The organism is Paenibacillus sp. FSL R5-0527, from assembly GCF_038008055.1.
Lineage (GTDB): Bacteria > Bacillota > Bacilli > Paenibacillales > Paenibacillaceae > Fontibacillus > Fontibacillus macerans.
The window spans coordinates 1,983,429-2,041,099 of sequence record NZ_JBBOYI010000001.1 but is presented as its reverse complement, the minus strand read 5'-3'; the positions used below and the strand labels follow the sequence as shown (position 1 = coordinate 2,041,099).

The following is a 57,671-nucleotide window of genomic DNA, read 5'->3' as shown; positions in this document are numbered from 1 at the left end:
CTTCGTTCGAGTTCATGTCATCACCTTCAATGAAAATAATGAAAATATTGCTTTGAAGATATTTTACCTCAAATGACGATCTGCTACAAATTTTAGTTTTATATTGACATTGATTGTAATCTAGTTACAATGAATGTTGTGATCATACATTTTTCGCAAATCAATTACTAAGGAGATGTTATTTATGCCGATTATCAATGTAGACTGCTGGGAAGGTTTTAATGAGCAACAAAAAAAGGAATGGATTAAGGCACTAACCGATGCTACTGTAAATCTTTTTAACCTGCCTCCCGATAAGGTTTTGGTGATCCTGCGGGAAACGCCGTTGACCAATTGGGGGCAAGCCGGAGCAGTCGCCGCTGACCCTGAATTTTTGGAAAAAAGCCGCATCACGGACATTTCACAGCAACGAAGCGAATAGCCTGGAGGATTATTCCGGAGGGTGGTTTTGCAATTAAGGAGGACCTTTCATTGACACAGCTTGTTGAAAAAATTCATGCAGAATCGGATCAATACAACTACTCTCTGATAACGGCCATACTGACTTGGTGCGGTTTGGCGGTTGTATCGAGCCTTTACATCACGATTCCTTTGGTCTCTATCTTTGCGGATGCGTTTCATGTAACGCCATCGCAATCATCCTGGGCAAGCAGTTCTTTCTCGTTAACCTACGCCGTTGGCTTTCTTTTCTTTGGGACGTTATCGGATAAGTACGGAAGAACAAAAACAATGCTTTACGGTTTGGTCGCTTTATGCCTGTTATCTCCTTTGCTTGGACTTGTCCACAGCCTGCCGTGGCTGATCCTGCTCCGAGCCGTTCAGGGTTTTGCCGCCGCATCGTTTGGTCCCGTTGCCCTTACTTATATCGTGGAACTGTATCCGATTGAAAAAAGAGTGACAACTATAGGATTTGTCAGTACAGGTTTCTTGATGGCAGGCATTATCGGCCAGGTTTTCAGCAGTATGATTAGCACAAATCTTGGCTGGTCATTTGTTTTTTATATTCTGGGAGGAATCTATTTGCTGTCGGCTATATTGTTCGGGGGCTTGGTTCCAAAAGAAGAGGTCAAAAAGAATCAAGTGAGCATTGGAAATACATTCCGACAGGTCAGGGCTGTATTTTCAAATACGTCGCTGTTGTTTTGCTACCTCGTAACAATCACGCTTCTTTTTTCTTTTGTCGGAATGTACAGCACGCTGGGAAATTATTTAAGCCAAACTCCCTTTGCCTTAAGCAACAACCAAATTCTATTGGTGCGGGCCGCCGGAATTGTCGGGATGTTAGCTTCTCCGTTTGCCGGGCGGTTAGCCGGTAAATTTGGCGCCAAACGTGTTTTACAAGGCGGGCTGCTCTTAGCGACAGCGGGTCTCGTCATCATTGGAATCAGCTCCAATTTCCCGATTCTAATTGGTATGAGCATCGTTTTTGTTACGGGTATAGCGATTTCCGTACCTACCTTAATCACGTTAATCGGAAGTATAGCAGGCGAGGCAAGAGCGATCGGTGTTACGCTATACACTTTTATACTGTTTATTGGCGCTACTCTTGGACCCATCGCCGCAATGAACCTCATGAAGAGCGAAAGTTATGTTCTAACTTTTGAGGTACTGGCATTCATCATAAGCATCGGATGGCTGGCTTCGTTTCTGGTAAAAACGAATGTCAGTTCAAAGTGATACAAGGCCGAGCAAGGAAAAGAGCAAACCGAATATTTCGCATGAGGTGACCAACATGAATCATGTCTTTCAAACAAACATTTCCGTAAAAGAAGAGGACTACAGCGAATCATTGAAAAAGGTCCTGCAGCTACTAACGATTCCGGATGGATATGTCCTGAAAACGGTACAAAGCCAAAAGCAAAACGCTGAAGACGTCTGGTGGTTCCGCTATGAAAAAGCATCCGGCGAAAACCATGGTCCGGGAGGCGAATATTTTTCGTTTGTTATAAAAAAAAGCAGCAATAAACTCCTGGGATTTACTTGGATGGATAAAACTTTGGCGGAAGGAGAACTTCCGACGAAGGAAGCTGCTAAAGCAAGCGCGAAAGAATTTTTAGGCAAGCTTGAGCCGGGCCTATTTGCAAAATTGGATAACTTATGGATCGACAAACATGATGAAAGCATCCTAGTAAAAAACGGAGCGAACCAAGAAAATACAATAATTTCAGGAATGAAATATAAATGCTACTTGAAAGAAAGCGATAGCTACGCTTGGGTGATTGTCGGGAAAAACGGAAAAGTCATTACCTTTGAACAAGAAATCAAATGGGTCAACGGTAGAGTTACCGAGAAATGGCTGCATGATAGTTGAGTTAGAGACAGATCATGACACTAAAAAGCCCTTCACTCGCAAAAAACGAATGAAGGGCTTCTCCAATTCAACTAGTTGACGGGTGAGGAGGAGTGAACCTCCATCTCCTTCTTAGCGGGAAGGTGTTCTCGTTAAACTATCACCCTACACAGGAAGGATTGAGACCTTCATCTCCTGCTTGAGAGGCAGGCGCCTTAATTAAGCTACTGTGTGAGAAAATTTTATCATATGTTATGATGGATGTAAATAATTTCTCAAGGTGGTAAGATGAAGAACCCGGGAACAGCAACCGAAAACAGCCGAAAATTTAGATGCTATATATGCAAAGAACCGAATCCGGTCGTACACGACCACTATACCAAGCTATGCCGGGCCTGCGGCGAATACAATGAAATGAAACGGACAGCCAGGCATCATCTGGACAACTACATCGCTCTGGTGACGGGCGGCCGGACAAAAATCGGCTATCATACGGCGCTGCGTCTGCTCCGCGATGGTGCACGGGTTATTTTAACGACTCGGTTTCCATATGATGCGCTGCAGCGTTATATCAAGGAGCCCGACTTTGACACTTGGAAGGATCGTATTCATATTTACGGGTTGGATTTTCGCCAAATCGAAAGAGTCGAAATGTTCGCTCACTACATCAACAAGGAATTCCCTTACATCGACATTATTATCAATAATGCTGCGCAGACGGTGAGAATGTCCCCCGAGGAATACGATGGGTTGATGCTAAAAGAAGCGGAACTCCAAAAGCAGCTTTTTGGCGGACAAGGGTCTCCGCAACTTGCCGGTGGAGCCGTCCTTCCCCGCATTGCCAATCCGATAAACAGCGAAACGGCGGATTCTCCATATCTGCAGTTGCTGAATCCGGAACGAAGCTTGCCGGCTTCCTCTTCGCAGCTGCAAAATTCATGGACGGCGGAGTCCCAGCAAATTTCCGTGGTTGAGATGCTTGAAGTTCAATTGATCAACGTGACCGCGCCCTTTTTAATCAATACCAAATTGAAAGATGCCATGACGCGAAGTCCGAATCCAAACCGATTTATCGTAAATGTATCCGCGGCGGAAGGCCGTTTTCAAATGAAAAGAAAAGGAGGCTACCACGTTCACACCAACATGGCAAAAGCCTCGCTGAATATGATGACTCTAACCATGTCCAAGGAATATAAAAAGGAGCATATCTTCATTACCTCCGTGGACCCCGGATGGGTATCGAACCAGTTCCCGGAACAGGTAAAGGCCCGCAAGGTAATCGAATTGCCTCTCGACTTTGAGGATGCCGCAGCCAGAATCTGCGATCCAATCTATGAAGGCAAAGATGCCGAGCGCCCTTGGACCGGAGTATTTCTGAAGGATTACAAGCAGGTGGATTGGTAAAAAAAAGACGCTCGAGTTCAATGAACCGGGCGTCTTCTATCAAGTTTGCCAGTCTAACACCGTACATACTTTCGCTTGAAACCAAGCTGCCCCTTATCTACCGCCTTTTGAATACTGCCGGAAGCGAGCAGGATGCTGCTTTTCTTCTTGTCCCGCTTGATTTCCACCGGGCCGACCGCCTTTGCGGTTTCAACCGCTTTATCATGGAGCGGCAGATAGGATACCCCAACGTTGTAAATAAAATTGTTCATCGCAGATTTTGTTCGTTCGGGTGAGCCGTGAATCGTCTTTTCTACCATGTCGAGCATATTGGCGAGTTTGCTTTCGGAAAATTCACCGTCCGGCCGGCTCCCCAACAGCCAGCAGTAACAACTCCAGCCCGCCGACATTTTTAACTCTTCCCCGCTGGCGATCCACTTATCGGCAACCTTTTGGGCAATATCCGCTTCCGCCAAGGTTACGGCGACCACAAAATCGGACAGCATATAGAAATAGGCCCCATCCATCCAACGCTCAAAATCCGCTTCAGTCATCGCCTTCGGATCGGCAATGATGCCGGCAAAGTACATGGCGTCGTAGTTCCCTGTGGCGTAGAGCTGTTCGGCCAAAGGCTGATCGATTTTGATTTTCTTCGCCATCGGCTTCATAGCGCCCGTAGCCACGCCAAAAAGCGGTTCGCGGGCGCCGTTGGATATATACATTTTCTTAAGGCGTTCCTTGCCGAGGCCTTCAAGCTCCTGCATGATCGAGTCCAGATTCATGGTTCGTCAACTCCCTGCTTCCGAAGATAGAGGATGGCTCGAAGAAAAATCCCCTCCATTGGTTCTTCTTCCAGCTTACTACGTGAAGCAACCTGGACTCAAATCTAAAATTTGGAGGTTGCCTTGGCTCCCGCCTACTCCCCCCGGCTCACCCGAAAACCTTGATCAGCCCCAAAGCCATTCGCCTCGAACTTGCCGCGAAAAGACAACTCAATGCTGTGAATGTCGCCGACCCAACCGCCGCCCTTTACAACCCGGTAAGATCCGCCGCTACTATAATCCAAATCGTCCCCGTACCAGTCCCAGCACCATTCCCGTACATTGCCCGACATATCGTAAAGCCCCAGCTCGTTGGGTTTCTTGCCGCCGACAGCTTTTGTTTTACTATTGTTGTTCTCTATGATGGGCCAGTTCCAGTCTCCGGATAAATATTGATCTCCGGCGTTTCGCCAATTCCAGGCTGCTTCATCCGCGTTATTGCTTCCGCTGTAGGTGTAGCTCTTGCTCATTTGGCCACCGCCCGCGGCGTATTCCCACTCCGCTTCCGTCGGCAATCGGTAACCGTTAGCGCCGGCATTGATCGTTACGGTCCATTTTATATTATCGTAATCACTCTGATTATTCGGGTCTTTTTTATTCTTATCTATATTGTAATAAGGTTCTAAGCCCTCTTTTATACTCCGTTTATTACAGTACTCAACAGCGTCATACCAGCTTACCATTTCTACCGGCATATTGTCGCCTATGAATTGTGAAGGGTTGCTTCCCATGACCTCGACCCACTCTTTTTGAGTGACCTCGTATTTGCCGATATAAAAATCCGATAGGATTACATCTTTTCCATAGTAATTGGACTTGGTGTTCTTAAAAGCTCCGCCTTTGACGAATACAAGGCTATTGTTCTTGTCAGTCTTTTCTTGCGAACAAGCGCTAACCACAAACATGATTGCTATTAAAAGGAAAATCAATAGCCTTCTCACTGCTATCTCCTCCTTTAAAGCCATAGGCCTTCCTATAGTATGTAAATAAGTACCTTTTGCTGAAATAGTTAAGGCCGTCGGCCGCGAGACCGTCCGGCCTTAGACAATACCACTGATTAACCGCTTACCACACCGTTACGTTGGAGCTCCCGCTGCTTTGATAACCCTCCGTCGCCAATACCTGATAAGACCAACTGCTTCCCAGATTCATTCCTGCATTTCTCCATGCATTTACGTGGTTGCCAAAATTGATAGAGACGTTGCTCCCGGTTGGTCTCTTTGACTGCCGCACGCTCCAGAACTGCTGGAATGTTTGTATACCGTCAATGGAAGGTGCGTTGTAGCGCATCGTTGTATAAATGTCATAGGTGCCCCCATCGCTGTTCACGGTGCCTTTATACGTTCCGGTAGGTCTGTAAGTACCCCAGCTATCCACGACGTAATATTCGATGAGCGAGTTTCTCGTCCACCCGTAAAGCGTCAAATACGCATTGCCGGACGGCGCCCAGACACCGGCATTGTAGTTTACTGTTCTGGATGGCGATCCGGTAGTCCAGCCTTTACCGACAACAAAATTCCCGGTATTTTGCCATGTGACACTGTAATTGCCGCCGGACCCATTGACCGCGTTGACTGTCCCGCCGCCATCGGTCCAATATTGCCAATAGTCTGTCGCCGCATTTGAGGTTGCCGCCAACAAGCTAAAACTCATTAAAGCTGCCGTAAATACCGTCAAAATTTTCTTGTTAAACTTAAACATGCATTTACCTCCTCAAATATTTTTTATCGCCACTTTAACCTCTACCCTACTTCTTGCCGGTTGCTTCTTTTTGCGGTACACCGCTTATCCTGTGTTACATGCCGAGAACATCTTACTGTCACCCCCTTTACTAGAAAATTATAGAAGGAAAGCGCATACATTTCACTTCACAAATTAAAGAAGTTACCCCCCTATTTTTTATATAAATGCACGGAAACCGCCGAAGAAGCGAGGTCATAACGGGTTCGGCAGCGTCTCCATAATGCAAAAAGCCGCCCTATTAAAGGACGGCTGTACGATACGACACTACTTTTGTGTGCCGCCATATCCTTCCGGCGCGGGAATCCCCTTTTCAACTATGATATCTACACTTTATGAATTATTCTCTCTTTCCGGATAACCAATCAATTGTGTAGGGCACGCTTTAAAGCCGCGTGATATTCTTGTATCATCCTCTGGCTGATCTCGGCAGAAGGAAAGTATTCTTCGCAGCCATGAAAACATCCGGGGTACAAATGAAATTCCGTTGGCACGCCGGCCTGCGTAAGCCTTAGTACATAGTCGATGGTTTCATCGCGAAACGGATCCAGGTCACCGACACAAGTGTACATAGGCGGAAGTCCCGACAAATCGGCTGCACGTGCCGGAGCGGCATAGGGGGATGCTTCACCTTGTTCCCCTAGATACATTTCCCATGCCAATTGAGTTTTGGCTTTGCTCCACACTCTGTCATCCGTGATTTCATTGCTGGACTTGGTTATGATTCGATCGTCAAGCATCGGATAAAGAGGCATTTGGAACAGGATCGAAGGGCCGTTTCGATCTCTTGCCAAAAGGGAAACAGCAGCCGTCAATCCGCCGCCGGCACTGGGGCCCACAACCGCAATTCTGGATGAATCGCTCCCCAGTTCTTCAGCATTTTCGGAGAACCATTGTAGTGCGGCGTAGCAATCTTTGAGCGGAGCCGGAAAAGGATGCTCCGGAGCCAGCCGATAATCCACGGAAACGATGACGCATTCGATTTCCGATACCAAATACTGCAAAGCAGGGTCCATCATATCGGCGGAACCGAGGATATAGCCGCCGCCGTGAATATATAGAACGCCCGGAAGCGGTCCATTCTTCACTTTCGGTTCGTAAATTTTGATCCGGACATCCGGATCCCCCGCCGCGCCCGGAACATATCTTTCCGAGGTCAAAACTGCGTCATTAACAGGCAGCGAGGCTGCCGTACCGGCAGCAAACTCTTGCATCTCTTTCCTTTTGGCCGCTAAATTCTCCCTGGTGTAAACGACTTCCGGTAAAAGGGAAAACATATTTTTAAGTTCCGGATGTACTCTTTCTTCCATCTTCATTGAATGTCACCCCTGGCTTTTTCGCCACGCCGTTTGCCCCAGCAGATCCCGCATGGTTGCCATGTACTTTTCTTCCGATTGGGACCATCTCAGTTTAGCCGTTTCTTCCGCGTCCGGACCCGCGAGATAACGCAGCCGGTTCGACGGATCGCACGCAGCGGCGTAAACCTGATCCGCAACCTGGTTCTCATCCGCATTATCAAACGGATAATTCATCATGGAGTTCATCATATGATCAAAATAAGACTTGTACGCTTGTGGAATGGATACGTCTTGAGCGGCGGCCATGGTGTTCGACGCGAAATTCGTGGTTCGCATAGCTCCGGGTTCCACAAGTTTGACGGAGATATTTTGCGATTCCAGCTCGTACGACAGCGATTCCGACAGCCCCTCGACGGCATGCTTGGTGGCCACATAGACCGTCAGAAGCGGATTGGATACAAAACCCACGTTCGAAGTGACATTGACGACGGTTCCGCCCCCTTGCTCGCGAAAATAAGGGGTAATCGCCTGGATGACGTTCATGACACCAAAGACATTGGTCTCAAAAATCCCGCGGATCACATTCATCGGTGTGGCTTCAAAGATCGATAGGATGCTGACTCCGGCGTTGTTCACGACGGCGTCGATCCGGCCGAACCTGGCGATCCCTGCCGCAATCGCCGCCTCGATGGTGGCGGGCTTAGTCACATCAAGTTCGGTTACGAAAATCCGGTCGGGATTTTCCTCCGCCAAGCGCCGGTCCGGCTTGCGCATCGTCGCAACCACGTTCCATCCTTCATTGGCAAACTTCTTCGCTGCCGTATTCCCTAGTCCGGTCGAGCTCCCGGTAATCAATACCGTTTTGGTCATTGAAGATCCTCCTCTTCATCATTTTTGTTTTCTTCCTTAGCTTACCGGGTTGAAGCCGCTCTAAGTCAAATCCAAAACTCGATCCCTTATGGACAAGGGGATGATAGACTGATAGCAAGTTCAGATTGTAAAATAGATGAGAGTAACTCTAACACTCAAAGGCGGTGAAGAACGCTTATGGCTTATACGATGAAGGAAGTGGTGAAAAAAACGGGCATTAACCCGTATACGTTGCGTTTTTATGAGAAGGAAGGCGTATTGCCGGCGGTTGACCGGGATGCTAACGGGGTGCGTAAATTCAACGACCACTACGTCGATTGTGTAGAGATGGTACAAGCGCTTCGTTCAGCAGGTTTGCCTTTGGCGGAAATAAAACAATATGTTGAGCTGTACAAGAGCGGGGACCGGACACTTCCTTTAAGAAAAACGATGCTGGCCAACCAAAAAAGCAGAGTGGAGGAACAAATAGCACGACTGATAAAAACGCTGGAAAAGCTCAATTACAAGCTGGCGTTAATCGATGCCCAGGAAAACAAATTTGACAGGCTGCCCTGATAGGCGGAAAAGCATTCTAAATTGGATGGATACTGAATGTTATCTATAAAAACACTAAAAAATCGAGCTGAAAAACGCATTTTTTCAGCCCGATTTTACTTTATCTTTTTAAACTATTCGATATTGATAGTTTTACATCTAATGGATAAATAACGCCTTAGTTCTTACCGCCATAGCCCTTATAAGTAGCGTAAACCGCATCTGCGTATTGATTGGCCAGAATAGGACGGCCATAAGAATCTGTAGCTCCGGGATACCAGTAATCTCCTCCGTTATAGTGTAATAAGCCGTTATATATGTTGCCGAATTTAACAATCTTTTCATTTAAAATGAGTGCGCCCAAGTATACCTGATCTTGCTCACTGCTGTGATTATAAGCATAGCCAAATTTTGAGCTGAATTGCGATAAATAAGCATTACGTGTGTTTGGTTCTACCTGCATCAATCCGTCGCCGGCTGATGGACTGCCTGGTAAGCCTGCTCCAAAACTGCTTTCCTTTTTGATCACAGCACTCAGCAATAAAGCAAAATCTCCGCCTTTACCGAATTTATTGTCCGCATTCACTGCATATGTCCATATGTGGCTTGGAACTTCGGATGGCTTTGTTACTGAAGGATTTGTTGGTGGTGTCGTTGGTGGTGTCGTTCCGCTGCCGCCTTTCTCCCATAAAGCAGGAACAATGGGTGGTTCCCAACCTACGAGGGAAGTATGTGCCTGACGACAGGTATAAGTACTTCCACTATATGTTACTGTATCATTTACTGCATATGCAGTATTTGGAGCCCATGCTCCTCTAGCGGCTGCGCTCACCGGTAAGACTGCGCAAAAGGTGGATAAGAATACTGCTAAAACTACCAAAAGTGATGTGGCTTTAAAAGAAAACTTTCTATTAGTCATTTTCAAACCTCCTTGTATTTTTCTTCTGATATTTTCCCGTGTTGCTCATTTTCGACATTTTTCAGCACTATTTCCCCCCTTTGTTTTCACAAATACTTCAAGTTCATTCCATAATTAAAAGCGCTTAAACAAATGATTACAATTCAGATAATACAGAAACATGAAAATAATTCCAATAGGACATAGGTTCTACTTTCTTGAAATTTTTGATTAGACTGGAAAGAGGCTAAGTTTACAGGTCATAGAGTCAACCTAAAACTTAGCCCCTTGATTTCATATTAAATATATTTTAAATAAACTTTGGCTCAAGACCAAAATCAGTGCTTAACAAAATAAATGATGACGGAGATAGGGGGTGTTGTCTCTTCAAACCGCTTTGCACGATTATCCCTCTGGTTCAGGAAGCCAAGTCACCCGATCAAACGGGATAATCGTGCAAAGCCTCTGGATAACGAGTCTCGCTCCAGGCCACGGTCTGTTGCCGGCATGACTGTCAAGCACTGATGATTAGGTTGAACCTAAACTTTCTTTTTCTTATTTATCTAAGTTCATCTTTAAAATCGATCTACAACGTCTCCGTACTGAGCGTAAATCCTTCAATCACGGCGTCTTCGTCAACCTCGATCAAGATGCAGCGTTTCCCTTGATAATTCACCTGTCTCACGTACTTTAAATCTTGAGGACTGATCGAGATCGTGGCTATCTTCGTATCGATCTTAATCGATTTCGAAGTGAACTTCGGAATAACGCTGCTCGCTTTGATTTCATAGTTTTTATCGTCAACGATCGTTTGAAACGCCCGTTCCACCTTTTCCGTCGTCACGTTCTCCACGCCGCTCACCGTCAGCATGCGTTCCACATCTTTATAATCCAGCTTCGGCGGTTCTTCCTCCTCGTGGGTTTCGATGACTTGATGAATTTCCTCGTATACGTTCGCGATCGTCGAGGCATCGAGCTGATCTCCCGTTACTTCTTTCACGATCTCCTCAAAAATGGCCCTCTCTTCTAACGCAGTCACGCTCTTCTCCGCATTCAAGACTTCCTCGATGAAATGCTGATTCGGCTCATGCGCTCTGCCCGAGGAATATAGAATACGATTCACATCGGAATAGCCATCCGTCACGCTGGGGTAGAAAAAGCCTTGCTCCGGCGAACTTAACTTAATGATCGGATCTACGATGACGTTATACTTGAATTCCCGCTCGACATAATCGAACATGAGCGTTTTCTTCTGTTGTTCCGTAGAATTTATGCTGCACAGAATAAACGGATTGGCGAACATTTCGTCGTTTTCGCTCTCCTCGGCTTCTTCGTTCCTGGCCTTGGTCGGCTTGAAATATTGCCCGCGAACGAAAGTAATCACCGTATCCCGTTCATATTGGGTATCCGCCAGCATTTTCTCTACCAGCAGGAGCATCAGATCTTGCCATTCTTCGGGGTCGCCGGTCACCAGACCTTGATGAAGAAGTACCCGCGTAGGCGTCTCCGCGTCCTCATGAAGTTTTAACTCAAACAGCTTTTGATCCAATTCCCCGGCCAGCAGCTTTTTGAAATTGCCCATATGCAGTTCCTGCTTCTCCCTGTCCAGCAGTTCGAACGGCTGACGCTCGTAATGATAGATTTCATTGGTTTCCTTCATAATATACACATTAAGAATATCGAAAATGTGCAGCTTTTCGTGATCCAGCTTAAATTGCTTGCAAATATACGCGACTTCTTTCTTTAACATGATTTATGAGACATCTCCTATGAAGTTGTTTTGTCTATGAATATGACTCCCCCGCCTAAAAGCCGGTTCCCTCCAAAATTCAGACCCTTAACGAGCCGCGGAACCCCCTGGCAGCATAGTAGGAATCCGCTCCATTGTGGTACACAAAGACAGTCTCGTAGCGACGATCACAAAAGATGGCCCCGCCGAGTTTTCTAATATTAGCGGGTGTTTTCACCCAGCTCGATGTTTTCGTATCAAACTTTCCAAGTTCCTGCATCTCCCGGTATTGTTCTTCCGTTAAAAGCTCAATGCCCATGGCGGCAGCCATATCAATGGCGTTATTTTCCGGTTTATGTTCTTTTCTTGATTCCAGCGCTTCACGGTCGTAACAAACACTTCTGCGACCTTTAGGACTTTCCGCTGAACAATCATAAAAAATATATTCGTCCGTCTCTTTATCATGACCAACAACATCCGGTTCGCCGCCAGTTCTCTCCATTTCATTGAGCGACCACAGTTTTTCAACATTAGCTTCGAGCTTTGCTTGAATCTTAGCCCATTCAAGGCCATTATGACGGCTCATGTTTTTCTCGAATCGGGATTTCAATGTTCCGAGCAGCTCTTCTCGCTGTTCCGGTGACAGCGTCTTTGCGTTGTTGGTTTTATTACTCTTTGTCATGTTAGATCCTCCCTCATACGTATTTCAAAAATTACGCATTTGCTCCATTCTACCTCAGCACTTTATACCACAACTTTATTATAGTTTAAATTATGTATATATAAAAAAAACAGGGAGTAGCATACTCATAATGTTTTACGCCGTAGTTCATAAAAATACTGCACAATGGGATGCTTTAACTTCATCTGATCGGACATGTTTAAAATCCGCTTTTTCCCAACTCTTCTGTCCACCAAAGCTAGAATATTCAATAGGATTTCATGGCTCTCCATGCTATCCTCTACAGACGTAGATAAGAACTTATTAGCCACAACGATAAAATTGGATTTACTTAATGAAGCCTGAGCGGACAAAAGCTCTTTTGCATGTTCAGAGCTTTTTCTGCTTCGAGCAATGACTATTAAGCGATCCTCCGGCACGGGTCCTTTGGTATCTTTTCTGACCGCCTCAATGTCGTCACTGGTGATCGGAATTTGAATTTCAGGATCATTCTTGATTTCCAGCTCCGTTTGGTACCATCTGATGAAGTTCGTCTTATCACTCATATTAAGGATGTTCTTCTTATCAACCGAGATATAACAAATCCCTGATTTATCCGGTAAATAACGATAACCCGGTGCGCGGTATTCCACCCTTCCCTGTAACGCAGGACTGAGAAAGCTCTCCAGCTGCTGCTTCAATTTGCTCCAGGACATGTAAACTCCCCCTCCATATAAAAACAGAGGAAAGGCTTACTGGCTCCGGGTTTGCCCCTCTCCATTCATCCAATCCTCATGCTCTTGATGTCTTTTTCTATTTCCCACACGGATTCGTTAGGAATTACTTAATCCCCACGTTCCTCCGCTCCGGCATGCTCCTTGTTTCTAAACTCATCGAGCAGCGCGCGTACTTCACTTGTGGACCTTGCGTTCATTAAGCTGTTTCTTAATTCGCTCGCCCCTCGAAATCCGCGGACATATATCTTAAAGAAGCGGGGGAGAGGGCTGAAGGAACGCGGCGGCCCCAGTGCTGAATAGTGATCATGGAGATCCAGATGCAACCGCAGTAAATCAAGCAATTCTTCGCTGCTGTGTTCCCTCGGCTCCTTCTCAAAGGCAAACGGATTATGAAAAATACCGCGCCCAATCATAATCCCATCCACCCCGTACTGCTCAGCCAGCTTGAGGCCGGTCTGGCGGTCAGGGATATCCCCGTTAATGGTCAGAAGGGTATCCGGAGCCACCTCATCACGAAGCTTCTTAATCTCCGGGATGAGCTCCCAATGCGCGGCTACCTTGCTCATTTCTTCTCTTGTCCGCAGATGAATGGACAGATTCACAATGTCTTGCTGCAAAATATGGGTTAACCAGCCGCGCCATTCGTCGACGCTACTAAAACCAAGTCTTGTTTTTACGCTGACGGGCAGTCCCCCGGCTTTGGCGGCCTGGATAAGTTCCGCTGCGGTTTCCGGACGGCAGATCAGGCCGCTGCCCTTTCCGTTCTCCGCTACATTCGCTACAGGACACCCCATATTAATATCGATGCCCTTGAAACCTTCCTTCGCCATACCGATGCTCATTTGACGAAAATATTCCGGCTTATCTCCCCAAATATGCGCTACCATGGGCTGCTCATCCTCAGTAAACGTCAAACGCTCGCGCACACTATGGTTCCCCTCCGGGTGACAATAACTTTCCGTATTCGCAAACTCCGTAAAAAACACATCCGGTCTGGCCGCTGCACTGACGACATGGCGAAAAACAACATCCGTCACATCCTCCATGGGCGCCAGTATAAAAAAAGGCCGCGGTAAATTACGCCAAAAATTTTCTGTCATATCAAAAACCTCTCTATATCAAACGTCTGTAAGTGTTAATGGTCTACATTTAAACGAGTATATCATAAACCCTGGAGTGAAGCATACTTACCCAACAGCTTCAAGATGAGGGGGAAACCTCCTCGATCATTGGCCCGGATACATTTTCTGTTGATTTCTTGGAAAGGTTAGTATATTTAGATGATTGAACAGTTAACTGTTCAATCATCTAATCGTTTAGGAGGACATTAAAGTTTCGTCACGGATTCAGGTCCACAGGATAGAACCCTAGCTTTTTTAATGTATTCATATAAATTACCAATTCATCAGTATTCATAATACTTTTTATATTCATTAAAGATTTCAAACAACTTGAGATTACGGCTTTCCGCGGATTTTCAGACATTGCTTCATTCTGCACAAATTGTAACAAATCAAGGGCGTGCTGCCTATTATCGTTATTCGCAGGAAGTTTCTCAATTAATTTTTTTAAATTCCCAGTACTTAACATGAGGTCATTATAAGGGAAATCTACTTGTCCTATACTAAGTAAAGACTGTTCAAAATCTTCAATATTAAATAGCCGTAGTCGCTTATGTTTGAGTAATGAAAGTACTTCATCTACTAGACTAAAACAATAATTGCAAATTTCAATCATAGGTTTTGGTTGGATTTGAACATTATTTATTTCGTTGGCATTATGCAGAATCCCCGTTAAAAAAATTGTAGCATCAGCAATATAATCTCGATATTCTGGGTAAATCTGCTTCATCCTTGTGAAGAACCAATATGCCCATTGTTGCCTGATCTGTTTTAAGAAAGCAATAATTTCATTATCGTTGGAAACTAAAGCATCCATAAGCAATGCATCTACTTTTTTTTCTATGCGATAGTTCATCATAACTTCTAACTGACGAATAAAGATATCTTTGTTCGTTTCATCCTGTCCGACTAAAAGTTGATCACGATCCACATACATTTTTTCTTCGGAATACACAAGTACATCCCTGAATAGTTCTCCTTTTGTTTGAAAGTGTTTATAAAAAGTTCCTCTTGAAATATTGGTTTTGTCAAGAATGTCCTGGATCGATGTGGCATGATAACCTTGCTCAATAAAAAGACGGAGAGCCGTAATTAATATATCGGATTTTTTCACCTGCATCATTATCATCCTTTCTGCTAACATTATACACCACATACTATATGTTTAAATGTATACTCCGAGTATATTTAGTGTTGATTTTTTGGTCATTCAAGTATAATATGGATCAAGTAAACTGCGAGTTTAAATATATACTCAAAGTATACTGAATGCTTATTTTTTTGGCACCCTTAACAATACAAGAAGATAACAGGAGGAAACCAACATGGGGAAAGAACAGTCTCTTCCAACGTTTAAGCGGAATGTACTTGTGGTAGTTATGCTTGCAGGTGCTTTTGTTACCATGTTAAATCAGACGCTACTCAATACCGCTTTGCCACAAATCATGAAGGATCTATCCATTTCCGCCAATACAGCTCAGTGGTTAACGACCGGGTTCATGCTTGTCACCGGGGTGTTGATTCCGGTTTCTGCTTTTCTAATAGAAAAATTTTCGACAAGAAGACTGTTTATTACTGCCATGTGCCTGTTTGCGTCCGGGACATTGATGGCTGCTATTGCACCAAACTTTCCTGTTTTATTATTCGGGAGGATTCTACAGGCGGTAAGTGACGGGCTCATGCTCCCGTTAATGCAAACGATCTTTTTAATGATTTTTCCTGTTAAGCAACGTGGGTCAGCAATGGGTATGGTGGGACTGGTAATGGCTTTTGCTCCTGCGATTGGACCGACACTTTCCGGTTGGGTTGTTGGTAACTTTTCATGGCGAGCACTCTTTTATATGATTTTCCCAATTGCTGTACTTATCATCATTTTTGCTTCGTTTATGCTTGAAAATGTTACGAAAGTGACCCGTCCAAAAATTGATATCATGTCCATTATTTTGTCATCCCTTGGATTTGGAGGATTGTTGTACGGCTTCAGCAGCGCAGGTAATCATGCCTGGAACAGTTCAGAAGTGGTCATTGCTTTGATTACCGGTACGGTCGCAATTGGTTTGTTTATTTGGCGGCAGCTGGCTGTTGAAAAACCGATGCTTGAGTTCAGGGTGTTAAAAAACTGGACCTTCTCATTGACCTTATTTATCGGTATGGTTGTTATGGTGACGATGATCGGCGTAGAGCTCTTTCTTCCGCTTTATATACAAACGGCAAGAGGCTTTACACCGCTTGAATCGGGTTTGCTGTTGTTACCTGGTGCGATTGTGATGGGGATAATGTCGCCGATTACCGGGAGGATCTTTGATAAGATTGGAGCACGACCGTTGGCTCTTATTGGTTCGGTTATCTTAATAGGTATGACGTTCTTGTTCAGTAACATGACCGCTTCAACGCCATACATCTATATGATGGTGATTTACGCCATACGAATGTTCGGAATATCTCTTATGATGATGCCAGTCATGACGGCCGGATTAAACCAACTGCCTGACCATTTGATTCCACATGGAACCGCAATGAGCAACACGTTGACGCAAGTGGCCGCTTCTGTTGGAGCAGCCTTGCTGGTTACGGTTATGACAAACAATACAACGGCTGCCGTTCAGCAAAAACTTCCCAATCCAATGATTCATGGGGTCTCAGTTGCCTTTACGTTCTCCACCGTTTTGGCATTCTTTGCTTTAGTATTGTCATTCTTTATTAAACCGATGAAAATATCACAGAAAGAAGATACACAAGACGAAGGCAGTTCTGCTACTGAAAGCTAAAACGGGTCTGCGCGCTGCCAAGCGCACAAAAGTCCGCGAACTTCGCGGACTTTTTAGTATTTATATTACTCATCTTCAGTTTATATCCATCATGGTACCCAATGCCTTATCGCCAACTATCGACAAAGCCGCAAATATCAAAGAGTTTTATATCAACCTTTCCAGGCAACTTGAGTGTACAAAAAAGATGACGCTCAGGCCTGATGAGGCCTTGGCGGATACTCTATTTCCGAGAATCAAGGATAAACAAAGATGCATCATAACCCATGAATATTTTACTTCCGGTATAGAAAGTTTTAGATTGAATATCCCTGTATCCTATTTTTGTCATCATATCAGTTAACTCTGTCTGATCAAACCCGTTATGGACCATATCAGAAACTATTTTTTCATTTTTATTAAAATCTACGATTAGTAAATGTCCGCTTTCATTTAGAACCTCATATAATCTTGATAAAACTAGCTCAACATCATGGATATGGAGTAAAACCTGAGCCATAAAAATATAGTCTGCATGCAAATCCGAAAGACTGTCTTTTTCAAAGTCAAAGCATAATGTAGCTGCATTCTGTATATTAGCACTAGAAATTTTTTGCGTAATTTGACTAATCATGTTTTGAGATGTATCCAGAAATAGCATAGAATTAAAATCGTTAAGCAAGTTCATTCCAACGAGACCAGTTCCACACCCAAAATCAATAGCATTCTTACTTTTAGTATCAACTAAATATTCACGAATGGCATTTGATGATACCTTTGCGATTTGAATTCTTTCAGAGGTGTCATATATATTAGCTATCATCTCAAACTTATCCGTATTCCCCATGATTACCCTCCAATCTTGAGACGGTTGTTACTGCAGCTCAAATTGTGTTGCTTCTAATATCAAGATAAGTCTATCATAAGGCGATAGCCATAAGGGGCTGTACCGCTGCGAAAGCGTCCCTCCTGATCCATCTGCCCCAAATAATTTATTGCTCAACTACCCCAAAATCATCCACATAAACATATGCTGTACCAGGCTTCTTGTAAGCATACACTGTTGCCCTGGTAGCGCCTGCTCCGGTTGTAAAAGGAATGTTTACCATTGTCCAGGATGTACTGTCAGATGTTGCAGATGCATCCGTTCCTCCAAAGCCATTAACGCCAATCTGAATCTGCTCACCTATGTCTGCCTTCACCCAAGCGGTACACACATAGCTGGTATTAGGACTTAGCCCCGTAAGTACCTGCTCGATACCATCTTCTCCTGGTCCCAATCTAACACTCTTAGAGCCGCTTCTTGGTACCGATACGCTTGCAGCAGTATCTGAATATGTTGCTGCCCATGGTGAGATTATCCCTTTCTCGAAATCAGATTGCCTTACGTTATTAACATAAAGTAAGCTGACACTCTCAAAAACCGGGTCCGGAGGTGAAGAAAAATCATGCCCGGCCGTCCAGTCAGTTCCACCGAACTCATATGCTCCAATATCCGGGGCCGCGCCAACATAATCATTCGTGATTCCGGATATTACAACCCCTGCATTAATAGCTGGAGAAGTAGACTGCAGCCTGAAATCATATGCTGTGGGATTCACAAATAACGGATTGGTTTCTGAGGTAATATTATTTCCCTCTATATGAGTACCAGGCAGTGTAAAGGCTGTAGTAAAGATATTGTTGAAAATTCTATCGCCGTACATATCTGACTGAAAATTACTTCCCCAATATCCTACATTTCCGTTACTGTAGGTGGTATTGTTATATATCAGGTTAAAATTACTGGGTGTATTCAATCTTATCCCTGTATAGTTTCCCCATACAACATTATGATGCACAATATAGCCCTTGCTACCGTTATCCAGATAGATACCCGTGCCGGAATAATTCTTTGCCAGATTATCATGGATGTAATTATGATGAATTACCGTCCCTTGCCCATCCCAGGCAAATTCATAGAGTATTCCGCAGTCTTTCGTCAGCTTTCCTGCATTGTACAGATTATTATATTGTATCCGGCTGTTTTGGGTAGGCATAAATATCAGATGACGCCCAGCGTTATATACCGTATTATGACTGATTAGATGGTTTGCCCCCAATAGATAGATTGCCGGAATATCCGCTGCCGAATAATTTGCTTCATGAATAAGATTATTAATTACCTTATTTCCTGTTCCCTCTATACTCACCAGATTACCGGAACTGTAGGTCAAAGTACTGTCTCTAAGCTCATTATTGGTACCGGACATAAATATCCCTGTACTGTATTGGCTGGTAACATCCGAATCATGACTGACATATTCCGCAATTATATTAGAAACTTTACAGTAATTAGAATTAGACATTTTAATGCTGGAGGCAAAAATATTAATTCCGGTAATATTTATGTAAGAGCGGGAACTTAAATCAAATGCATAAGTCCGCTTCTTTGCTTCTACTGTCAAAGTATTCGGATCAACTCCACCAGGAGCCCATAAATAAAGTCTGCCAGTAATGCTGTCATAATACCATTCTCCCGCACTGTCAAGATCTTCAAGATTACCAGTAATATAATAGCTGTTACCGCCTGTCGCTGCAGTAGCCATTCGATCAAAGGTAATGGAGCCGTCACTTGAGCCGGTAATGGTACTTTTATAAGATTTATAGCCTGTTCCCGGAACACTCCAAACCGTTTTGCCAACCCAGTATCCAGGTGCCTGAGTTAAGTCCCCATCCTTGATGGTTGTAGTGGAACCGGAATCAACTGTTGCATATGTTGAATTTAAGGGATCAAGTGTTGGGGAATTGGGCCATCTGGCTTCAAATTGCATTTGCTTATTAACAAATATCTGATTTTTTGTTCCAAGGGAACCCGTCATTTCCGCATAATAGATGGATCCGGAGTAATTTTTCCAGCCAGTAACCGGATCGGCACCGGATACCGTTACGTTCTCTCCTGGATAAGCCTTAAAGTTTATGGGATTTGCAGAAGTTCCGGAAGTATGAAGTGTTACTGTTTCCCGGTATGTACCACCTCGTATGATGCAGGTATCTCCGGCTTTCATGGTATCTGCTGCCTTTTGTATGGTTTTCCATGGATTTGATAGTGTACCGGTTCCAGTAATGTCATTCCCCGTTGTAGAAACATAATATACGGAATTTGCCTTTACAGTTTTCCCACCCAGATTAAAAGCAAATACATAAATCATCATAATTACAACTAAAAATCTAATGCCTGTTCTCTTATTCATAGCTTACCTCCTGTAAATAAATTCTATTTTTAGATACGGCTTCTACGCCTGGGCTTAAGTTCACTGCTAGGTATGTTCTAATATAGAAATTTATGTATATAAGCCTTAATTATTTAATCGACTTATACCGACTTAAAGTTTATGATTCTTTCGGCGAAGCTGCTCCGATACTGAACCCAATCCTGCCAATTCATTGACCGCCACCCAACATTGAAATTAGGATTAACCACATTGCAATAAGAATCTTTCTATTGGCAACTTGCTTTGTTGGATTCGATGTCCCTCAGTACTAGAAATGGGCATTAAAAAGCAAACACGCCTCCCTGGACGAACCAGAAAGGCGATAATCAATCGTTATCCAGTTTGCATACGGGGCCTACATGGTAGGCGGTCGTTGGATACGCGACCAGAAGGTAAATTTGGTGAAATTTAGTGGAGAATGTGTACAAAGTATCGTGGACCGAACCAACAGGCACTGATGTTTCTCTGAATTTTATGCCCGAGGAGAAACGCAGGCATGGTATTATTTTCTTTCCGAAAGGGTGCATGAGCATCCTGAGATTACAGTACGCTATCATGGTGTCCGCCATTTCCGACTCGTACTGCGACTCGTTCGATATTTAAGTGATAATCGCCTAAACCTACATAAAACATAGTTATCTCAAATTCATTTGCCTTGGCATCACGTATAAGACGAATCGTATTGCCTCCGCTAATGTTGTTCCAATTGAAAAATCTCTCCTGTGACAAATACAGTCTTTAGCAAATCTGATTGCTTCTTTGTCTATAGATACTTTTCGACTTTCGGATTTACCGAATTGCACAAAGAAAAGAACGCCCAAACTAAGGACGCTCTCTTGAATACTCGCATTTTCAGTTAAATACATTGGATGTGTCCAACCACTTTAACCGTACCTTATTTCTATAAACTTTTCCCCAACTTATAGGAAGTTACAATTAAGCACCTCTACATAGCGACTCGACTTAGCTTTACTACAGCCTCAACGTGCACCGTATGGGGAAACATATCCACCGTCTGCACTTCCACCGTCCGATACCCGCCGTCCTCCAGCACACGCAAATCCCGTGCCAGCGTCGCGGGGTTACACGACACATACACAACGCGCTCCGGCTTCATTTCGAGGATCGTGTCGAGGAGGCGCGGGTCGCAGCCTTTGCGGGGCGGGTCGACGACAATGACGTCGGCTTCAATACCCTGCTCCTTCCAGCGCGGGATAACATCCTCCGAGGCGCCAACCTCGAATTTCACGTTGGTCATCCCGTTCAGTAGTGCATTGCTGCGCGCATCCTCAATCGCCTCTTTGACAATCTCGACCCCGTACACTTGGTCTGCATGCTGTGCCAAAAACAGCGAAATCGTGCCGATGCCGCAATAGGCGTCAATGACCGTTTCCTTGCCGGTCAACCCGGCGTACTCCACCGTTTTGTTATACAGAACCTCCGTTTGGACCGGATTCACCTGATAAAAAGAACGCGCCGAGATGGCAAACTGTACCTTGCCAATATAGTCATAAATCACGTCTCGCCCCCAGAGGACACGCGTTTCGTCTCCGAAGATGACATTGGTCTGCTTCGTGTTCACGTTTTGGCAGATGCTGACCACCTGCGGGATTTGCTCCCGGATGAGGCCGATCCAGGTATCGGCATGCGGGATGTCCCGCCCGTTGGTGACGAGGACCAGCATCATCTCGCCCGTGCGGAACGCCTTCTTCACGACGACATGGCGCAGCAAGCCGCGCCCGGTCTCCTCGTTGTAGGCGGTGACGCCAAGCTGGCGGCCGATCGCTTTGACGCGGGAAACGACATCGTCGTTATGTTCGTGCTGAATCAGACACGTTTCCATATCGATGATGCGGTGGCTGCCCCGTGCGTAAAAGCCGCCGACCAGGCCGCCTTCGGTGACGCCGATCGGGACCTGAGCCTTGTTGCGGTAGCGCCAAGGCTCGTTCATGCCAAGCGTCGGGCGGACGACGATGCCTTGCTCCGGCACGGTGTTGCCATCGGCGCTACCAGCGGCTCCATCCGTACCGAAGCCGCTTGAAACTAAGCCTTCGGCAGCAGCCAAGCCCTCGCCAGGTGCGGCCTGCACCGCTTTGGTTGCGTCTCCGCCCGCCGCAATGGCGCTCCCGTGCATACTGCCGGCCGAATCGGCCGCCCCGGAAGGCGCGGTTACCGACCGTGCCGCTGTGGGCACCACGCCTGACTCGGCCGGCTGCGCCGCCCTCGCCACGCGCAGCCGGCCAATCCGCTCCAGCGCGTCGACGACATGCTGCCGCTTCCATGCCAGCTGCGCTTCGTAGCTCAAGTGCTGCAGCTGGCACCCGCCGCACTGGTCGTAGATCGGACAGGGCGCCGCCACGCGGTCCGGACTAGCCTGCACGACGTCAAGCAGTTTGGCATAGCCGTACTGCTTTTTCGTCTTCAGCACCCTGACCCGGGCTTTCTCCCCCGGCAGCGCCCCGGCCACGAACAGCGTGTAGCCTTCGGCCCGTCCCACGCCCTCCCCGTCGTGATTCATCCCGATGATGTCGATGACGAGTTCATCGTTTTTCGCGACAGGAAGCCCGGGAAGTTCAGTAGCGGCTGCGGCTTTCCGTATATGCTTCTCCGCGCTGCCAGCCGCTTGTCCCCTACTTCCAGGGGGTCGCTCGCTTCCGGAGCGCCGCCCGCCTTTCCCGGTACCTCCGCCTGCTCTACCGCCGGAACCGGCATTGAAGTTTTTTCGTTGCTTAGTCATGGAACTGCTCCTTCACCTTTTGCCAAAAATTTATTCGAAAAGCTCGAAGGCTTCTTTTACCTCGAAACTTGTTGGTTTGTCTATTCGCTCACTACCATCATCATAACCCAAGCCCGGCCAATTGTATCCAAACTTTAAGTCCATGTGCGATCCGCTCCCCCCGTTTGGTTACGAGCCAGTAGATGCTACCCCCAAAAACCGGCTCAACCTAGAAATCAGCGTACGACAGCCAACTGCCTACCGCATGACCGACCACCGCTGGCCTTCAAAATAACGGCGTTTTAAGTACTTATTATCCGGAGTCCTAGCGTGTTCACCTACATTAACGACATTTTATGTACTTACTTTCCTATGAATGGTCCAGAAAGCAGGAATTTCCTTGCAACGGGGGGGAAAATAGCGGCATAAATTGCCTCTACCTCTCTCAAATGAACGGATATAGCCGGAATAACGCACATTTTTGACCTTATTTTTTTGGGGGCTGGAGAGTTTCTCAGGCAACCTTTTTTGTGCAGTCAATGTGCAGTCAACGTACGGCCAGCGTACGGCCCGTCAACATGCGCCCAGCGCACAAATCCCCCGCCATCCCGGCGGGGGAGCCTACGCCATATTAGTGCTTCTCCTAAGCACTAAGCAAATATCCGCAAATGCTGCGGCAAAACCTCGAACACGCCCGGCAGCTCGCCGCCCAGTTCCCCGTCGAGGTTAAGCTGCACGCGGGCCGGCGAGGTGACCTCCATCCGCCGCGTCTTGAAGTACAGGACGTGCGGATCGCTGAAATGATCGCCGCGCAGCGCCATCGTCACCAGGCGGATGAATTCCGCCAGGTTGCATTTCTTGAGGGCGATGACGTCCAGCAGCCCGTCGTCGATGCGCGCATCCGGCGCCAGCTTCTCGAAGCCGCCGACCGAGTTGCTGTTGGCGATCAGGAACAGCATGAATTCGCCTTCGATGACCTCGTAGCCCTCGGCATGAAAAATCAGCTCCGTCGGCGACAGGCTGGCCATCTTTTCAATGCCCTTCATGTAATAAGCGAGCTGGCCGATCAGCGTCTTCAACCGGCTGGGGACCTCGTAAGTCAGTTCGGTCAGCTTCCCGCCGCCGGCGATGTTGATAAAGTGACGGCCGTTGACCTTGCCGATGTCGATCGGCCTCGTCTTATTCTCGATGACCAGGTCGCAATAATCCTCCCAGCGCCTCGGTATTCCCATGGCCCGGGCAAAATCGTTGGTCGTTCCCAGCGGAAAAATGCCGAGCGGCGGCAGATTGCTTTTCCCGGCCATGCCGTTCACGACCTCGTTCAGCGTACCGTCGCCGCCGGCCGCTATGACGATATCGTATCCGCGTTCGACCGCCTCGGCAGCTTCGCGCGTAGCGTCCCCCGCCCCTGTCGTCGCATGGCAGGACGTTTCGATGCCGTGGCGATCCAAACGCTCCAGTACATCCGGCAAAATGCGCCGCATTTCTTCCCTTCCCGAGGTGGGATTATAAATCAACCTAGCTCTTTTCATCCCTAACGCCACCTGATTTTCATATTGTCAATGATCCCATTATATGCAAAATGTGCTGCAACATCCAGCGGGACAGGAGCGGATGCGGCAGCAGGGCGTCCCCCGAATAACGGTACGATAGCCCGTTTAACCGCGAAGGAATCATCGTCTTGGTAAAATACCCGGCGCTTAAAAACAAAGGGGCCACGATGACGTCATACCCTTGCTCCTCCGACCAATAGCCGACTTTGCGCCGCACGCTGTCCGGATTTAACAGAGCATAGTCGGCGGCCGCCAGCCCGCTGATTTGCCCTACCCGGGCGGCCAGCGAGGAAATCCCCCGCTCCCACCGTTTCAAAAATGCCTCATGGATGCTGCCATGGCCCACAAGCAGCAGCACCTCGCGATCCGGACTTTCCGACAGCCCCTTGACCTTGTCCCAGACCATCTCGGCAACCAGCGGATCATCATCTATAGGATCGCCAAAAATCACGCGCCCGGATACCCGAAACCTTTCCAGATCGGTTTCCTTTTCCGGCGTGTCCTTTACACCCAGCGCATAAGCGATCTCATCGATATGCGTGCTGCCCGAAGATACAAATAAAGGAATGACAATCAAATCTGTCACTCCTTGCGCTTCCAGCTCGTTTATCCCGTCCTGAATTAGGCGGCCCTCGACGATTTCCAGGAACGCCGACACCACGGGAAGTTCCGCGGGCAAACCAGCCGCCGTTTCCGCGACAGCCTCGTCCACCAGGGCTATCCAATGATCGTCGGGAGAGCCGTGGCTGATCACCAGCACTCCCGGTTTTGATGCAGTCGAATCCCTATGCGGCGGAGCCTGAAGCGGCTGGGTCTCTGCCGGACGCCCCATGTCCGCCGTCCGAATTTTTTCCTTCACCGGCTTAGCGCCCCAAACGGTCCAGCGTCATCTTGTATCCGTCGTTGCCGTAATTCAGGCAGCGCTTGACGCGGGAGATCGTCGCCGTGCTGGCTCCGGTTTCCGCCTCGATCTGGTTGTATGTGCTGCCTTTGCCAAGCATCCGCGCAACTTCCAGCCGCTGGGCCATCGATTGGATTTCATTTATCGTGCACAAATCGTCAAAAAAAACGTAGCATTCCTCAATGTCTTTTAACGTTAAAATAGCCTCAAATAATTGATCGATCGTTTTGTCATTCAACTTCTTCAGCTGCACTGAATAATCATCCCCTACCGTTACTTAACCACACCCCCATTGTACCCGAGCGGAGTCCCCCTTTTCAAGCATTAACGGTTTCACGCATTACAGAAAGAACGCCCAAAATCCGCGAACACCCACCGGAACCGGGACATTCGTCCATACGCCCCGCGCCCGGGTCTCATAAAGTATAGTATTACAAACGCCTATAATCCCAAAAAAGGGCGTTCCGATAAAATATCAAAAAAGGACAGTGATACCATGCGACATCATCATGCTTACCGGCAAAGCGCGGCGCCCACGGCATTTCCGTATACCGACTATTACCCTGGAGTAAATCCTTACGAATCGGTCCCGTCCGATTCTACGGCGCTCACGCCCTATACTCCGCCGTCCATCGAACCGTTTGATGGCGCTTCGGGCGCGGCGGCGGGCGGTTCCCCAGGATCGGCCGGCAGCCTTTCTATCCCCAATCTGGGCGATCTGAAAGGCATCGTCGACAAGCTTGGCGGCGTTGACGGGATACTGACCACTGTGGGCAAAGTGCAAAAGGTGATGGAAACCGTCCAACAATTCGCCCCGATGGCCAAAATGATTGCTAGCCTCCTTCCGTTCGGCAAAAAGAAACAAAGCGGCGGATCCGGAGGACGGATGGACGAATACCGGCCCCGCCGCCGCAAAAAAAGCCGCACCGGCCCCCAGAGACGCCGCGGTGGGAGCCAGGGGCGCAGCGGCAAAACGGGCAAACGCCGCCGTTAATCCGGCGGCATCCCGCTTGCGGCCTGCCCGGCGGTATTCCGCTTACGGCGTGCCCGGCAGCATTCCGCTTACGGCGCTGATCGGCAGCATTCCGCTCGCGGCGCTGCCCGGCATCATTCCACTTACGGTGCTTCCCGGGATCATCCCACTTACGGCGCTGATCGGCGGCATTCCGCTTGCGGCGCTGCCTGGCGGCATCCCCGTACACACCTTGCCCGGCCGGGCCCGGTTTGAGCGGCGGCTTCCCGGGCGCCGCCGCCTCTGCCCTTCAAGCCCGGCCGGTGCGTGCCAGGCCGGCGCGTGCCAGGCCGCGCCCCCCCCCCGGCACCGGCCCTACTTGAACCAGCCCCGCTTGCTGAACCAGAGAATCATCCACCCTCCGAGCGCGGCCATCAGCCCAATCACGGCAAAATAGCCGTATTTCCATGACAGCTCGGGCATATTGACAAAATTCATCCCATAGATGCCGGCGATCAGCGTCAGCGGCATAAACACCGTCGTAATGACGGTCAACGTTTTCATGATCCCGTTCATCCGGTTGGAATTCAGCGAAATGTAGGAGTCGCGCAAATCGGCGGTCATCTCCCGGTCGGCCTCGATCATTTCCGACAGCTTCAGCAGATGGTCGTGAATGTCCGCGTAATAGGCCCGCGGCTCCTTGTCGCCCTGCACATGCTGCGAATTCAAGATGCGGTACATCAAGTCGCGCATCGGTACGATCGTCCGCCGCAGCTTCAGCAGCCGGCTCCGCAGGTCGAACACCTGGTTCATCAGCAGCTCCACCGATTCTTGGCTTCCCTTTTTCTCCAGTTCGTCCAACTCGTCCTCGATCGCATACACACAAGGGAAATACTGATCCACCAGGCTGTCGATCACCATATACGCGGCGGAATAAGGCCCGTGTACCCAAACCTTCCGGTCATGGGCCCGCTTCAGCATGTTTTCCCACGCTTCGTTCATTTCCCGCAGCCTGCGCTGATGGAACGACACCAAATATTTGTCCCCGATAAACAGGTTCACTTCCACTGTACCCAATGTGTCCGGGTCCAAGGCGTGCAGCACCAGAAACTGATAATCCTCGTAATAGTCCATTTTGGGGCGCTGCAATACATGCAGACAATCCTCGATCGCGAGCGGGTGAAAACGAAAAAAAGAACCGAGCAACTCGGCCTCCTCCGCCGCCGGTTCGTTAAAATCGGCCCATATCCATACGTATTTCTCGTCAAGCGACCGCTCCAGCGGAATGTCCGAAATGACTTTATGGTCGTGCGTCATCCCCATTACTCTGATCAAGCCGTTTTCTCCCCTTTCTCCATGCCGCACCAGTTTGATGATTTTAGCGTACGCGAAAACGCCTCATTTCGCAATTTGTCTCCGCGCCCTATTTAGCTTTCCGTGCCCCCAGCTTGCCGCGGATCCAAGCCGCCAAGAAGAGGATCAGACCGAGGACGAAAAACGTGGAATCCAGAAAAACGTGGCTCGTTGCCAAATAACGATCAAAATCCACCTCGCTGTACGGACTCCAGAAGCTCATGATTAAAATCAAACATCCGATCGGCAGGGCGAGCGCCCGGTAATCCTTCAATCCGATTCCCTCAGCTGTTCCCAAAACTGCGGCGTACTGGTAAACGGCCAATTCGATAAACGTGCCGGGCAGCCATACGGCCAGCAGCAAAGCATCGATATGCTGAAAAAATTCGCCGATAGCGATGTACCGAACGACTTCAATAAATGGATAATTCAGCATGCTGGCATGCTGCCCGAACAGAAAGATCGAAATGAGGCCCGACACGACAAGCGTAATCAGCAGCAGCAGCCAGGCCCCTAAGCTGTAAAGCGTTACCTTCCGGCGGTTCGATAACAGCGGTAAATAGAACCCGAGAACAATATACGCCCCAAACCAGCTAATCGGAACGGCCGCCCCCTTGATGGAAGGAGCCAGGCCATTCCCAAAAATCGGCAGAACATTAGACACATCCCAGTCGGGAATGGTCAGCACGACAAGCAGCGCAAAAATGACGATCGTAATCGGCAAAAAAAGCTGTCCCAAGCGTCCCAGCGTCTCCACGCCTCCCCTGACGGCATAGGAAACAAGAAACATAACGCCTCCGGCGGCAACAAGGGGAGGCGTGTTTTCCAAAAACACGGAGGAAATAAAGCCGCTGTAAATCCGCAAGACAGTGCTGGTCTGATAGGCCAAGTAAAACACGATGGCAAACCCCACTGCTTTTCCAGCGTACCTGCCCAATATACGCTGGGTGTACCCCATGATCGTTTCCTCCGGAAACATGCGGCCCAAGCGAAGCATCGCAAGCAGGAAGGTTAAGCCAGCCAAATTGCCCCAGACGGGGGACAGCCATAAATCGCGCTCCGCTGCCTGTCCCGTGATTTTCGGAATCATCAGAATCCCGTCGTAGACGAGGATAGCATATATGAGAAGCGCCAACTGCCCCCGGGTAATCTTTCCCTTTTCCACCATTTTCAGCACCTCATCAACTTATTAAGCCGGTAAGCGGCCGGTACAACCTATCGATCAACATAAGCGGTCCCGGTATTTCCGGAAATACAATGATCAGCAGGGCAGAGATCCAGCCTATGGCCATGATGGCGACGAGCGCCGCCCGTTCCCGGGTGCTGCCTTCGTTCAGACGGAGCCACTCAAACCTGACGATCCAAGCAGCAATCAGCGTTATGCCCGCAATTTTTAACCAGATCATTGCTTTCTCCCCTCCTGATGCGGTAACCCGACGGGAATGTTGTTCATGCCGATGCGGCGCAAGTCCGTCTTAACCTCCACGCTGACGGCCATCTGGGGAAAGATGCGATCCCAACGGGAGGCAAGCTTTTTCCATTCGCGGGGATTTTGGCGGTTGATCGCTTCCCCGAAACCGAAAATATCGGTACGCATGCGCTGCGCCTCTTTTACAGTCCGCTCGACCATCTCCCGCACATGTTCAGCCATCGCCGCTTCAAGCTTCCGGGCATGTTGCGGATCGGCCATGGGCAGACGGGTTGTGTTTTGGATCATGCTTAGTTCCGAACCGATGCGGATATCCATTTGCCATTCCCCTTCCTTACGGGATGGAATCAAGCGGGAGTTCGAGGCGGTGATCACCAACGTTACGCGGGAGGGAGATTCGCTCCCCACGTTTACGGTTTGGACATCGTTTTTCAATTGATTCATCACCCATTTCGCAGCGAGAAAAGAGTCCCCCGTCATCGTTCCAATCATCCGCCCCCGGTTTAAGACCGCGTAACCCTTGATATACGGATCCCCGCCTTTTCCTCCTCCTTCTTGCGGAACATCTACGAAGGGCAAGATCGCTCCATTCTGATCACCGCTTAAACGCTGAACCAGTTGACTTATCGTCAACGTCTTATGAAAAACACGCCCGGCTTCGCTCTGCAGAAAGTCGGCTTTCGTCTGTTCCAGTAAATAAGGCGATTCAAAAAAATCCCGGACCTTACCGCGCGTGACGAAAGGCATAACCCGCAAGCGGATTTCATTGTCGCGCACCAGGTAATCCAGCTGCTCGCGCAACCCGTCCCGCGCGAGCGCTTCCCCGACAACAAGCACTTGCAATTGTCCCCAATAAATCGTACGCGGCATCATCATTTGCAGTTGGCCCTGCGCATCCGCCGCCGTTTTGCCGGTCGCGGTACGTATGATCGTTTTTCCGTTCTTTTGCTTTTGATCCCCGCCTGGCTTGCCGCTCTCCTCCTGCTGCGGAGCGGCGATTTCTAAAGTCAGTTCGATGGTTCCGTCCTCCGTCCGGTCAAAACCCGCGCTTGTGACGATCGCCAAACTGTTCACTTCATCCTTGTCCCAACAGCCGGTCAAGGACAGAAACACCGCTCCTGCCAATATAGGCAAAAGTCGTTTGCCGAGCCGAAGCATGGCGGTTATCCGGTTGTTTTTTGGCATACGCTTCAATGTTCCCCGCCTTTCCCCGGATTCGGCCGCTGCCCCGGAGTAAGGCGCCGGCGGTTTCTTCCGGAAAAGTTCGGACGCCTGAGCATCTTCCACCATGGGACCCGAACTGCCGCATCCTTCATGTCGTCCGCCACAAATGGCGCGATCGGGGACAAATAAGGCACTCCGTAAGAACGCAGCGTGCACAGATGGATCGCTATGGCGAGCAAACCGTACATGACGCCAAGAATTCCGAGCGTCCCCCCGGCCAGGATGAGCAGAAGGCGCAGCAGACGGACGGAAAACTCCAGCGAATAGTGCGGAGCCGTAAATCCAGCGATGCCCGTAAAGGCGATGATAATGACGATCGGCGCCGATACGAGGCCGGCGGAAACCGCCGCTTCGCCCACAACGAGCGCGCCGACGATCGTCACCGCCGAACCGATTTGCCGCGGAAGACGAAGCCCCGCCTCCCGCAACACCTCAAAAGCCAGCTGCATCATCAACACTTCCACGATAGTCGGAAACGGGATTTCCTCCCGCGAAGAAGCGATGCTCATCAACAGTTTGTTCGGAACCATCTCCTGATGGAACGTCAGAAGCGCGACGTACACTGCCGGAAGCGTCAGCGAAATAAACAGCGTGCAGTAACGAAGAATGCGGAGCAAGCTCGAGTATAACGAGCGGTTGTAATAGTCGTCCGCCGCTTGCAGCAGCGTAACGAGCGTTACGGGAACGATCAGCACGTCGGGCGTACCGTCGACCATGATGACGATGCGGCCTTCAAGCAACCCGGCCGCGGCGATATCAACCCGTTCCGTGAACTGCTGCTGAGGAAACGGAGAATATGGATCGTCTTCCGTAAGCTCTTCAATGTATCCGGTTTCCAACAAGCTGTCCATATCGATACGTTTCAGGCGGTTCTCCACCTCCCGGATTAAGGCTGGCTTCGCAATGCCTTCCAGATAAGCGATATAAACCTCGGTTTCGGTATTGCGGCCAAACCGGAACGATTTTAATTTCAGCTTGACGCTTTGCACCTTCCGCCGCAGGAGCGACAAATTGGTCGAAATCGATTCGGTGAACCCTTCCCGGGGGCCCCGCAGCGACGGCTCGGTCTGCGGTTCTTCCACCGATCGTTTATCCCACTTGGCGATCTTGAGCAGCAGGGCCCGGTCGCTATCCTCAAGCAGCAGCAAAGGGTAGCCTTTAATCAACTGTCTGACGCATTCGTGGGCATCGGCGATTTCCTCGATCGACCCGACGGGCAAAACCCGGTTTTTGATCGAAGACAAATCCCTGGGTTCCGCATCGGTCATCACCATAAGCGGCTTCAGGACGTTGTTGTCGATTTCCAATCTGTCCGACATGTCGGGAATGTACACAAGCTGCGCAGCAAGCTCTCCGCCTACCCGGAAAGACCGGAACATCACATCGTCGGCCTCGCCCAAAATGTTTTTCAGCATTTCGATATTCCGGTCAAGCGATGGGACAAGCGCTGCAACATCGGATGGGGAAATATCGCCGGATTTTCTCGGCGGGGACGAAGACCGTTTTTTCATAGCGGACCACCTTACCTATCCTGTGAAGTCAATTCGGTCTGGTTTACATATAAATTTCCTCTTTCCGTTATTTTCACCAAAAAGTCCAATTTCATTTGCCGATATTTTGGCTTATGTAAGAAAAACGCCTGACGGCGTCCCTTAGTGGCACTGACTTCTACTTTGGACGCTGCTCTAACGGACACCAACGCCCCTACTTCGCTCTAAACCAGTTCATCCAGACCTCTCAGCACCCTCTACCTGCGCATCGCTCTCTACCATGACCGAAATTTTATAACTCCACTTTCGCAGAGCAAAAATCAGCTTGAGTCCCTGCGTTGAAAACTTGAGGATAGGGAAGTGGGGTGGGCGGCTGATCAACACTCCCTGTCCGGAGACTTTGCACGATTATCCCGTTTAATCAGGTAGCAGAGAGAAAGACAAGCTCGGGAGAAAAAATATTTGGTGGAGAAGCAGATAGGCTCGAGATAATTTAGATGGGCTTAGGAAAAGGAATCAGGTTAGGGGAGGTGGAACAGACCGGACAAGAGATCAAGACAATAGATCAAGGACAAGACGCGAGGGAAACGAAAAGACCGTGATTTTGCTGCAGCCTGACCCTTCCATCTGGCAGCAACGCCCGCACAGTTCATACTAACCCCTACCCATTAAGTTGATCCGCATCAAGTACCCCTACCGTTCCCAGCGCCATGATCAGGCCGCAGCCGCAAGGGGCTGGTTCGGTTGGCGCGCGATCAGCCGGCGGTAAGGGATCGCCGGAATCGCCACACACATGCGCAGCAGCTTCTGCCACCGCAGCAAAGCGGTCGAATTGCTTGCCCGAGCTGGTTGACTTACAACTGCTGCTCGACTTGATCAACGAAGCAGCCCAAGAAGCCGGGAAGACACTGTCCGCCTCAGATTCAGCGTCAACTCCGGCAATGGATTGCTGCTTTACCCTGCCACATCGAGGCTTGTCTGCCGATTTTTTGCTGCGAAAGTTGAGGTATAAATTCTGGTTAAAAAAAGAACCACCGGAGATATTCCCTCCGGCGGTTCTTTGATATCGCTAGCAGTAAAACGATTCTAACGGTCGCCATAGCGCTTATTTTACTTAAAACCGGCTATTTGTGCCTCGATTAAGGCAGATAGCGGCACTCACAACCGTTAGAACAGCAACATATAAATGCCGCCGGCCATCACGGCCACGATCGGAATCGTGATCACCCAGGCGACGATGATCCGCCCGGCCATCGACCAGCGTACGGCGGAGAACCGCTTCGCCGAACCGACGCCCAAAATCGCCGATGTGATGGCGTGCGTCGTACTTACCGGCAGATGAAACAGCGTAGCCCCGAAAATCACGGATGCGGCGGACATATCCGCGGCGAAACCGTTAATCGGTTCGATCTTGAAAATTTTCGTGCCCATCGTTTTGATGATTTTCCAGCCGCCGATCGAGGTGCCCAGCGCCATCGCCGTCGCCGCGGCGATTTTGACCCACAGCGGTACTTCCATATGGTCTTGGAACCTCGCCGTAACCAGGGCAAAGGTGATGATCCCCATCGCCTTTTGCGCGTCGTTGGTGCCGTGCGTGAAGCTCTGCAGCGCCGCCGTAACGACTTGCATTGAGCGGAAGCCTTTATTCACCGTATGCGGGCTGCGGTAGGCGAAAATCCATTTCAAAATCAGCATGACGATATAGCCGACCGCAAAAGCGATCAGCGGGGAAAAAATCAGCCCTTCGACAATCGTCCGAAAACCGCTCCAGTTCAGCTTGTCCGGCCCCCCGCCGATATACACCGCGCCGGCCAAAGCGCCGATCAGGGCGTGGGAAGAAGAAGAAGGAATGCCGAACCACCACGTAATCAAATTCCATATAATCGCCGCCAGCAGTGTTGCGATCAGCACCTCAAGGCCGTTGTCCAGCGATGCCGGATCCGCCACGCTGCCCCCGATCGTTTTGGCGACGCCGGTAAACATGATCGCTCCGAGAAAGTTCATCACCGCCGCCAGCAAAATCGCCGTACGCGGCTTGAGCGCCCGGGTGGACACCGATGTCGCAATCGCGTTTGCCGTGTCGTGGAAACCGTTGATGAAGTCAAATCCGAGCGCCAGTATGATAACGATGATAATGATCAGTAAACTCGTATCCATATTTTTCCTTTTTGCACAGATCGTTTATCTATATGTGTAACCCGCGCAATTCCACCCTCCCGAATATCAAGTGTTAAGCGAAGTTCTCAAGAATTACGCATGATGATGGATTCCAGCATGTTGGCTACTTTCTCGCAGGCATCCGTCGTCGTCTCCAGACGCTCGTAAATTTCCTTTTTCTTGATCAGTTCGATCGGGTCCGTCACCTTCAGGAACAGCTCGTTGATGCAAATCCGCAGCAGCTCGTCCCCCTGATTCTCAAGGTCGTTCAAGCGGATCGTGTATTCGCGGATCGCGAGAAGTTTTTTCTGGGAAAGCAAATGGACCGCTTTTTGGATCTCATATGCCGAATTGCGCAGAATTTCCGCAAAGCGGGCGATGTATTCGTCCGGCTGGGAAAGGTGGTACATGAAGAAACGGGAAGTCGACGCCTCCAAACCGTCTATGACATCGTCCAGCGCCGTGATGAGGTTCATGATGTCGTCGCGTTCGATCGGGGTGATAAACGTTTTGTTCAACTCGACGATAATGGTATGTGTGTATTCATCGCATTTGGATTCGAATTCCTTCATCTTTTTGGCGAACTGTTCCACGTCCTTGAACTCCGCTACCTGCTGGGCGAAATAATCCGCCGAATGCACGATCGTGTCCGCCATGTTCTCTAACGTCTGGAAAAAGATATCCTTCTTCTTCACTCGCATCAGTATCCCCTTTTCTCTGCATGAGGTATTTCTTTCGGACTGCGCTTTACACAGTTATTACACAGCCTTGATTATCTTAACACAATCGGTCGAAAGATGGTTAATAATGTCGCAAACATTTCATGTTCTTTAGCTTAAAGTTGCCTGAATAAACCAGAATTATCCTCTATTCGCCACAAAAATACAGACTTCCCCAGTTCGCCCCCCGTTATTCCACGGCAATATGACTGTCGAAATCCGGCGAATCGGGCACGATATGAATGAAAGAATTGCCAGGAACAAATGGCAGCTCTTGATTGTCCACGATAAAGCGAATGATGTCGCCTTGTTTATGTATCCACTCTGCGCGAATCATTTTGCCTTTTTCAAAAACGATCGCGTCTCCGCCCAGTTCCAAATTCACGTCCAGGCGTCCCACATCGTCCAGCACCCGGTGTTCTGCCCCCAGCACCACGACATTGGCGGCCGTCAGCTGTTCGCCGGTCTCCAGATCCGTGTGCGGCTTACCGTTAATGAAACGTTTATATCGTCCGCTCGCCGCGTCATATTCGTAACCCACCCGGTAATTGTCCAGTTGAAACTTGATCTCTACCCGGCTTGCTTCCTGCCACGACACGGGTCCTTCCCCTTCCCGGTAAAAAGTATATCCCGGCACGTCCGCATCTTCAGTGGCGAATCCTCGTTTCTCCGCCCCTTCGAGCAATTTTTCCGGACTGGAGTACAGGTTGTGCGGCGCCTTCCGGGACTTGTCCCGCCAAAAGTAAGCTCCCGCGTTCGTGATCTCGTCGAGATCCTCTTTATGCTGCCGCTGCAAAATGGCGAACGCATCGTTGCTCGCTCCCGCGTGGACCAAAACGCCGTGATAGCTTTCCCCCAAATCGATCATGTACGGGCGAATGCTGCGGACCGGGCCGATTTTGGCGCTGTCCGCCTTGCTTTGATAAATCGCCACCATGCGGGTTACCCCGCCTTCGGCCAGTACTTCATACACCAAGTCGGCGTCCATCAGGCCCGACTGGGGGCGCGCGGCCGGCGCATTGTTGACCATGACCGCCAGCGGGCGGCGGGTTACCGGCGCTTCCGCCGGCAAACCGGTAAGCGGAGCCGTGTAAGCGGGTACCTCAGGTTGGGGCGGCTCCGTCTCCTCCGGTGCTGCTTCGGGGGGAGCGATAACCTCCCGGGTGACCGCCTCCTTCGCTCCTCCGCAGCCGGAGATCAGCAGCAGGAAAACCGACAAGATCAGTAGTATTCCGAATTTAGACCGTAATAAGTTCATCGTACCTCCGTCATCCCATGCGTTTTTTTTACATTATACGTCGAAATAAACCGCTTTGGAAACGCAAAGACTCACATCTTGATTTAAAAAAACAAAGCGCAGCAACCGAAAAGAATCGGTTCTGCGCTTCTTCATGATATTTTGCAGCCTGGTCAACGGGCTTCGTCCCCGGCGCCGAATTTCCAGCAGTTGAGGCTTAAGCTGCCGTACCGGTAATCCTGAAACAGCTTGACGGCCCGCCGCTCGTCATCGGCGGCGCCCATCGCATAAAGCAGCGGCACAAAATGCTCCTTGCCGTAGGGAGGAATGGCGTTGCGGACATGGGGAGCCTTTTTGCCGTAATCGAACAGCAGCCGCAAATTCCAGTCCTGAAGCTGCTCCCCGATCCAAGCGTCGAATTCGACAGCCCAAGGAAACGGCTCGCTCTCCTCGTCTCCAATTAGGCGCAAATTATGCACCAAGCCCCCGCTGCCGATAATGAGAACGTTTTGCCGCCGGAGTCCGGCCAGCATTTTGCCGATGGCATACTGTTCCTCCGGTGAGCGCTTGGAATCGACGGACAAGGCCACGACCGGGATGTTTCCTTCCGGGAATATCGCCCGCAGCACAACCCATGCCCCGTGATCCAGCCCTCTTCCTTCGGATAGCCGATACGGCAGATTGTGGGCATGGAACATGGCGCCGATCGCTTCGCTAAGCTCCGGATCGCCCGGGGCAGGGTATTGAATCCGGTACATTTCCTCCGGAAAACCGTAAAAATCATGTAGCGTTTCATGCCTGCGGTCCGCCGTCAGCCATTGGACGGGAGAATCCCAATGTGCGGAGAAAATAACAACGGCTCTGGGCGGTTTCAGCGTTCTTTGTCCCAGTTGCCGGAGAAAACCCGTGTACGCGTTTTGCTCGATTGCCAGCGTCGGCGATCCGTGTGCGATAAACAATGCAGGTTGAGTCATCGCTCTCAAACCTCCCTGCGCCAAATTGGTGGTATCCTATATTCATTGTATCCCTACAGGAAGTTATTTACCAGTTCGGCATGATTTTATCGCCCGATCGCCGCGCTTAACGCCCGCTCACACGCGCTGCTCCTAGATCATCCAATGCTGCCAGTCCGTCTGAATCGCCTCCAGACTGTCAAGCCACTCCCTCGTCTTGCCGATGAGCCGGGCCTGATGCTCCCCGGAGGAATACGTATGGTCGGCCTGAAAAATAATCTCTTTGTCGCAGCGCCCTTCGGAACGCATCCAAAACACCTTTTGATACAGAAAAGCGTAATCGACCGGGATCGTATCGTCCGAGGTTCCGTGCACCACCAGCACATCCCCGGGAAACTTTAGCGCTTCCTGGTATGGCTGCGACGAACCCAGCGAATCGAAAAACCGCGGCGTCAAGTCATAGCCAAGGTAATCGGCGGACCCGTGCTTGACGGCCTTGTCGTATACCTCACGCCCGGTAATCTTTACGATATCGTTAAAAGGATATCCGACGGAAGACCATAGGACGAGATTTTTGATGCGGCGGTCCCTTACGCCTGCAAGCAGCGCCACAATTCCGCCCAGGCTGTGTCCGATCAACGTGACCCGCTGCGGATCGATATCAAAGGATTCGAGGCCGTAATCCAACACCGAGCGGGTTTGGGCGATCAGGGAATCGATGTCCTGTTCCCCGTAGCTCCCGCTGCTTTCGCCGCAGCCGACGTAATCAAACCGAAGCACGAGAAATCCGGCCGCCGCCAGTTCTCTGGCCGCTTTGACAAACAGCCGGTCCACGCCGATCCGGTTGCCGACAAAGCCGTGGCAAATCAAGACCAGCGGAGCCCGCCGGCAGCGCCCTTCCCGTTTGTTTTCCAACGGATAATGGATATTCGCCGCAATTTCCTCTTTCCCATACTTGATCGCAATCTGTCTTTCCATACAACCGCCTCCCGCCCGTGAATATCCGGAAATACTTATATCCATTAAATTCCGATAAGTTTAATGAGTTTTATAAAACTTATCTTATCACCGGCCGGAAAGCGTGTCAATCAAGCTCGCTGGTTATTCATAAGATTGCCTAAAATAGGCATGGGTTTGTACTCGTCCCTCCCACTCCTTCATGAATTGCCGATTGCCTAGGCGCTCCCCGTCGCCGCAATCGTCCCCGCAAAGAAAATCCGCGTTTTCATCCGAGTCAACCTCGTTCGAAACGACTTCTTCCAGACTGCCCCGGGAATTTTCATTAAGCAAATACCTCCGGGTCTGCTCCGAATCATATTTTCCCACTGTATCTGCCTCCCGCAATAAATTAGTTGTTAAGGCGCGAAACTCCGGCGACTCCAGCGTCCTTATATCCGTAAAAGATGACTTTTTGAACCGCCTCTTTTAAAGTAGTGTGTGGAGGGAGCCGGCGTTTTTATACCTTGTTCACCAAATGTCCATCATTCCTGGTCCGCCCTACTCCCTCCTGTGGACCCTTGCGGAGCGGACAAATTTTGCAGTATACTACGAAAGAAAATTAGTAATTTTTTGGCAGAATGTCGTTTGTTCGAGAGTGACTTGTACGGACCTGGGAGGAGAGATACTTTCATGTACATCCATGAAATGATCGGAGAGACGAAGAAATTAAGGCAGCAGATGACAGCCGAGAACGAAAATTATTTCGGGGAAATGGTGATGTATTTCCGCTCCGGAGCCAGTTCGCTGACCGAAGCCAAAGGGGAGGAGATTTTGCTTAGCCTGGCGCGGCAAATTGTCAAAAATCAGGACAAAGGCGTGTCCGCCATGGATCTGTTTGGCGATGATCCCAAGGCTTATTGCGCCCAGCTGGCGGACGATGTCCTGACGGGCACGCCCCGCAGCCTGAAGGATAAAATCATCTATTATACGATGATTCCCTGGGTTGCTCTAACCTGGGTTTTCTTTATTTATATGATCACCGGCTTTTTCAGCAAATGGTTTGGCGGAGAGCTGGAATACACGCTGATCAGCAGTTCGTCGCTGCTCATCATCGCCGGGTTGGCGATCGTGTTGGTGGAACTGGTCACCCGCTTTCTCGGCCCCGGCCGCAAACGGGCCGCAGAGTCCCACGAACCCGCGGAATCTGCGGAATCTGCGGAATCCCCGGAGCCATCGGGTTCCCGCCGGTTTGATTTAAAGGCGCTGGGCATCTACATCGGCGGCGCGGCGCTGCTCATCGCTTTGGGAACGCTGCTGAACCGGATTATGCCGGCCTTTACCGTGTCCCCTTGGGACAGCCTGATCATTTTTGCGATCGGCCTGGCCGGACAGATCCTGTTGCTGCGGGTACGCTCCAAAGCGTGATTGAAAAGGGCCACAAGCAGCCCTATGGCTGCTTATGGCCCCGCTTTATTTTTACTCGTTGGTCTTTGATTCCTCAGAGGAGTCCACAGGCGTTGGAGCTTTCACCTTGTCAATGACGATAATTCCATCGTACTGCTCCTTCGGGATAAAGCGCATCACGTTCGGCAGCACCTGCTCCGTGGTCATGCCGTCCTCGGATGCGTAGATCGGCCGGAACATCCAGGAATTCTGCCCATTCTTCACTTTATGCCGGCTCAAATCAATAAAGGAATTGGCGTAACCGCTTTGCATGATCAGATGCTCCAGGCTTCCTTTTGTCGCCGGCCGGATGGTGAAAGGCTTGCCCGAAGTAATCGTTACCGATGAACCGCGATTCATGTAGAGCCCGATCACATACATTTTATCCCCGAGCTTCCGGTGCATCAGTTCGCCCATGCTCGTAAAGCTGTTCGTCCATTTGCCGTCTTGCTTGACCTGCATTTTCGAGGTGTTTTGGGCCAGGTGGTCATTGTGGGCCCACAAAATCACCTTTTTCCCCGGATACAACGTCTGCATCACCCATTCCAGATTTTCCGTCATCAACTCATCCCGGGAAGAATACATATCCTTCACATCCTTCAATCCGCTCTCCAGAAAGGCGACATGGTCGCGTAAGGATTTCAGGATGATAGCGTCAAAATGCGGCTGGCTGGGATAAAAAACTTGCAACTTGGCATTTAATTCGTCACGGTGCTGCTCAACATACTTGATCGTCTCTTGATACTGAGGCAGATATTTGTCGACAACGGCCTGCATTTCTTTTTTGTAAGCCGGATCCTTGCTAAAAGGAGCGCCCGGGAACTTTTTAAAAACCTCATAAACATCCGGGATCGCCCGATATTCCATTTGCACGAAGGCCTTTCCCTTCTCGGAGTCCAGCTTGCCGATCGCCGCCCCTATAAACTGGGTCAAAAAGTAGTCCGTAAATTGATTGTCATATCCCGCCAAGTACAGCGGTTTGTCGCCCTTTCCCTGCTCTTTGATATAATTGAACAGCTCCAGCGTTTCCTGGGAATGCCAGATTGGAAAAAGCGAAGCGCCCATCATTTCCTCCGGGGTAAGGAAATCCCGGTTTTCATATACGACCGCCGCGTCTCCCATTCCCGATTCAAAAGCGATCACGTCAAAATCCATCTCTTCATGCAAAAATTTAATCAGCCTGGTTTTGATGCTGCTGTATTCGGCCACCTGGTGAAAATTTTCTCCGAGGCTGACGACAGTTTTGTCCTTTAGCAGCGGCTTTAAAAAGGCCAGATCGCTATAATTCTCGGACTCCAGCGACGTTAATTCATGGGCGTTTTGCCGCAGCCATTCCTTTTGGCTTCCGGAGGCCGCAGCCGCAGCACTTACGGACACCGGCAGTAAGGTGCAGGCCGTAATAGTTAATGATAACAACGCTCCGGCCAGTTTATATAATCCTTTTTTCATATAAATCATATCTCCTAAATTAGCTCGGTTATATTTCCATTCTCTTGCTCAACAAATAAATCGTGGCGTAGAACATCAATCCCACAAACGCCGCTTCAAACAAGAACTCGGCAATGCTAAGGAACTGGATGCTGCCAGTTGCCATCGTAAGCGTGTCATTCGTGCTCCCGCGGAAAACCCCAAGGCTTAAAACGGAAGAGTCGCCGTTCCCGAACAACAAGCTTTCCAGCCAGCTCATCACGTTGATGATCACGAAAAAGGAGACGATGCCGATCCAGGTTCCCGCTTTTCCCCGTATGCTGACGCTTGCGCCGATGGTGATTGCCGTGAAAACGGTCAATACCAGCACGCTATATCCCCACGCCGCCGCCAAGGTGATCTCGAGCCAATCTTTCACGCTCGCCAGCCCAAAAGACAGATCGTACGGAATCCCCTTAAAATGGAGATATAACAAAGCGTGGATGAACGCAACCGCTACGAACACCGCCGCCATAATCAGGCCGAGCAGCAGCGATGACAGTACGGTCCAGGCCGGGTGGACCGGCAGCAGTCTGCGGTTGTACGCCTTGATATTGGCTTCAAAGGTTTTGCATACGAGCACCAGCATGATAATGCCCGCCGACACGTACAAAATGATGTTGAAAGCTATAATCAGCCCGTCGTCCCATCCCTTGACATTGCCGACGATCGACAACGCGGCCTGCACAATCACCAAAATTGCCGCCATCCCCAAAAAGGTATTGGCATTTCGTTTCAAGTCGTATTTCAGCAGTTTCATCATTCCGCAAACACCTCTTTAAACATGTCGTCTACGCTCTTGCCATACTTCATCCGCAAGCCTTCAACCTCTTCCTGCATGACGATTTCCCCTTCGCGGATGAAGACGACTTCATCGAAAATCCGCTCGATGTCCCGCACCAAATGCGTGGAAACGATCAAACTGCTGTCCTCGCTGTAAAACTCCACGATCGCATCCAAAATTTTAGCCCGCGCTACCGGATCCACGCCTCCAATCGGTTCATCCAGCAAATACAGCTTGGCGTTCCGCGACAGCGTCAGCGTAAGCTGCAGCCGCTCATTCATCCCTTTGGACAGCGAACTGATCTTATCCCCTTCATTCAGCTGCATAAACTTCAGCATCGTCCGGGCCTTTTCCTCGTCAAAATCGGCGTAGAAATCCCGGTAAAACCCTACCGCGTCGCGCACCTTCATCCACGACTCCGTCAGCGGCCGGTCCGGCATAAAGGAGACGAGCGACTTGGTCGCAAGCCCCACCGGCGTACCGTCTACCGTTACTTGGCCGTTAGAAACCGGAATCAAACCGGCCACGATCTTCATCAGCGTGCTTTTGCCGCTGCCGTTCGGACCGAGCAGGCCCACGATTTTACCCTTGCCGATGCCCAAAGATACGCCGCGCAGCGCCTTTTTGCCGCCGTAAGACTTGGACACGCCCTTCAGCTTCAGTAGTTCATCCATCCGATTTGTCTGACCTGTCTTATCTGTCTGATCTGTCTGATCTATCCAATCAATCTGATCCATTCGATCCTTCCGGCTCATCTGTTCCTTCTGATCCATCCGATCCATTTGATCCATTTGATCCATTTGATTCTTCCGGCTCATCTGATCCTTCTGATTCATCCGATCCATTCGATCCATCGTCCTCCCTCCTATCGCCGTTCTTTGCCTTGCACGGCTTCTGCGACAATCGCCGCGATATCCTGATTGCTGAAGCCGAGCTCCTGCATCCCGCCGATGAAGCGGTCAAGCAATTCGCCGGCCATTTCTTTTTTGATCGTCATAATTTTCGATTCCTCGCTGGTCACATATCTTCCGAGTCCGCGTTTCGTTTCCACGACGGCTTCACGCTCCAATTCCTGAAAAGTCCGCTGCACGGTATTCGGGTTGATTTGCAGTTCGGCTGCCAATTCTCGCACGGAGGGGATTTTGTCCCCGGCCTTCAACTTGCCGGTAACGATCTCCTTTTTCAAATAGTTCATGATTTGCAAATAAATCGGCAGATTGTTGTCGAATTCGATGCCCACGTTCGGGTCAGCTCCTTTCCGCCATTATGCCGCCGGCAGCGCCTTGATTTGATGGGGCGGCATCCCGTTGATCCCGTGAATTCCGTGGATTCCGTTGATCCCATTGATTCCGTTGATTCCGTTGATTCCGTTGATTCCGTTGATTAAGCTCAAGCCCGCCGGCTTCGGGAATTTCGCTTCCCGCATTGGTTGCAGCACATGATCACTCCCTTAAAATGTATCAGTGTTATAGTTAAATAGTACACTAGTGAATTGGTATTGTAAAGCCCTTTTTCGAATGCGTGTTCAAAAAGCTGGGTTTTCAGGACCGAAGCTTATGCTTCCGAAGTGCGCTTTTTCAAAACGCTTTAGTTGGATGAGGCTAGGAACTGAGTAGCGGAGCTAAACGTTTTCGTAGCAAACGGCTTCGGAAATATAGGCTTGGTTTGGGTACGTGAGCAACTGAAATGTTTCCGGAGAAAACATGCGTCGTAAGCATATGCTTGACCCGGCTGAATTCAAGATTAGACGTCGATTCTTCTTTATGAACGGCTTCGTCATGAAAGATGACTTTTTGAACAACCTCTAAAAAAATAAAAAAACCTTCCCCGACTATTTGTCAGAAAAGGCTGGATGCCACATTATAAAGGCCAATCGCCTTATTTTTCACTGCTCCATCACCTAGCGTTGCATTAACTTTTGCTCAAGATTTCCCGGAACTGCTGGCCCGGAACTACTGCTAGCCCGGAACTACTGCTGGCCGGAACTGTTACCCGGAAATCTAACGGTTGTATCAGCGGCTATTTACCAAAAAAAGCTCTTTTCAAAATTCTAAACATTCCTGTGTAGGTTAAGATTTCGTCTTTGAAAAAAACAGGAGCGCCTCGTATGATAGGGGTGTCGACGGGTCAAAAGCCCTTAAAACCTATCAGGAGGCGCTTACTATGAAGTCTACTCGAATTCAAACCACAAATCAACGGATTGAACGAATTACCATGCAGCATGCGATCATCGGGATTGACATCGCCAAGGATGTTCATGCCGCCCAAGTGACCGATTTTCGGGGGCGTGTCCTGACACCACGCCATCTGTCGTTCGCAAACACGCGGGAAGGCTTTGAGAAGCTTCTGCGCTGGACGTGTGACGTACAGGACAAACACCATCTATCCTCACTCATCGTCGGCATGGAGCCCACAGGCCACTATTGGTTCAATCTCGCGAATTGGTTACGGGAGCAAGGGATCACGGTGGTACTGGTGAACCCGGTAACAGTGCATCGTAATAAGGAAAATCGCGACAATTGCCCGTCCAAGAACGATCCCAAGGATGCATTGAACATTGCCGACGTAGTTAGCCGAGGCTTCTACACGGACTATACGCCAGAGGCGGCTGTTTTCAAACGACTCAAGGCGGTTATGAGTGATCGAGAATTTTGGGTCAAGCAGCAGGTGAGCCTGGGAAATCGCATTATCCGCTGGATCGATCTGAAGTTTCCGGAATTCCGTTCGGTCTTCCCGGATTGGACAGTTTTGCGTTCTCTGGCGTCGCTCCGCGCCTTTCCGTTGCCGTCCGACTTGCAGGGTCTTCGTACGGATGACGTGATCGAAGCTTGGCGTGAGCAAGGGATGAAACGTGCGGGCGGAGTAAGTGGCAAAGCGAAGGCCGCCCGGCTTCTTCTGGTGGCTGCACATAGTATCGGCGATATACAGGCACTTGAAGAAGCGCGGCGTGACCTGCAGCGTTTGCTGGATGCGTATGAATATGCCGTCAAGTCGCTTGAGGAGATCGAGCAGGAAGTCAAGAAGTTACTAGGCTGTATTCCGCTAGCTGGGCAGTTGCGAAGTATTAAAGGCCTTGGAACCATAACGATCGCGGCCCTTCTGGCTTGTGCCGGAGATTTGCGTAACTATGCCCATGGGCGTCAACTGCTGCGCCGGGCCGGTCTGAATCTAGCGGAACGTACTTCGGGCAAGTTCAAAGGACAGATCAAGCTCTCCAAGCGCGGGGACAGCATGCTTCGCAAGTATCTCTACCTGGGCGTGCTGGGCTTGGTTGGCCAACATCCGGACTTTAAGCGATGGCATGAGTACAACCTGAAGAAAGGAATGAAGAAGATGGCTTCAATCACCAAGTTAATCGGCAAACTCGCTCGAATCCTCATTGGCATGGTTCAGAAGGGGGAACCGTATCGCTCCGAGATAGCGGTCCACCGAGTCGCCTAGCCTAAATCTATTGACGTAACCGAGCCTGGCTGATAATCCGTCGTCATACGAAGATTGACTCGTTCGCAGGATTCGAACAAAGAAAGCAACACAGAACCGAGTTTCGCAACCGTAAGGGCAAATGACCCATCTTTTAAACGCAATCGGTCTCCACGCCTTGGACAGGTACAACGAAGGAATGTAAGGGCGAAGACCCGTAGAGACATGGGAGGGTGAACCTCCAGGGGCCGAGTGGAGGGTGCAGGAAACCATTTTTTGGAGAAGTGCAAAGATGCACGACTTCTGTTCCTGCACACCCTTTTGCAAGAAACCACGGCTTTTTGTCCGGAGCTCCCCCATCTCTTCGCTTTTCAAGGTAGCGAAATCCTGCGAATAAGTGAGTATTCGTGAGAAAACTTCTTAAATACGAGGGACGGTTGTGACAGTCGTTATTTGCCTGAATCTAAGCAAAAAGGGCCGGATTCAAGTGAAATAAGCCCCATGACAACCGTTACAATTTGAAATCAACGTTTTTGGAGCAAATAGCGCTTGTGGCATCCGTTAGAGTATCAGTGCAACTGGAAAATGTAAAATGTATCTTGTCAGGTCAAATTTGATGCAACGTTAGTGCCGCCTCATTGGATTTATCCAATAGAATCGAAAATTGGGTAGAAAGACAGTACCCTGATTGGATATTTCCAATAGATTGGGCCAGGCAGGGCACAATACAGGCGACTTAAGCGAAATCTATTGGATATTTCCAACGAGCGCTCAAAATGGCGGCCGATTCCCGTTATTCTATTGGATTTTTCCAACCAAGGGGGAGTCTAATCTACAAGAAACCATCAGATCAGCAAATTAAACAGGTTCAAGTCCCGGTTGAGCTCGGTATAGGCGATGCCTTTCGAGGCCATTCTGCCGATCAGCGCTTCGTAATCCGCCTTGTCGCTCAGCTCGATGCCGACCAGGGCCGGGCCGTTTTCCTTGTTGTGCTTTTTCGTATATTCGAACCGGGTGATATCGTCGTTCGGGCCCAGCACCTGCTCCAGGAACTCGCGCAGGGCGCCGGCGCGCTGCGGGAAGTTGATCAGGAAATAATGCTTCAGCCCCTCGTAGATCAACGAACGCTCCTTCATTTCCTGCATCCGGTCGATGTCGTTGTTCCCGCCGCTGATGATGCAGACGACGTTTTTGCCGCGGATTTGGTCGCGGTACATGTCGAGTGCGGATACCGGCAGCGCGCCCGCCGGCTCCACAACGATAGCGCTGTCGTTGTACAGCTCCAAAATCGTCGTGCACGCCTTGCCCTCCGGCACCTGAACGATATCGTCGAGGATCTTCGCGCAGATTTCGTAATTCAAATCGCCTACGCGTTTGACCGCCGCACCGTCCACGAACTTGTCGATCGCTTCCAGCGTCACCACTTGCTTCTGCTTTAACGCTTCCGTCATCGAAGCCGCGCCCGCAGGTTCGACCCCGATCACTTTCGTCCGCGGGCTGACCGTTTTCAAATACGTGCCCACGCCCGACACCAAACCCCCGCCGCCGATCGTCACAAACACATAGTCGGCCGGCACATTGAGGTTCTCCATGATCTCCATGCCGATCGTCCCGTTGCCGGCGACGATTTTCGGGTCATCAAACGGGTGGATGAACGTCATTCCGCCCTCGGTGCACGCTTTCATCGCTTCTTCATAAGCGTCGTCGTACGTGTCGCCGGTCAGCACCACCTCGACATGCTCGCCGCCAAAGCGTTTTACCTGCTTAACTTTCTGGTTTGGCGTCGTGCTTGGCATAAAAATTTTGCCCCGGATTCCCAGCGCGTTGCAGGAAAAAGCCACGCCCTGCGCATGGTTGCCGGCGCTCGCGCAAACGATCCCCCGCTGCAAATCCTCCGGCTGGAGGCTGCGGATCATATTGTAGGCCCCGCGGATTTTAAAAGAACGCACGACCTGGAGATCTTCTCTTTTTAAATATACGTTGCAGCCGTATCTTAACGATAACGTCGCATCCAGCTGCAGCGGAGTCCGCACCACAACCTCACTCAGCACATGATGCGCTTTGACGATATCTTCCATCCCTACCGTTTGGCGTTCCGCCTGCTTCATCGCTTTCTCCTCACTTTGGCTCGATTTCTCTCATTCTTATAAAAGTACACCTAAAACCGCTTTCCGTTCAAGTCATTTTCCGATGCAAACGAGGAAATCCCCGCCAACGTGCAGGCTGCAAAAAAGCCTCTCCGGCAGATCCGGCGCATAGGCCGGCAGGCTGGAGAGGCTTCGAGTGGGCGGATCAGTCTTTTTTCGGAATCAAACGGTCATCGGTATGTCCCTTGGAGTTTTTCTCCTGAGCAAGCTCTTTAAGCTCCCACTCCATCGTCCCGTACACCGGATCGGACGGGAATTCCTCGCCCTTCCGCAAGTACTCCTCGCGCCCCAGCTCGTCCCGGTATACGCCGCTCACTTCCACTTCTTCGCGCGATACCGGAAGCATTTCCTTCATTTTGTCGCTCATGATGATGCCGCCTCCCGCAATCAGAGAATGACAGGGACTATAATCCCCATTCTCCCTTAACATGCGCGAAAAAAGAGCGGATTATCCTCACACGCCCCGGAAGGCGGATCCTCGTTCAATACCGCCGCTATACGAGCGCCTTGGCGGCGATATCCGTACGGTTGTGCTTGCCCTCAAATGTGATGTGCTCCGCGGCTTGATAAGCCTTGTCCCGCGCTTCGGCGATCGATTGGCCAAGTCCGACGACGCCCAGAACGCGGCCGCCGTTCGTGACCCATTCCCCGGCTTCGTTGCGGGCCGTTCCGGCATGGAACACGAGGGCCTCCCGCACCTCGTTCAAGCCCTGGATCGGCAGGCCTTTCGGATAGGAAGCCGGATAACCGCCCGAGGCCAGCACGACGCACACGGCCGCTTCGTCGCTCCACTCGATTTCCTCCTGATCCAAGGTGCCGTTCACCGCCGCCAGAAAAATATCAAGCAGATCGCTTTTCAGCCTCGGCAGCACGACCTGGGTTTCCGGATCGCCGAAGCGGGCGTTGAATTCGATCGTCTTCGGCTTGCCGTCCGGCGTAATCATCAGCCCGGCGAACAACACGCCGCGGAACGGCCGGCCCTCGGCCACCATCGCCTTGGCCGTCGGTTTGATGATCGTTTCGACCGCTTCTTTAATGATGCCGGGGGCGATGTGCGGCAGCGGGGAATAGGTGCCCATGCCGCCCGTGTTCGGCCCTTTGTCGCCGTCGTAAACCTGCTTGTGATCCTGCGCCGCCGCCATCGGCCGCACCGTTTCCCCGTCCACGAACGACAGGATCGACATTTCCTGGCCTTCAAGGTATTCCTCGATGACAACCTGGCTCCCGGACTCGCCGAACACCTTCTCGACCATAATATCCTTTAAAGCGGCTTCCGCCTGTTCGCGGGTGAAAGCGACCGTCACGCCTTTGCCCGCCGCCAGCCCGTCCGCCTTGATGACGATCGGCACCGGCCGGCTGCGCAAATACGCCAATGCCGGCTCATAGCTGTCGAACTTCTCATAAGCCGCTGTCGGAATGCCGTATTTTTTCAGCAAATCCTTCATAAACGTTTTGCTGCCTTCGATATGCGCGGCGTTTTTGCGCGGACCGAACACCGGAATATTCTTAGCCTCGAACACGTCGACAATGCCATCGGCCAGCGGATCGTCAGGCCCGACCACGACCAAGCCGACGCCCTTCTCCTCGGCAAACGCGGCCAGCCTGTCGAATTCATGCACCTGAATCGGAACGAGTTCGGCCACCTGACCGATCCCGGCGTTGCCCGGGGCGCAATAAAGCTTGCCGGCTTTGGGGCTTTTCGCCAAACTCCAGCAAATCGCGTGCTCGCGCCCGCCCCCGCCAATCACCAATATATCCATTTGTCGTCTCCTCCTTGATAGCCCGCAAGCGGACCGTAATGACGTTATTCGCTCATATCCCCGGGACTTCCCCCGCTTTAAATCGGAAAAACGGCAGGCCGCCGCACGCCGCAGCGGTCTGCCGTTTGGAGCCGAGGCTTAATGTTTGAAATGGCGGACGCCGGTAAATACCATGGCGATGCCGTACTCGTTCGCGACCTTGATTGACTCCTCGTCCTTAACCGAGCCGCCAGGCTGAATAACCGCCGTAATGCCGGCCTTGGCCGCCGCTTCCAGCGTATCGCCCATCGGGAAAAACGCATCCGAGGCCAACACGCTGCCTTTCGACTTTTCTCCAGCCTGCTCAATGGCGATTTTCGCCGCACCGACGCGGTTCATCTGACCGGCGCCGACGCCGATCGTCATATCGTCCTTGGCCAGTACGATCGCATTGGATTTCACGTGCTTAACTACTTTCCAGCCAAACAGCAGCTGCTTCAGCTCTTCCTCCGTCGGCTTGCGGTCCGTAACGACCTGCAGGTCGGATTCCTTCAGCACATGAACATCGCTCTCCTGAACGATCATGCCGCCGTCGATCGAGGTCACGACAAACTGGCTGCTCCGTTTGCTGCCCAGCTCCAGGCCGCCGAGCTTTAAGAGGCGGATGTTTTTCTTTTTCGTCAAAATGTCCAGCGCTTCTTCGGTAAAGCCCGGCGCCAAAACGATCTCCAGGAAAATCTCCTTAAGCAGCGTTGCCGTGTCGGCATCAATGATGCGGTTGGCGGCGACGATGCCGCCAAAGATCGACACCGGATCGGCCTCATACGCTTTTTGATAGGCCTCCAAAATGCTGCTGCCTACGCCTACCCCGCAAGGGTTCATATGCTTCACCGCAACGACGGCCGGCTCCTCGAATTCTTTTACGATTTGCAGCGCCGCATTGGCGTCGTTGATGTTGTTGTACGATAGCTCCTTGCCATGCAGCTGCTCGGCATTGGTCAGCGTATCCGCCGCGGCCAGCGGCTTACGGTAGAACGCCGCTTGTTGGTGCGGATTTTCGCCGTAGCGCAAATCCTGGATTTTCTCATAGGTCACGGTGTAACGCTCCGGCAGCGGATCGCCGGTCACCTTCGACAAATAATCGGAAATCAGGGCATCGTAAGCCGCCGTATGGCGGAAAACTTTGGCCGCAAGCCGTTTGCGCGTGTCCAGCGTCGTATCCCCGCCCTCGCGTATTTCCGCAAGAACCGTACCGTAATCGGCCGCATCGACAACCACGCTGACGAAGGCGTGGTTTTTGGCCGCAGAACGCAGCATGGTCGGCCCGCCGATGTCGATATTTTCAATCGCGTCCTCATAGGTCACGTCCGGCTTGGCGATTGTTTCCTGGAACGGATACAGGTTTACGACGACCAGGTCGATGTAATCCAGACCCAGCTCCTTCATTTGCGCCTGATGCTCTTCGCTGTCGCGGATCGCCAGCAGTCCGCTGTGGACAGCCGGGTGCAGCGTTTTGACGCGTCCGTCCAAAATTTCCGGAAAACCGGTCACCTCGGAAATGCCGATCACCGGCACTCCTTCCTTCGACAGCAGGTTTTTCGTTCCCCCCGTCGAAATGATCTCCACGCCCAACTGCGACAGCTCGCGGCAAAAATCCACGATCCCCGTTTTATCCGACACGCTTACCAGCGCTCTTTTGATACTCAAAATCGGCCCCTCCTTTAATTTGGCGAATCATGCCCCGATATTTCTCGGGAAATATCGAAAGCCCTGCGCACTTTATGTCCTATAAAAGTATGCCCTATTGTTCCTCATCCGACAGAATCGTCACTTTCCGGCCTTCCACCTGAACCCGCCTTTTGGCAAACCAAGACACGACTTGCGGGTACAACTGCTGTTCCGCGGCATGGATTCTGGCCTCCAGCGACTCCAGGGTATCCGAGGCGAGAATCTCCACCGGTTTTTGGGCGATCACAGCGCCGCTATCCATTCCCCCGTCGACCAAATGCACTGTTATCCCGGTCACTTTAACGCCGTAGTCCCACGCTTGCCCGATCGCATTTTTGCCCGGAAAAGCCGGAAGCAACGAAGGGTGGATGTTGATCATTTTTCCCGCGTAAGGCTCCACCAGCACCGGGGTCAGCAGCCGCATATACCCGGCCAAAACGACCAGGTCGATCTGCCGCTTGTCCAGCTCCGCGGCGATTTCCGCCTCATAATCTTCCCGCCGCGCATAGTCCTTAGGTTGAAAAAGAAAGCAGTCGACCCCGGCCTTGCGGGCCCGTTCGACGACGGGCGCCTGCGGTTTGTCGCACACCAGCAGCACGATTTCTGCGCCGAGCGTTCCCGCCCGGGAAGCATCCAGCAAATTTTGAAAATTGCTGCCCTGCCCGGAGGCGAACACCGCGATCCGAAAACCCGCCGCCATTACACGTCCGCCCCCGCAAACGTCACTTCCCGGCGGCCTACGGTCACTTTGCCGATGACGTACGGGCTTTCGCCGGCTTCGCGCAGCGTTTGCAGGGCTGCCTCCACCTGATCGGCGGCAACGATGATGACCAGCCCGATCCCCATGTTGAAGGTGGTGAACATGTCGCGGCTGCTGACGCTGCCCTTTTGCTGCAAAAGCTCAAAGATCGGCAAAATCGGCCACGAACCGGATTCGATCTCCACATTTACGCCTTCCGGCAGCACGCGCGGGATATTTTCGATAAATCCGCCGCCCGTAATGTGCGCCATACCTTTGACATCGACCTGCTCAAGCAGGGAAAGCACCGGCTTCACGTACAGCTTGGTCGGCGTCAGCAGCACGTCCCCAAGCTTCTGTCCGCCGAGCTCCGGCAGCGTATCCTGCAGACCGTATCCGGCCTCCTCCAGCAGCAGCTTGCGCACCAGCGAAAAACCGTTGCTGTGCACGCCGCTGGAAGCGAGGCCGATCACCGTATCGCCGGGAGCGACGGTGCTGCCGTTGACGATTTTGCGTTTGTCGACGACGCCGACGGTGAAGCCGGCGATGTCGTATTCGCCTTCGCCGTACATGCCCGGCATTTCAGCGGTTTCACCGCCGATCAGCGCGCAGCCCGACTGGCTGCAGCCTTCGGCGATCCCGGCGACGATCGCCTCGATTTTCTCAGGAACGACTTTGTCGCAGGCGAGGTAATCGAGGAAAAACAACGGCTCCGCGCCCTGCACGACGATGTCGTTGACGCACATCGCCACCGCATCGATGCCGATCGTATCGTGCTTGTCCATCGCAAACGCGATTTTCAGCTTGGTGCCCACGCCGTCCGTCCCGGAGACCAGAACCGGCTCCTCATATTTGTCTTTGTTCAATCCGAACAAAGCCCCGAAGCCGCCCAGATCCGTCATCACTTCCGGACGAAACGTCCGCTTGACGTGTTTTTTCATTCGCTCCACGGCTTCATTCCCGGCCGCAATATCGACGCCGGCGTTTTTGTATGCTTCTGACACGAGAAGGACACACTCCTTAGGTTTATTTTTTGGAGGACATGCGTTTCTTTGCAACCGCAAAATCAACTAGACTACATCCAGACTACATCCAGACTAAACCAAGCTAACGGTTGCCACAGCCGCTATTTGAGCCATTTACGTTGATTTCGGATTCTAACGGTTGCCATCGCGCTTATTTCGCAGAACTCCGGCTACCTATGCCCAAATCAAGGCAAATAACGGCGCTGACAACCGTTAGAATTGAGAAAGAGGCCTTTTTCGCAAAATAAAGGCTGCTGCAACCGTTAGAATAACGGCGGGCGATAGGATCTGCTCGGGAACCTGTTTGCAGGAAAGCCCGAAAGGGCCGACGCAATCGCTATCCGGGTAGCTCTATCGCCAGCACGCTCAGCTAAATCATCACGGGAGTAGTAAAGGGCCATCATGGGTAGCCCGCCCATTCCCCCGCCGATCCCCGGCTCTCATTGGAAAAATCCAATAGATTGACAGACACCAGACTTAATTTTGAGCTTTCATTGGAAATATCCAATAGATTTCGCCCGAAAGTCCATTTTCCGTCATACCGAGATCAATCTATTGGAAATATCCAATCAAGCTACCGTATTTACTACTCAATTTCCATTCTATTGGATATTTCCAATCAGAGGACTTATCATCATAAGCATATCCCGCAAATCTCATTGAATTATCCAAGGTGGCCACCTAAGCGGCATAATCAACTCTGCTCGACGTACCCGCCTCAAGCTTAAGCTATTTCAAAAAAAATTTATCATGTGAAATAATTGTTGCGATTTTATCATTGGTTGGGCGGCCTAAAGCCAGTGCTAACGGATCCAGTCGACACCGTCCGAAACAACTCCGCCATAACCGCCAACCGCTGCGTTATACGCCACATGAAGTTTTACCAGCCCTCATAGACTGTGAGCAACCGGCAAGACGCCCGCTTAACACGTACACCCGTATTTCTCTTCCCCGTCAAAATCCGTCCGCGTCGGGTAATCGTTGTCGAAGCAGGCCATGCAGAGGCCGCCTTTGTAATCCCCGGCGTTGTCGCCGCCTACCGCCCGGATTAAACCCTCCGGGCTCAAAAACTCCAGCGTGTCCGCATTAATCTCCCGGCAAATTTCCTCGACGGATTTGTACGATGCGATCAGCTCGCCGCGGTCCGGGGTGTCGATCCCGTAGAAACACGGGTTCTTAAATGGCGGCGAAGTAATGCGCACATGCACCTCCGTCGCCCCGGCCTCGCGCAGCAGATTGACGATCCGCCGCGAGGTCGTGCCGCGGACGATCGAATCGTCGATCATCACCACGCGTTTGCCTTCCACGACCCGGCGCACGGCGCTCAGCTTCATCTTCACGCCCTGCTCGCGCAGCTCCTGGCTCGGCTGGATGAACGTCCGGCCGGTGTATTTGTTTTTGATCAGACCAAGCTCGTAAGGGATGCCGGTCTGCTCCGCGTAGCCGATGGCGGCGGAGATGCTGGAGTCGGGCACGCCGGTCACGACGTCCGCGTCGACAAAAGACTCCTGCGCCATCACTTGCCCCATCCGCTTGCGGCTCGCGTGCAGATTCGAGCCGTTCATGTCGCTGTCCGGGCGCGCGAAGTAGATGTATTCCATCGCGCACAACGCCTTGCGCTGCGGCTCGGTATAACGGTCTTCGTGCAGACCGTTGCCGTCCAGCACCAGCATTTCGCCCGGCTGGATTTCGCGGATCGTCTCCGCGCCGATCACCTCGAACGCGCACGTCTCGGACGAAAACAGATACGCGTCGCCGAGCCGGCCCATCGTCAGCGGCCGCAGCCCGTTCGGATCGCTGGCGGCGATCAGCTTGTCGTTGGTCAGCAGCAGGAAGGCGAAGCCGCCGACCAGTTGCCCCAGCGCGTCCTTCGCCGCCTCGACAAAATCCTTCGGCGACCGCGCGATCAGATGCGCAATCACCTCCGTGTCGCTTGTCGTCTGAAAGATCGAGCCGCTTTGCTCCAGCTCGCGGCGGATTTTCGGCGCGTTCACGATATTGCCGTTCGTCGCCACCGCCAAATCGCCGTCGCGGTATTTGAAAATCAGCGGCTGCGCGTTCGTCAGCCGGCTGTCCCCGCTCGTCGAATACCGCACATGGCCGATCGAGCGGTCGCCGACAAGCGAAGCCAGCTTGTCCCGGTCGAACACTTCCTTGACGAGCCCCATGCCGCGGTGGTAATTGAACTCCGATCCGTCCGTCACGCACATCCCGGCGCTTTCTTCGCCCCGGTGCTGCAGCGCATGCAGGCCGTAATAAGAAAGGGAAGCAGCATCGGGATGACCATACACGCCGAACACACCGCACTCCTCCCGCAACGTGTCGAACGGATCCGCACGTCCCGCACCCTCGTTGTAATATGCTCCTGTCCAAAGCCCCCGCGGCATTATTTCATCAGACATGGAATGACATCCTCCCAGATGCGTTTCAACTGCTCAACCGGCTTGTTCAGCACGGAAGCCCCGTCCACCGCAATGGCCAGCCCGGCGCCCTCGGCAGCCGTGCCTGCAACGGAACCGATCCGCGCTACCGGCACGCCGCGCTCCGCAACAAGCCGCTCCAGCGCATCCGCCTTATCCGGCGATGCCGACAGCAAAATCCGCGACTGCGACTCGCTGAACAGCAAAACATCCGCACGCAGCCCGCCGCTTGCCACATCGACGTTCGCGCCCAAACCGCCGCTGATGCACGATTCCGCCAGCGCCGCGGCCAACCCGCCTTCGGACAGATCGTGAGCCGAACGTACCAGCCCGCCTTGAATCGCTTCAAGCACGGCACCCAGCAGCTTTTTCTCGACTGCCAAATCCAGCTGCGGCGGACGCCCCTCAACCACGCCATGCACGACCGCCTGGAACTCGCTGCCGCCAAGCTCCGCCTTCGTTTCGCCGAGCAGGAAAATCACGTCGCCCTCGGACTTGAAGCCCTGGGTCGTAATATGGTCCACATCGTGCACAAGCCCCACCATGCCGACGACCGGCGTCGGGTAAATCGCGCCTTTGGCGTTTTCGTTGTACAAGCTGACGTTCCCGCCGATGACCGGCGTATCCAGCTCGCGGCAAGCTTCCGCCATGCCGTCTACGGCCCGCTCCATCTGCCAGAAAATATCCGGCTTCTCCGGGCTGCCGAAATTCAGGTTGTCCGTAATCGCCAGCGGCTCGGCTCCGGAGCATACGATGTTGCGCGCCGCTTCACTGACCGCGATGCGTCCGCCCACCTCCGGATCGAGGTACACGAACCGGCCGTTGCAGTCGGTCGTCATCGCCAGCGCCTTACGCGTCCCGTGGACCGTTACTACCGCCGCGTCCGAGCCCGGACGAACCGCCGTGCCGGTGCGCACCATGTAGTCGTACTGATCGTAAACCCAAGCTTTGCTTGCGACCGAAGGCGAAGACAACACTTGCTCAAGCGCCCCGCCCAGATCGCGAACCTCATCATACCGCAGCGTATCCACCGCGGCGTTCTGCTCATAATAAGCCGGCACCGCCGAAGGCTTGTCATAAATCGGACATTCGTCCACGAGCGCCTTCACCGGCATATCGCCAACCAGCTCTCCGTGATGGAACAGCTTCAGCCGCCCGTCGTCCGTCACCTTGCCGACCTTCGCGCAGATCACGCCCCAGCGCTCAAAAATCTCCCGCGCCTGCGCCTCATCCTTCGGCTCAACGACGAACAGCATCCGTTCCTGCGATTCCGACAGCATCATTTCGTAAGCGGTCATGCCCTCTTCGCGCTGCGGGATCTGATCGAGATACAGCTCCAGACCGTTGCCGGCCTTGCTCGCCATCTCCGCGCTGGAGCACGTTAGCCCGGCCGCGCCCATATCCTGAATCCCCAGCACGATGCCGGTGTCGATCAGTTCGAGGCAGGCTTCCATGACCAGCTTTTCCATAAACGGATCGCCGACCTGTACCGCCGTCCGCTTCGCCTCGGATTCCTCCGTCAACTCTTCCGACGCAAACGTCGCGCCGTGGATGCCGTCGCGCCCCGTTGGCGGGCCAACGTAAAACACCGGATTGCCCACGCCCTTGGCGACGCCGCGCTGGATTTTATCGTGATCGATCAGCCCGACGCACATCGCGTTGACGAGCGGATTCCCTTCATAGCTTTCGTCAAACACGACTTCGCCGCCGACCGTCGGGATGCCGATGCAGTTGCCGTACCCGGCGATCCCCGACACGACGTGCTCGAACAAATATTTCACGCGCTCGCTTTCCAGCTTGCCGAAACGCAGAGAGTTAAGCAGCGCAACCGGTCTTGCCCCCATCGAAAAAATATCGCGGATAATCCCGCCGACGCCCGTCGCAGCGCCTTGGTAAGGCTCCACTGCGGAAGGGTGGTTATGGCTTTCGATTTTGAACACGACCGCCTGGTTGTCGCCGATATCGACGATCCCCGCGCCCTCGCCCGGACCCATCAGGACACGCGGTCCGCTGGTGGGAAAACGGCGCAGCAGCGGCTTCGAATTTTTGTAGGCGCAGTGCTCGGACCACATGACGCTGAACACGCCGATTTCCGTGTAGTTCGGCTTACGGCCCAAAAACCCGCAGATCAGTTCGTATTCGCTATCCGAAACGCCCATCTGTTTGTAAATTTTCTGCTCCGCAATTTGCTCTGCATTCGGTTCCTTAGCGGACACTTGCTGACTCATGCCGATCCCTCCAAGCCTTCAAAATGGATGTAAACATTTTTTTGCCGTCCGTAGAGCCGAGCAGGGCGTTCACCGCACGCTCCGGATGCGGCATCATGCCGACCACGTTGCCGCGTTCATTGGAAATGCCGGCGATATCGTCCACCGACCCGTTTGGGTTATTCACATACCGGAAAATAATCTGGTTTTTTTGCCGCAGCCGGACCAAGGTTTCTTCATCACAATAATAATTGCCTTCGCCGTGGGCGATCGGAATCGTAATCTCTTCGCCCGGCGCGTACAGCGACGTAAACGGATTTGCGTTGTTTTCGACCCGCAGCACCGTATCATGGCAGCGGAATTTCAGCGACATGTTGCGGCGCAGCGTCCCCGGCAGCAGCCCGGCTTCCGTCAAAATCTGAAATCCGTTGCAGATGCCGAGAACATATTTGCCTTCCTCCGCGGCTTTGGCCACCTCGGCCATCACCGGCGCGAACCGGGAAATCGCTCCGCAGCGCAAGTAATCGCCATAGGAAAAGCCCCCGGGAACCAGGATGCAGTCGTACGCGGAAAGATCGGTCGCCGTATGCCACACGTAATCGACGGGTTCGCCCAAAGCTTCCTCCACCGCTTTATAACAGTCGATATCACAGTTGGAACCGGGAAATACGAGTACCGCGAATTTCATCGATTCAGCCCTCCAATTCAAAACGGTAATCTTCAACCACCGTATTGGCCAGCAGCTTCTCGCACATCGCCTTGACACGGGCTTCCGCCTCAAAGCGGTCGTTCGTGTCCAGCGTAAGCTCCATATATTTGCCGATGCGGACGCTCTCCACTTCCTTG

Annotated in this window: 54 protein-coding genes, 1 tRNA gene and 2 pseudogenes (2 of these 57 cut by a window edge); 12 read left to right on the top strand and 45 right to left on the bottom strand. The window is 51.2% G+C overall.

Features of this window, described 5'->3' with window-relative positions; translation table 11 throughout:
- Window positions 1-16, bottom strand: the 5' end (the start) of a protein-coding gene (locus tag NYE69_RS09065; RefSeq protein WP_036625716.1) for a MerR family transcriptional regulator. The gene continues 308 nt to the left of window position 1, outside the view; 16 of the gene's 324 nt are visible here — the first part of the coding sequence; it begins with the start codon at window positions 14-16; its stop codon lies beyond the left edge, outside the window.
- A 168-nt stretch (window positions 17-184) separates the two neighbouring features.
- Here NYE69_RS09065 and NYE69_RS09060 point away from each other — a divergent pair, with 168 nt between their 5' ends.
- The 3 genes from NYE69_RS09060 to NYE69_RS09050 are packed head-to-tail and all read left to right on the top strand — an operon-like array spanning window position 185 to window position 2,311.
- Window positions 185-421 carry a tautomerase family protein gene (locus tag NYE69_RS09060; protein WP_340925897.1) on the top strand — a complete coding sequence of 79 codons (237 nt, stop codon included), beginning with the start codon at window positions 185-187 and terminating at the stop codon, window positions 419-421.
- 50 nt (window positions 422-471) lie between these two features.
- A complete protein-coding gene (locus NYE69_RS09055) occupies window positions 472-1,677 on the top strand; it encodes an MFS transporter (RefSeq protein WP_340925896.1) in 1,206 nt (401 codons plus the stop codon).
- Between the two features lie 55 nt (window positions 1,678-1,732).
- On the top strand, window positions 1,733-2,311 hold the full coding sequence (locus NYE69_RS09050; protein WP_340925895.1) for a YcdB/YcdC domain-containing protein: 579 nt from the start codon (window positions 1,733-1,735) through the stop codon (window positions 2,309-2,311).
- Between the two features lie 144 nt (window positions 2,312-2,455).
- On the opposite strand, the gene NYE69_RS09045 is transcribed toward NYE69_RS09050, so the two are convergent.
- A tRNA-Glu gene (locus tag NYE69_RS09045) sits at window positions 2,456-2,524 on the bottom strand.
- A 180-nt stretch (window positions 2,525-2,704) separates the two neighbouring features.
- On the opposite strand from NYE69_RS09045, the gene NYE69_RS09040 reads away from it, so the two are divergent.
- On the top strand, window positions 2,705-3,694 hold the full coding sequence (locus NYE69_RS09040) for an SDR family oxidoreductase (protein WP_340925894.1): 990 nt from the start codon (window positions 2,705-2,707) through the stop codon (window positions 3,692-3,694).
- A gap of 53 nt (window positions 3,695-3,747) precedes the next feature.
- On the opposite strand, the gene NYE69_RS09035 is transcribed toward NYE69_RS09040, so the two are convergent.
- The 5 genes from NYE69_RS09035 to NYE69_RS09015 all read right to left on the bottom strand — a co-directional run bounded on the left by NYE69_RS09035 (window position 3,748) and on the right by NYE69_RS09015 (window position 8,402).
- Window positions 3,748-4,455, bottom strand: coding sequence for a DNA alkylation repair protein (locus NYE69_RS09035; RefSeq protein ID WP_124331877.1), 708 nt, complete (start codon window positions 4,453-4,455; stop codon window positions 3,748-3,750).
- Between the two features lie 134 nt (window positions 4,456-4,589).
- Entirely contained in the window at window positions 4,590-5,435 is an 846-nt protein-coding gene (locus tag NYE69_RS09030) for a formylglycine-generating enzyme family protein (RefSeq protein WP_124331878.1), read from the bottom strand.
- Window positions 5,436-5,559: 124 nt separating this feature from the next.
- Window positions 5,560-6,195, bottom strand: coding sequence for a glycoside hydrolase family 11 protein (locus NYE69_RS09025; RefSeq protein ID WP_036625726.1), 636 nt, complete (start codon window positions 6,193-6,195; stop codon window positions 5,560-5,562).
- Window positions 6,196-6,599: 404 nt separating this feature from the next.
- Window positions 6,600-7,550 carry an alpha/beta hydrolase gene (locus tag NYE69_RS09020; RefSeq protein ID WP_340925892.1) on the bottom strand — a complete coding sequence of 317 codons (951 nt, stop codon included), beginning with the start codon at window positions 7,548-7,550 and terminating at the stop codon, window positions 6,600-6,602.
- Window positions 7,551-7,556: 6 nt separating this feature from the next.
- Window positions 7,557-8,402: an SDR family oxidoreductase gene (locus NYE69_RS09015; RefSeq protein ID WP_340925890.1), complete on the bottom strand. Its 846-nt coding sequence runs from the start codon at window positions 8,400-8,402 to the stop codon at window positions 7,557-7,559.
- Window positions 8,403-8,579: 177 nt separating this feature from the next.
- Here NYE69_RS09015 and NYE69_RS09010 point away from each other — a divergent pair, with 177 nt between their 5' ends.
- Window positions 8,580-8,957: a MerR family transcriptional regulator gene (locus NYE69_RS09010; protein WP_340925888.1), complete on the top strand. Its 378-nt coding sequence runs from the start codon at window positions 8,580-8,582 to the stop codon at window positions 8,955-8,957.
- A gap of 157 nt (window positions 8,958-9,114) precedes the next feature.
- Here the strand turns inward: NYE69_RS09010 and NYE69_RS09005 are convergent, their stop codons facing one another.
- From NYE69_RS09005 to NYE69_RS08980, 6 genes are all read right to left on the bottom strand, one after another.
- Window positions 9,115-9,855: a carbohydrate-binding protein gene (locus NYE69_RS09005; protein WP_340925886.1), complete on the bottom strand. Its 741-nt coding sequence runs from the start codon at window positions 9,853-9,855 to the stop codon at window positions 9,115-9,117.
- Between the two features lie 565 nt (window positions 9,856-10,420).
- Window positions 10,421-11,584: a DUF4317 domain-containing protein gene (locus NYE69_RS09000; RefSeq protein WP_340925885.1), complete on the bottom strand. Its 1,164-nt coding sequence runs from the start codon at window positions 11,582-11,584 to the stop codon at window positions 10,421-10,423.
- Window positions 11,585-11,663: 79 nt separating this feature from the next.
- On the bottom strand, window positions 11,664-12,245 hold the full coding sequence (locus tag NYE69_RS08995) for a DUF4256 domain-containing protein (protein WP_340925884.1): 582 nt from the start codon (window positions 12,243-12,245) through the stop codon (window positions 11,664-11,666).
- A gap of 125 nt (window positions 12,246-12,370) precedes the next feature.
- Window positions 12,371-12,940: an SF0329 family protein gene (locus tag NYE69_RS08990; RefSeq protein WP_036628759.1), complete on the bottom strand. Its 570-nt coding sequence runs from the start codon at window positions 12,938-12,940 to the stop codon at window positions 12,371-12,373.
- A 128-nt stretch (window positions 12,941-13,068) separates the two neighbouring features.
- Complete coding sequence (locus NYE69_RS08985) at window positions 13,069-14,061, bottom strand: tRNA dihydrouridine synthase (RefSeq protein WP_340925883.1); 993 nt, start codon at window positions 14,059-14,061, stop codon at window positions 13,069-13,071.
- Window positions 14,062-14,299: 238 nt separating this feature from the next.
- Complete coding sequence (locus NYE69_RS08980; RefSeq protein ID WP_170180930.1) at window positions 14,300-15,205, bottom strand: TetR/AcrR family transcriptional regulator; 906 nt, start codon at window positions 15,203-15,205, stop codon at window positions 14,300-14,302.
- A gap of 202 nt (window positions 15,206-15,407) precedes the next feature.
- Here NYE69_RS08980 and NYE69_RS08975 point away from each other — a divergent pair, with 202 nt between their 5' ends.
- Entirely contained in the window at window positions 15,408-16,850 is a 1,443-nt protein-coding gene (locus NYE69_RS08975) for a DHA2 family efflux MFS transporter permease subunit (RefSeq protein WP_340925882.1), read from the top strand.
- A 223-nt stretch (window positions 16,851-17,073) separates the two neighbouring features.
- On the opposite strand, the gene NYE69_RS08970 is transcribed toward NYE69_RS08975, so the two are convergent.
- Entirely contained in the window at window positions 17,074-17,676 is a 603-nt protein-coding gene (locus NYE69_RS08970; protein WP_340925881.1) for a class I SAM-dependent methyltransferase, read from the bottom strand.
- 145 nt (window positions 17,677-17,821) lie between these two features.
- A complete protein-coding gene (locus NYE69_RS08965; RefSeq protein ID WP_340925880.1) occupies window positions 17,822-20,062 on the bottom strand; it encodes a right-handed parallel beta-helix repeat-containing protein in 2,241 nt (746 codons plus the stop codon).
- Between the two features lie 380 nt (window positions 20,063-20,442).
- Here NYE69_RS08965 and NYE69_RS08960 point away from each other — a divergent pair.
- A pseudogene (locus tag NYE69_RS08960) lies at window positions 20,443-20,637 on the top strand (phenolic acid decarboxylase); the annotation flags it as partial.
- A 392-nt stretch (window positions 20,638-21,029) separates the two neighbouring features.
- On the opposite strand, the gene rlmD reads toward NYE69_RS08960, so the two are convergent.
- From rlmD to NYE69_RS08940, 4 genes are all read right to left on the bottom strand, one after another.
- Window positions 21,030-22,820, bottom strand: a complete 1,791-nt coding sequence (gene rlmD, locus NYE69_RS08955; protein ID WP_340925879.1) for a 23S rRNA (uracil(1939)-C(5))-methyltransferase RlmD — start codon at window positions 22,818-22,820, stop codon at window positions 21,030-21,032.
- 629 nt (window positions 22,821-23,449) lie between these two features.
- Window positions 23,450-24,331 carry a diacylglycerol kinase gene (locus tag NYE69_RS08950; protein WP_036625792.1) on the bottom strand — a complete coding sequence of 294 codons (882 nt, stop codon included), beginning with the start codon at window positions 24,329-24,331 and terminating at the stop codon, window positions 23,450-23,452.
- Window positions 24,332-24,350: 19 nt separating this feature from the next.
- Window positions 24,351-25,211 (bottom strand): sirohydrochlorin chelatase, encoded by an 861-nt coding sequence (locus NYE69_RS08945; RefSeq protein WP_340925878.1) that lies wholly within the window; start codon window positions 25,209-25,211, stop codon window positions 24,351-24,353.
- Between the two features lie 4 nt (window positions 25,212-25,215).
- Window positions 25,216-25,506, bottom strand: coding sequence for a YerC/YecD family TrpR-related protein (locus NYE69_RS08940; RefSeq protein WP_036625794.1), 291 nt, complete (start codon window positions 25,504-25,506; stop codon window positions 25,216-25,218).
- A 243-nt stretch (window positions 25,507-25,749) separates the two neighbouring features.
- Here NYE69_RS08940 and NYE69_RS08935 point away from each other — a divergent pair, with 243 nt between their 5' ends.
- A complete protein-coding gene (locus tag NYE69_RS08935; RefSeq protein ID WP_340925877.1) occupies window positions 25,750-26,247 on the top strand; it encodes a hypothetical protein in 498 nt (165 codons plus the stop codon).
- Window positions 26,201-26,662 (top strand): hypothetical protein, encoded by a 462-nt coding sequence (locus NYE69_RS08930; RefSeq protein ID WP_340925876.1) that lies wholly within the window; start codon window positions 26,201-26,203, stop codon window positions 26,660-26,662. Before NYE69_RS08935 ends, NYE69_RS08930 begins: the two co-directional genes overlap by 47 nt.
- Here the strand turns inward: NYE69_RS08930 and corA are convergent.
- The 5 genes from corA to NYE69_RS08905 form a co-directional block, all read right to left on the bottom strand.
- Window positions 26,581-27,540, bottom strand: coding sequence for a magnesium/cobalt transporter CorA (gene corA, locus NYE69_RS08925; protein WP_340925875.1), 960 nt, complete (start codon window positions 27,538-27,540; stop codon window positions 26,581-26,583). The genes NYE69_RS08930 and corA overlap by 82 nt on opposite strands.
- Window positions 27,541-27,628: 88 nt before the next feature.
- A complete protein-coding gene (locus tag NYE69_RS08920) occupies window positions 27,629-28,726 on the bottom strand; it encodes a GerAB/ArcD/ProY family transporter (RefSeq protein WP_340925873.1) in 1,098 nt (365 codons plus the stop codon).
- A 13-nt stretch (window positions 28,727-28,739) separates the two neighbouring features.
- Window positions 28,740-28,964, bottom strand: coding sequence for a hypothetical protein (locus NYE69_RS08915; protein WP_340925872.1), 225 nt, complete (start codon window positions 28,962-28,964; stop codon window positions 28,740-28,742).
- Window positions 28,961-30,172, bottom strand: a complete 1,212-nt coding sequence (locus NYE69_RS08910) for a Ger(x)C family spore germination protein (protein WP_340930329.1) — start codon at window positions 30,170-30,172, stop codon at window positions 28,961-28,963. Before NYE69_RS08910 ends, NYE69_RS08915 begins: the two co-directional genes overlap by 4 nt.
- 5 nt (window positions 30,173-30,177) lie before the next feature.
- Window positions 30,178-31,722 carry a spore germination protein gene (locus NYE69_RS08905; protein ID WP_340925871.1) on the bottom strand — a complete coding sequence of 515 codons (1,545 nt, stop codon included), beginning with the start codon at window positions 31,720-31,722 and terminating at the stop codon, window positions 30,178-30,180.
- Between the two features lie 833 nt (window positions 31,723-32,555).
- Here NYE69_RS08905 and NYE69_RS33660 point away from each other — a divergent pair.
- A pseudogene (locus tag NYE69_RS33660) lies at window positions 32,556-32,706 on the top strand (IS4 family transposase); the annotation flags it as partial.
- A 162-nt stretch (window positions 32,707-32,868) separates the two neighbouring features.
- On the opposite strand, the gene NYE69_RS08900 reads toward NYE69_RS33660, so the two are convergent.
- The 6 genes from NYE69_RS08900 to NYE69_RS08875 all read right to left on the bottom strand — a co-directional run bounded on the left by NYE69_RS08900 (window position 32,869) and on the right by NYE69_RS08875 (window position 38,093).
- Window positions 32,869-33,858, bottom strand: coding sequence for an inorganic phosphate transporter (locus NYE69_RS08900; protein WP_340925870.1), 990 nt, complete (start codon window positions 33,856-33,858; stop codon window positions 32,869-32,871).
- An 86-nt stretch (window positions 33,859-33,944) separates the two neighbouring features.
- Window positions 33,945-34,559 (bottom strand): DUF47 domain-containing protein, encoded by a 615-nt coding sequence (locus tag NYE69_RS08895; RefSeq protein ID WP_316561289.1) that lies wholly within the window; start codon window positions 34,557-34,559, stop codon window positions 33,945-33,947.
- A 208-nt stretch (window positions 34,560-34,767) separates the two neighbouring features.
- On the bottom strand, window positions 34,768-35,835 hold the full coding sequence (locus tag NYE69_RS08890; RefSeq protein ID WP_340925869.1) for a DUF3048 domain-containing protein: 1,068 nt from the start codon (window positions 35,833-35,835) through the stop codon (window positions 34,768-34,770).
- 152 nt (window positions 35,836-35,987) lie between these two features.
- Entirely contained in the window at window positions 35,988-36,788 is an 801-nt protein-coding gene (locus tag NYE69_RS08885) for a dioxygenase family protein (RefSeq protein ID WP_340925868.1), read from the bottom strand.
- Window positions 36,789-36,920: 132 nt separating this feature from the next.
- Window positions 36,921-37,745, bottom strand: coding sequence for an alpha/beta hydrolase family protein (locus NYE69_RS08880; protein ID WP_340925867.1), 825 nt, complete (start codon window positions 37,743-37,745; stop codon window positions 36,921-36,923).
- 123 nt (window positions 37,746-37,868) lie between these two features.
- Window positions 37,869-38,093, bottom strand: coding sequence for a hypothetical protein (locus NYE69_RS08875; RefSeq protein WP_036625820.1), 225 nt, complete (start codon window positions 38,091-38,093; stop codon window positions 37,869-37,871).
- A 303-nt stretch (window positions 38,094-38,396) separates the two neighbouring features.
- Here NYE69_RS08875 and NYE69_RS08870 point away from each other — a divergent pair, with 303 nt between their 5' ends.
- Window positions 38,397-39,131 (top strand): DUF1129 family protein, encoded by a 735-nt coding sequence (locus NYE69_RS08870; protein WP_340925866.1) that lies wholly within the window; start codon window positions 38,397-38,399, stop codon window positions 39,129-39,131.
- 51 nt (window positions 39,132-39,182) lie between these two features.
- Here NYE69_RS08870 and NYE69_RS08865 read toward each other — a convergent pair whose 3' ends face one another.
- The 5 genes from NYE69_RS08865 to NYE69_RS08845 form a co-directional block, all read right to left on the bottom strand.
- The gene (locus tag NYE69_RS08865; RefSeq protein WP_340925865.1) at window positions 39,183-40,598 is read right to left on the bottom strand and encodes an erythromycin esterase family protein; all 1,416 of its coding nucleotides are present in this window, start codon (window positions 40,596-40,598) and stop codon (window positions 39,183-39,185) included.
- 28 nt (window positions 40,599-40,626) lie between these two features.
- Complete coding sequence (locus NYE69_RS08860; protein WP_340925864.1) at window positions 40,627-41,379, bottom strand: hypothetical protein; 753 nt, start codon at window positions 41,377-41,379, stop codon at window positions 40,627-40,629.
- On the bottom strand, window positions 41,376-42,074 hold the full coding sequence (locus NYE69_RS08855; RefSeq protein ID WP_328273102.1) for an ABC transporter ATP-binding protein: 699 nt from the start codon (window positions 42,072-42,074) through the stop codon (window positions 41,376-41,378). Before NYE69_RS08855 ends, NYE69_RS08860 begins: the two co-directional genes overlap by 4 nt.
- Before the next feature lie 191 nt (window positions 42,075-42,265).
- Window positions 42,266-42,640: a GntR family transcriptional regulator gene (locus NYE69_RS08850; protein WP_340925863.1), complete on the bottom strand. Its 375-nt coding sequence runs from the start codon at window positions 42,638-42,640 to the stop codon at window positions 42,266-42,268.
- A 24-nt stretch (window positions 42,641-42,664) separates the two neighbouring features.
- On the bottom strand, window positions 42,665-42,838 hold the full coding sequence (locus NYE69_RS08845; RefSeq protein ID WP_340925862.1) for a hypothetical protein: 174 nt from the start codon (window positions 42,836-42,838) through the stop codon (window positions 42,665-42,667).
- 725 nt (window positions 42,839-43,563) lie between these two features.
- Between NYE69_RS08845 and NYE69_RS08840 the strand changes: the two genes are divergently transcribed.
- A complete protein-coding gene (locus tag NYE69_RS08840; protein WP_326045729.1) occupies window positions 43,564-44,841 on the top strand; it encodes an IS110 family transposase in 1,278 nt (425 codons plus the stop codon).
- An 824-nt stretch (window positions 44,842-45,665) separates the two neighbouring features.
- Here NYE69_RS08840 and ilvA read toward each other — a convergent pair.
- The 10 genes from ilvA to purS form a co-directional block, all read right to left on the bottom strand.
- Window positions 45,666-46,928, bottom strand: a complete 1,263-nt coding sequence (gene ilvA, locus NYE69_RS08835) for a threonine ammonia-lyase IlvA (protein WP_340925861.1) — start codon at window positions 46,926-46,928, stop codon at window positions 45,666-45,668.
- Window positions 46,929-47,112: 184 nt separating this feature from the next.
- Complete coding sequence (locus NYE69_RS08830; protein WP_128631765.1) at window positions 47,113-47,334, bottom strand: hypothetical protein; 222 nt, start codon at window positions 47,332-47,334, stop codon at window positions 47,113-47,115.
- A 127-nt stretch (window positions 47,335-47,461) separates the two neighbouring features.
- A complete protein-coding gene (gene purD, locus NYE69_RS08825) occupies window positions 47,462-48,727 on the bottom strand; it encodes a phosphoribosylamine--glycine ligase (protein ID WP_340925859.1) in 1,266 nt (421 codons plus the stop codon).
- Between the two features lie 138 nt (window positions 48,728-48,865).
- Window positions 48,866-50,413: a bifunctional phosphoribosylaminoimidazolecarboxamide formyltransferase/IMP cyclohydrolase gene (gene purH / locus NYE69_RS08820; RefSeq protein ID WP_340925858.1), complete on the bottom strand. Its 1,548-nt coding sequence runs from the start codon at window positions 50,411-50,413 to the stop codon at window positions 48,866-48,868.
- 94 nt (window positions 50,414-50,507) lie between these two features.
- Window positions 50,508-51,134, bottom strand: coding sequence for a phosphoribosylglycinamide formyltransferase (gene purN / locus NYE69_RS08815; protein WP_340925857.1), 627 nt, complete (start codon window positions 51,132-51,134; stop codon window positions 50,508-50,510).
- A complete protein-coding gene (gene purM, locus NYE69_RS08810; RefSeq protein ID WP_340925856.1) occupies window positions 51,134-52,177 on the bottom strand; it encodes a phosphoribosylformylglycinamidine cyclo-ligase in 1,044 nt (347 codons plus the stop codon). The genes purN and purM overlap by 1 nt, the downstream gene beginning before the upstream one ends.
- Before the next feature lie 944 nt (window positions 52,178-53,121).
- A complete protein-coding gene (purF, locus tag NYE69_RS08805) occupies window positions 53,122-54,600 on the bottom strand; it encodes an amidophosphoribosyltransferase (protein WP_340925855.1) in 1,479 nt (492 codons plus the stop codon).
- Window positions 54,585-56,846 carry a phosphoribosylformylglycinamidine synthase subunit PurL gene (gene purL, locus NYE69_RS08800; RefSeq protein ID WP_340925854.1) on the bottom strand — a complete coding sequence of 754 codons (2,262 nt, stop codon included), beginning with the start codon at window positions 56,844-56,846 and terminating at the stop codon, window positions 54,585-54,587. The genes purF and purL overlap by 16 nt, the downstream gene beginning before the upstream one ends.
- Entirely contained in the window at window positions 56,824-57,513 is a 690-nt protein-coding gene (gene purQ / locus NYE69_RS08795; RefSeq protein WP_340925853.1) for a phosphoribosylformylglycinamidine synthase subunit PurQ, read from the bottom strand. Before purQ ends, purL begins: the two co-directional genes overlap by 23 nt.
- A gap of 4 nt (window positions 57,514-57,517) precedes the next feature.
- A protein-coding gene (purS, locus tag NYE69_RS08790; protein ID WP_036625850.1) for a phosphoribosylformylglycinamidine synthase subunit PurS crosses the window boundary here: on the bottom strand, window positions 57,518-57,671 show its 3' portion. Its footprint extends 92 nt past the window's final position; 154 of the gene's 246 nt are visible here — the last part of the coding sequence; its start codon lies beyond the right edge, outside the window; the stop codon is at window positions 57,518-57,520.

Excerpts from the sequence above, each read along its gene's own strand:
- NYE69_RS09060 (WP_340925897.1), top strand. The coding sequence starts at position 185 with ATGCCGATTATCAATGTAGACTGCTGGGAAGGTTTTAATGAGCAACAA.
- NYE69_RS09050 (WP_340925895.1), top strand. The coding sequence starts at position 1,733 with ATGAATCATGTCTTTCAAACAAACATTTCCGTAAAAGAAGAGGACTAC.
- NYE69_RS09040 (WP_340925894.1), top strand. The coding sequence starts at position 2,705 with ATGAAACGGACAGCCAGGCATCATCTGGACAACTACATCGCTCTGGTG.
- NYE69_RS09035 (WP_124331877.1), bottom strand. The coding sequence starts at position 4,455 with ATGAATCTGGACTCGATCATGCAGGAGCTTGAAGGCCTCGGCAAGGAA.
- NYE69_RS09025 (WP_036625726.1), bottom strand. The coding sequence starts at position 6,195 with ATGTTTAAGTTTAACAAGAAAATTTTGACGGTATTTACGGCAGCTTTA.
- NYE69_RS09020 (WP_340925892.1), bottom strand. The coding sequence starts at position 7,550 with ATGAAGATGGAAGAAAGAGTACATCCGGAACTTAAAAATATGTTTTCC.
- NYE69_RS09015 (WP_340925890.1), bottom strand. The coding sequence starts at position 8,402 with ATGACCAAAACGGTATTGATTACCGGGAGCTCGACCGGACTAGGGAAT.
- NYE69_RS09010 (WP_340925888.1), top strand. The coding sequence starts at position 8,580 with ATGGCTTATACGATGAAGGAAGTGGTGAAAAAAACGGGCATTAACCCG.
- NYE69_RS09005 (WP_340925886.1), bottom strand. The coding sequence starts at position 9,855 with ATGACTAATAGAAAGTTTTCTTTTAAAGCCACATCACTTTTGGTAGTT.
- NYE69_RS09000 (WP_340925885.1), bottom strand. The coding sequence starts at position 11,584 with ATGTTAAAGAAAGAAGTCGCGTATATTTGCAAGCAATTTAAGCTGGAT.
- NYE69_RS08995 (WP_340925884.1), bottom strand. The coding sequence starts at position 12,245 with ATGACAAAGAGTAATAAAACCAACAACGCAAAGACGCTGTCACCGGAA.
- NYE69_RS08990 (WP_036628759.1), bottom strand. The coding sequence starts at position 12,940 with ATGTCCTGGAGCAAATTGAAGCAGCAGCTGGAGAGCTTTCTCAGTCCT.
- NYE69_RS08985 (WP_340925883.1), bottom strand. The coding sequence starts at position 14,061 with ATGACAGAAAATTTTTGGCGTAATTTACCGCGGCCTTTTTTTATACTG.
- NYE69_RS08980 (WP_170180930.1), bottom strand. The coding sequence starts at position 15,205 with ATGATGCAGGTGAAAAAATCCGATATATTAATTACGGCTCTCCGTCTT.
- NYE69_RS08975 (WP_340925882.1), top strand. The coding sequence starts at position 15,408 with ATGGGGAAAGAACAGTCTCTTCCAACGTTTAAGCGGAATGTACTTGTG.
- NYE69_RS08970 (WP_340925881.1), bottom strand. The coding sequence starts at position 17,676 with ATGGGGAATACGGATAAGTTTGAGATGATAGCTAATATATATGACACC.
- NYE69_RS08965 (WP_340925880.1), bottom strand. The coding sequence starts at position 20,062 with ATGAATAAGAGAACAGGCATTAGATTTTTAGTTGTAATTATGATGATT.
- rlmD (WP_340925879.1), bottom strand. The coding sequence starts at position 22,820 with ATGACTAAGCAACGAAAAAACTTCAATGCCGGTTCCGGCGGTAGAGCA.
- NYE69_RS08950 (WP_036625792.1), bottom strand. The coding sequence starts at position 24,331 with ATGAAAAGAGCTAGGTTGATTTATAATCCCACCTCGGGAAGGGAAGAA.
- NYE69_RS08935 (WP_340925877.1), top strand. The coding sequence starts at position 25,750 with ATGCGACATCATCATGCTTACCGGCAAAGCGCGGCGCCCACGGCATTT.
- NYE69_RS08920 (WP_340925873.1), bottom strand. The coding sequence starts at position 28,726 with ATGGTGGAAAAGGGAAAGATTACCCGGGGGCAGTTGGCGCTTCTCATA.
- NYE69_RS08915 (WP_340925872.1), bottom strand. The coding sequence starts at position 28,964 with ATGATCTGGTTAAAAATTGCGGGCATAACGCTGATTGCTGCTTGGATC.
- NYE69_RS08910 (WP_340930329.1), bottom strand. The coding sequence starts at position 30,172 with ATGCCAAAAAACAACCGGATAACCGCCATGCTTCGGCTCGGCAAACGA.
- NYE69_RS08905 (WP_340925871.1), bottom strand. The coding sequence starts at position 31,722 with ATGAAAAAACGGTCTTCGTCCCCGCCGAGAAAATCCGGCGATATTTCC.
- NYE69_RS08900 (WP_340925870.1), bottom strand. The coding sequence starts at position 33,858 with ATGGATACGAGTTTACTGATCATTATCATCGTTATCATACTGGCGCTC.
- NYE69_RS08895 (WP_316561289.1), bottom strand. The coding sequence starts at position 34,559 with ATGCGAGTGAAGAAGAAGGATATCTTTTTCCAGACGTTAGAGAACATG.
- NYE69_RS08890 (WP_340925869.1), bottom strand. The coding sequence starts at position 35,835 with ATGAACTTATTACGGTCTAAATTCGGAATACTACTGATCTTGTCGGTT.
- NYE69_RS08885 (WP_340925868.1), bottom strand. The coding sequence starts at position 36,788 with ATGACTCAACCTGCATTGTTTATCGCACACGGATCGCCGACGCTGGCA.
- NYE69_RS08880 (WP_340925867.1), bottom strand. The coding sequence starts at position 37,745 with ATGGAAAGACAGATTGCGATCAAGTATGGGAAAGAGGAAATTGCGGCG.
- NYE69_RS08870 (WP_340925866.1), top strand. The coding sequence starts at position 38,397 with ATGTACATCCATGAAATGATCGGAGAGACGAAGAAATTAAGGCAGCAG.
- NYE69_RS08865 (WP_340925865.1), bottom strand. The coding sequence starts at position 40,598 with ATGAAAAAAGGATTATATAAACTGGCCGGAGCGTTGTTATCATTAACT.
- NYE69_RS08860 (WP_340925864.1), bottom strand. The coding sequence starts at position 41,379 with ATGATGAAACTGCTGAAATACGACTTGAAACGAAATGCCAATACCTTT.
- NYE69_RS08855 (WP_328273102.1), bottom strand. The coding sequence starts at position 42,074 with ATGGATGAACTACTGAAGCTGAAGGGCGTGTCCAAGTCTTACGGCGGC.
- NYE69_RS08840 (WP_326045729.1), top strand. The coding sequence starts at position 43,564 with ATGAAGTCTACTCGAATTCAAACCACAAATCAACGGATTGAACGAATT.
- ilvA (WP_340925861.1), bottom strand. The coding sequence starts at position 46,928 with ATGAAGCAGGCGGAACGCCAAACGGTAGGGATGGAAGATATCGTCAAA.
- NYE69_RS08830 (WP_128631765.1), bottom strand. The coding sequence starts at position 47,334 with ATGAGCGACAAAATGAAGGAAATGCTTCCGGTATCGCGCGAAGAAGTG.
- purD (WP_340925859.1), bottom strand. The coding sequence starts at position 48,727 with ATGGATATATTGGTGATTGGCGGGGGCGGGCGCGAGCACGCGATTTGC.
- purN (WP_340925857.1), bottom strand. The coding sequence starts at position 51,134 with ATGGCGGCGGGTTTTCGGATCGCGGTGTTCGCCTCCGGGCAGGGCAGC.
- purF (WP_340925855.1), bottom strand. The coding sequence starts at position 54,600 with ATGTCTGATGAAATAATGCCGCGGGGGCTTTGGACAGGAGCATATTAC.
- purL (WP_340925854.1), bottom strand. The coding sequence starts at position 56,846 with ATGAGTCAGCAAGTGTCCGCTAAGGAACCGAATGCAGAGCAAATTGCG.
- purQ (WP_340925853.1), bottom strand. The coding sequence starts at position 57,513 with ATGAAATTCGCGGTACTCGTATTTCCCGGTTCCAACTGTGATATCGAC.